Here is a 57,671-nt window from a genome sequence, read left to right on the forward strand (position 1 = left end):
TCCACCTGGTAGCGCTCCACCCGGTACGGCACAAAACCCCGCGCACGATAGTTCGGCAACGCAGCCGGCGCGTCGAGGGTGCACGTGTGCAACCACACACGCGACGCGCCCCAGGCAAACGCCGCCCGGCACGCCTCGACCAGCATCCATCGCCCAAGCCCTCGACCCTGCGCATGCCCCATGAGCCCGAAGTACGCGATCTCCACCGAGCCATCGGCGTGGCGCACGAGCTCGAAGAAGCCGTCATCACGCCCGGCTGACCGCGCCACGAACACGCGAACATCCTCGCGGGTGAGATACGCGTGCAGGTCGTCGTCAGAGATCGCGAGTCGATCGCGCCAATGATACCGCGCGCCGACGTCGTGGTAGAGCGTTCGCGCGACCGACACGGGGCACGGGCGCAGCTCCACGAGCACCTCGTCGGACTGGCTCGCGCCCTGTCGGTCGAGATCCGCGAGGGAGAGCAGCTGGAGATAGGTGCGCTCGACGTCGATCAGGGCCATGCAGGCAAGCTACACGCGGACACCGCGTGCCTCACCGGGCGACCTCGCGTCGCGTGACACGCGGCGCCTGCTCAGGCGCTCGCGATCGGTGGTTCGTGATGGTGACGCTCGCGAAAGCGCGCCGCCTTGGCGCGGTTGCCGCAGGTCGCCATTTCGCACCAGCGGCGGCGCCCGTTGCGGGTGGGGTCGAGAAACACGCGCGCGCAACGCGAGTCGCAGCAGCGGCGCACGCGACGCAGTTCGCCGTTGATCAGGGAGTCCGCCGCGGACTCGACGACGGGGATGATGAGTCCGGCGAACGCATCGCCCACCGGCACAAAGCTGCGCGCGAACGACCCGTCGGCGCGCGGCTCCAGGCGACGTGTGCCGGCCGAGCGTCCGAGCACGCGGTTGATCTCGGCCAGGGCGTCCCATCGCGCCTTGTCGGACGTACCGCCGCGCTCGGCGAGCACGCGCAAGGCCGCACGGGTTCGACGGGCATCCACGAGCGCGGCGGCGGCTCCGGCCGGTTGCTGCACCGCGCGCCGCCGCATGCCACTCGCGCGCTCGACGTCGAGGGTGCCGGACTCCTCGAGGAACAGCACGAGGGTCTCGAAGTCGCGCAGCAGGTCGGCGCGCGCACCTCGCCGGATCTCGTCGGTGTTCACGAAATCCAGCCACAGCCGCTCGCCAACGTGGCTGAAGCGGAGGGGAGCACGGGTCGCCGGTCGTCGCACGGGGAGGTCCACCATGGCGCCCTAGCATATCCGCGATCGGGGGACGCAGCAAGGCGACACGTTCGTGGTGCTAGATTGCCGGGACGTCGGCCGTCCCGCTCCCTTCGTCACCTCGCCCGCCATGTCCACTGTCCCGACCGTTGCGGTCGGTTCCGCGAATCCGGTAAAGGTGCGCGCCGTCGAGAGAATCGTTAGGCACTGGCACGCCGACGCTGTGGTGCACGGCGTCACGGTGCCGTCGGGCGTGCCGGACCAGCCCTGGGGCGACGACGAGACGATCCGCGGCGCGCGCGCGCGCGCGATCGCCGCGCGCGAACGGCTCGACGCCGACGTGGGCGTGGGGATCGAAGGCGGCGTGGTCGATGTCGGCGAAGAACTGCGGACCTGTGCCTGGGCGGTGGTTGCCCTGCGCGACGGGCGCACGTTCCTCGGAGGGTCGCTGTCGCTTTCGTTGCCGGCCGCCGTCGCGGCCCTGGTGCGCGGCGGCACCGAGTTGGGACACGCGATGGACACGGTCACCGGGGCGAGCGGCACGAAACACGGCGCGGGGGCCGTCGGTATCCTCACCGATGGACTCGTCGACCGCCAGCAAGCCTACGAAACGATCGTCGCCTACGCGTTTGCGCCCCTGCTGGTGCCCGATCACTACGGCGTCGCGATCGACGCCGAGCTCTCGCCGGCACCGGCGACGGAGCGCGCGACATGACGCCCGCTCCTTTCGTGATCCACGAGCGTGTGCGCTGGGGTGACGTCGACTACGCCGGCATCATTAGATACGACGCGTACACCCGCTTCATGGAACTGGCCGAGTCGGAGCTGTTTCGCAGCATCGGCATCGCGTATCGCGAGTTCGTGGAGCAGTTCGACTTCACGATCCCGCGGCGCGCGATGCACGTGGACTTTGAATCGCCGCCGCGGCTGGACGAGCGCATCGCCACGGTGGCCTACATCTCCCACGTCGGCACCACATCGCTCACGCTGAACTTCGACTTCTACGGCGACGGTGGTGTGGTGCGGGCCACCGGACACCTGGTGCTGGTCTGCCTGCCCAAGGGTGCCACGCGCGCCGCGCCGTGGCCCGCCGACTTCATCGCCAGGCTCGCACCCTATCGGCTGTCCTCCGAACAGGCGCGCGCCACCGTCCCGTTCGACGCATGACGAGCGGCCCGCCAGACACCTGGTTCCGCAAGGGCTTTGGCCTCGGCGCGGCGGTGCAGCAGGATCTGGACGCCGCGTACGCGGGCAGCCTGGTCGATCGCCTGCGCGCGAACGACGATCGCCTGACGGTTGGCGAGGTCACCGTGCGACTGGCGAAGGAACTCGGTTTTTGCTACGGCGTCGAGCGCGCGGTGGAGTACGCCTACCAGACGCGACGCAAGTTTCCCGATCGGCGGCTCCACCTCCTGGGCGAGATCATCCACAACCCGCACGTCAACGCCACGCTCCGCGGGATGGGGATCGAAATCATGGAGCCACGCGCGGACACACGGGACGGCGAGCCGCGCTTCGACTACGAGACGGTGCGGCCGGATGACGTGGTGATTCTTCCCGCCTTCGGCGTCACGATAGCCGACTTCCAGGCGCTGCGCGCGCACGGATGCATCGTGGTGGACACGACGTGCGGCTCCGTACTCAACGTGTGGAAGCGCGTTGAAGCCTACGCGCGCGACGGCCTCACCTCGCTGCTCCATGGCAAGTACTACCACGAAGAGACGCGGGCGACGGCGTCGCAGGTGCTCAAGTACCCCGGCGGGAGTTACCTGGTGGTGCGCGACATGCGCGAAGCCGAGCTGGTGATCGAATACATCGCCGGGCTGGGCGCCGGGCGTATCGACGACGCGGCGCGCACACGGTTCCTGACCACGTTTGCGCGCGCGGTGTCACCTGGTTTCGACCCCGACGTCCACCTGCGTCGCATCGGTGTGGCCAACCAGACGACGATGCTTGCGCGCGAGTCGCTGGCGATCGGTGAGCGGGTCGGCGAGGCGATGGCAGCCGCGTGGGGCGCGGACCACCGGGCGTCCAACTTCCGCACCTTCGACACGATCTGCTCAGCCACCCAGGACCGGCAGGACGCGGTGCAGGCGCTCCTCGACGAGCAGCCGGATGTCATGATCGTCGTTGGCGGCTTCAACTCGAGCAACACGATCTCCCTGGCCGCGCTCTGCGCCGAACGCGTCCCGACGTATCACGTCGAGGACGCCGAGGGCATCGATCCGGCGACGCACACGCTGCACTACCGTCTGGCACAGGTGAAACACGCCGAGGCGGATGCGGTGGACTGGCTGCCCCCGGGTCCGGTGACCGTGGGCATCACCGCCGGGGCAAGCACGCCGAACAACAAGATCGGCGAAGCCATGGCTCGCGTGTTCGCCACGCGCGGCCTGCGGCCCTGAGCCCGCGGCGCGATGCGCATTCCCTTTCTCTCGCGGCCCCGGCGGGTGTTTCCGGCGGCGCGGTCCTTCCCGTTCATCGAGCTGGTTGGCGGGGAGTCGCGGGTGCTCGTACTTCCCACGTTAGGCGGGAAGATCGCCGAGTTGTGGATGGCCGGGCGGCAGTGGCTCTGGGAGAACCCCGTGATCCCGCTGTCGGCCGGCATCGACGGGGAGTCGTACGTGGAGACCGCGGATACCGGCGGCATGGACGACTGCGTGCCGAGCATCGGCGCGTGTCGCGTGCCGGGGTGGGTGCGGACCTTCGGGGGAACGGAGATCCCGGAACACGGTGAGCTGTGGTCCAGGGAGCCGGTCGTCGACGTGCGGACGAGCGCGGCGGGGCAGTTGGTCCGCTGTTCTTGGGAGAGCCAGCGTCTCCCCTACCGATTCGAGCGGGAGATCCGCGTCGATGCGGCGGGGCTCGTGCATTTCGCGTACGCCATGCATAACGACAGCGAGGAGCGCATGCCGTTCGTGTGGGCGGCGTACCCGTTGTTTCCGCTCACGGACGACACTCGGCTGGTGTTGCCCGACGGTGCGCGGCTTCGCGTCTATGCGCGGCACGGCATCGACCTGGGCGAAGTCCGGTCCGAACATCGTTGGCCCCTCGTCCGCGGCGGAGGCAAGGCGCACGACTTCACGCACCCCGCCGGTGTGGCGCGAAAGTACGCGTGCAAGCTGTTCCTCGACGTCGTCGAAGGCGGCGTGTCGATCAGGGAAGCGGGCCACGAGCTGCGCTTCACGTGGGATCCGGGCGAGATCCCGCACCTTGGGCTGTGGATCAACAAGAAGGGCTGGACGCCCTTTCGCGACGAAGAACCGTACCTGAACCTCGGCGTGCATCCCGGGATCGGCGCGCCGGACACCATCGTGGAGGCACTCGGCGACTGGAAGAGCGCCGCGTGGCTGGACCCCGGTCGCACGCGGCGCTGGTCGTTCCGGTTGGCAGCCAGCCGCGTGGTCACCCAGGAATCGGACGGCATCGACTCATGAACCACAGGTGGATGTGCATCCTCGGCGCCGTGTGCGTGGCGCTGACTGGAGCCCGGGTGGGCGCCCAGGCATGGGACCTCGTGATACGGGGAGGGACGGTCATCGACGGCTCCGGACGGGCGAGGTTCCGCGCCGACGTCGCCGTGCGGAGCGGGCGCATCGTGCGCGTGTCGCGGATCCCGCTCCGGTCGAGCGATGCCAGGAAGGTGATCGACGCGACCGGGCAGATCGTGGCACCCGGATTCATCGACCTGCACGCGCATCTCGAGCCGCTGCTGCAGTTGCCTGGCGCGGAGAGCCACGTGCGGCAGGGCGTGACGCTTGCGTTGGGCGGGCCGGACGGAAGCGGGCCCTTTCCGCTGGCCGCGTATTTCGACAGCGTGACGCGAAGCGGAATCGGGATGAACGTGGCGTACCTCGTGGGGCACAATGAGGTGCGTCGGCGAGTGATGGGCACGGCGGACCGCGCCCCGACGGCCGCCGAGCTGAAAGACATGCAGCGCCTCGTGGCCCAGGGCATGCGCGACGGAGCGTTTGGCCTCAGCACCGGGCTGCGATACGTGCCCGGGTTCTATTCAAAGACCGACGAAGTCGTGGCCCTTGCGCGCACCGCGGCGGAGGCCGGCGGCATCTATACGTCGCATCTCCGTGAGGAGGGACGCGGTCTGCTCGACGGCGTCGGCGAGGCCATTGCGATCGCCCGTCGTGCGCGGATTCCGGTGGTGCTGACGCACCACAAGGCCGTCGGGCAGGCGGCGTGGGGCCAGAGTCGAACCACACTCGCGATGGTCGACTCGGCGCGACGTCGAGGGCTCGACGTCATGATCGACCAGTATCCCTACACCGCCAGTTCGACGTCGCTGTCCGTGCTCATCCCGCCGTGGGCGCTCGCGGACGGCGACTCCGCGTTCGCGCGTCGGGTGCGGGATCCCGTGCTGCGCGACAGCATCGAGCGCGGAATCGTGGACCTGATTCTGAATGATCGCGGCGGTGGCGACCTGCGCCGCGTGCAGTTTGCGAGGGTGTCGTGGATGCCCGAGCTCGAGGGCAAGACGCTGTACGACTGGGCGGTGATGCGCGGGGTGGATACTGCGGCGGCCAAGGGGGCGCCGCTCGTGATCGACGGGCAGCTGCGCGGCGGCGCGTCCATGATCTTTCACGTGATCGACGAGAACGACGTGCGGCGGATCATGCAGCACCCACAGACGATGATTGCGTCGGACGGCCGGCTCTCGAGGCCTGGTGACGGCAGGCCGCACCCGCGGTCCTACGGCACGTTCCCGCGCGTGCTTGGGCGCTACGTACGCGAGCTCGAGCTGCTGACGCTCGAACAGGCGGTGAACAAGATGACTGGCATGCCGGCAAGACGGCTTCGCCTCATCGATCGCGGGGTCATTCGCGAGGGCGCTTGGGCGGACGTGGTCGTATTCGACCCGCGAACCGTCACCGATCGCTCGACGTTCGAGGACCCGCATCAGTATCCGGGCGGCATCAGTCACGTGCTGGTGAACGGCGTGCCGATGGTGGAGCAGGGGGCCTGGACGGACCGGCGCCCGGGCCAGGTCGTGCGCCGCCCGCGCACGCGCTAAGGCGCCCGGCCGGACCGGGACGTCGCCCAGGCGTGCCGGCGCTCTGGTGGCGCGCGCGTTCGGCATGTTGGAACCGTCCCCGCAGCTCGTGCCACGTCGGTTGCCGGTTGCCCGCCAGCGTGCGGCATGTCTGCGCGATGCACGCGCCTTGCTTGACCCCTTCGTGCACCCGGTGCACACTAGCTCCCCCAGCACATGTCGGCGCGAAGCGCCATATCGGGAGCGGGCCATGACACAGATCCAGGTAACGGTGAACGGTCGCGTGGTCGCGCGCGACGTGGAGCCGCGAACGTTGCTCGTGCACTTTCTGCGCGAGGCGGCGGGCCTCACCGGGACGCACGTCGGGTGCGACACCAGTCAGTGCGGCGCGTGCACGGTGCACCTCGACGGTCGTGGCGTGAAGTCATGCACCGTACTTGCCGTGCAGGCGGACGGATCGCACGTGACCACGATCGAAGGCCTGGGAAACGGCGCGATGCACGCGTTGCAGGTGGCGTTTCGCGAGGAACACGGCCTGCAGTGCGGTTTTTGTACGCCCGGGATGATCATGAGCGCGGCCGACCTGCTCTCGCGCAACCCGAACCCGTCGGAAGACGAGATCCGGCGCGCCCTCGAGGGCAACCTGTGCCGCTGCACCGGCTACCACAACATCGTCAGAGCGGTGCAGCATGCCGCCCGGTCGATGGCCACTGCCTGACGAGGAGCCTCCCATGATTGGCGAGAGCGTCAAGCGCAAGGAAGACGGTCGGTTCATCACCGGCAAGGGGCGGTACACGGACGACATCACGCTCACCGGGCAGACGTACGCGGCGTTTGTGCGCAGCCCGTACGCCCATGCGAGGATCACGCGCATCGACGCGGCCGCCGCGCGGGCGATGCCCGGCGTTCACGCCGTGTTCACCGGCGCCGACCTCAAGGCCGGCGGTGTGAACCCGCTGCCCGTGGGCTGGCTGCACGAGGGCATCCAGATCGCGGAGCATCACGCCATGGCGGTGGGCGTGGCCAGGTTTGCCGGCGAGGCGGTGGCGGTGGTGATCGCCGATTCGGCGGTCCTCGCCCGCGATGCTGCCGACGCCGTGCAGGTCGACTACGAGGAGCTGCCCGCGGTGGCAGCAGCCGTCGCAGCGCTGGCGAGCGGTGCGCCGCAGCTGCATGCCAACGCTGGCGGCAACGTCGCCTTCACCTGGCAACTCGGCGACGCCCCGGGCACCGACGCCGCGATCGCCGGCGCGAAGACGGTGGTGAAGCAGCATCTCGTGAATCAGCGCCTGATCCCCAACGCCATCGAGCCCCGGGCGTGCAACGCGAGCTATGACGCCGCCAACGACGAGATGACGCTTTACGTCACCTCGCAGAATCCGCACGTGCATCGGCTGATCATGGGCGCGTTCGTGCTCGGCATTCCGGAGCAGCGATTCCGCGTGGTGGCACCGGACGTCGGCGGCGGCTTTGGCTCGAAGATCTTCATCTACCCCGAGGAGGTCGTGGCCTGCTTCGCGTCGAAGCAGATCGGGCGGCCGGTCAAGTGGACGGCCACGCGGACCGAGGCGTTCCTGTCCGACGCACACGGTCGCGACCACGACACCGACGTGGAGATGGCCTTCGACGCCGCAGGGAAGATCGTCGCGTTGCGGGTGAAGACGGTCGCGAACATGGGGGCGTACTTCTCGCTCTTTGCGCCCGCGGTGCCCACGTACCTCTACGGCACGCTGCTCTCGGGTCAGTACGACATTCCCGTGATCCACGTACATGTGACGGCGGCCTACACCAACACCGCGCCGGTTGACGCCTACCGCGGGGCAGGGCGCCCCGAGGCGACGTATGCCCTCGAACGGACGCTCGACGTCGCGGCGCGCACGCTGGGGGTCGATCCGGCGGAGCTGCGACGTCGCAACTTCATTGCGCCGTCCAAGTTTCCGTACCAGACGGCCGTGGCGCTGCAGTACGACTCCGGCAACTACGAGCCCGCGCTCGATCGCGCGCTCGCGATGGTGGATTACAAGGGCCTGCGGGCGAAGCAGGCCGCGGCGCGCGCCCAGGGCCGGTACATCGGCATCGGCCTGTCGTCCTACATCGAGGCCTGCGGGCTGGCGCCATCGCACGTGGTCGGCTCGTTAGGTGCGCAGGCCGGACTCTTCGAGTCGGGCGCCATCCGGGTCCACCCCACGGGGAAGGTCACCGTGCTCACGGGATCGCACTCACACGGTCAGGGGCACGAGACGACGTTCGCCCAGCTGGTGGCCCACGAGCTGGGGTGCTCGATCGACGATGTCGATGTGGTGCATGGCGATACGGCCCGCGTTCCCTTTGGGATGGGCACGTACGGCTCGCGCTCGGGCGCGGTAGGCGGCACGGCGCTCTGGATGTCGCTGCAGAAGGTGAAGGACAAGGGGCGACTGATCGCCGCGCACCAGCTCGAGGCGGCGCCGGAGGATCTGGAGTTCGCGAACGGCGCCTGGTCCGTGAAGGGCTCGCCCGGTCGCTCGAAGGCGTTTGGTGAGATCGCGCTCGCCGCCTATCTCGCGCACAACATCCCGGCCGACATGGAGCCCGGGTTGGACGCCACGTCGTTCTTCAATCCGTCCAACTTCGTCTTTCCCTTCGGCACGCACATCGCCGTGGTCGAAGTGCACGCGGACACGGGTGTCGTTGATGTCGTGAAGTACGTGGCGGTCGACGACTTCGGCAACGTCATCAATCCGATGATCGTCGACGGCCAGCTGCACGGCGGCATCGCTCAGGGCGTTGCACAGGCCCTGTGGGAACACGGGGCGTACGACGACACCGGCCAGCTCAACGCCGGCTCGTTCATGACCTATGCGATGCCCAGGGCCGAGTTCCTGCCGATGTTCGAGACCGATCGCACGGTGACACCGTCGCCGGTGAATCCGCTGGGCGTCAAAGGCGCCGGAGAAGCGGGGACGATCGCGTCCACGGCGGCCACGGCCAACGCGGTGATCGATGCGCTGTCGCCGTTTGGCATCACGCACCTCGACATGCCACTCACCGCCGCGAAAGTCTGGGCGGCGATGCAGTCACGGGGAGGCCACTGAGATGTATCCCGCATCCTTCGAGTACCATCGTGCAGCTTCGGTCGACGAAGCGCTCACGCTGCTCGCGACATACGGCGACGACGCCAAGGTGCTTGCCGGAGGGCATTCCCTCCTTCCGGTACTCAGGCTCCGATTCGCCTCGCCCGGTCATCTGATCGACATCGGGCGCATCGGCGCGCTCGCCGGTATCAAGGATGGCCCGACCGCAATCACCATCGGGGCCACGACGCGACACGCTGACGTGGCGGCGTCCACGACCATCGCGGCGAAGGCGCCGCTCGTGGCCGAAGCGGCGGCGCTGATCGGCGATCCCAAGGTGCGCAACATGGGAACCATTGGTGGCTCCCTCTCGCACGCCGATCCCGGCGCCGACCTGCCCGCGGCGATGGTCGCCGTTGGCGCAACCTTTACACTCACCGGCAAGGGAGGGCAGCGCACCGTGGGCGCCGACGAGTTCTTCGTCGACGTGTTCCAGACGGCGATGCGACCCGGCGAGATCCTGACCGCGGTCTCGATCCCGGTGCTGGCGAAGGGGACGGGGAGCGCGTACGAGAAGCACCCCGATCCAGCCTCAGGCTACGCGCTGGTCGGCGTGGCTGCCGTGCTCACCACGAGTGGAGGCAAGGTCACTGCGGCGCGCGTGGCGATGACGGGCCTCGTGCCACGGGCCACCAGGCTTGTCGGCGTCGAGGCAGCCCTCAGCGGTGGAGCAAGTGTCGAGGTCGCCGCCGCGAAGGCGATCGACGGTATGACCTACACAGATGATGCCGCCGGTAGCGCGGCCTACAAGGCGAACCTGGCCTCGGTGTTCACGCGCCGCGCTCTCGCACGCGCCCTCACGCGTGCGGGATGAGCCGACCTCGAGGTAGTCCAGCCTCGCTTGCAGGTCACGCGCCCTCGCGCGCGGAATCAGCGGTGGTATCCTCGCCATCGGTCGTGACACGCGCCACGCGCCCTCGCGCGCGCGATCAGCGCTGGCGAGGCTGCCGCGCGAGATAGACGAGGGTTCTTGCTGGCTGTACCAGGCGTATCGAGGGGTTGGGGCGCTCCCCGGCACGCCGGAGTCCGGGATCGCAGGCGCGGCCCAACGGAACAACAACTGCCGTGACCGGGCGAGGATCACTCACGCCCTGTCCCTCTCAGAGTCAGTAGTTGATCTGCGCCTGCAGCCGGAGAAAGCCGCCCTGCTGTCGGCTCGGCGTTGCGAGCCCGCCATCGTCGTACACGCGGCTCGCGCGCGCGTACTCCGCCGTGAGCTCGAATGCAGGTGTCGGAAGCCACTCCACTCCGCCCTCGAACTCGTGCACCTCATGGTGCCTGGCGTCCAGTTCGAGCTTCTTGCCGCCCGTGTAGTACTGGGCACGAGCGAACGGCTGGATCACCTGGCCGCGCGTTCGCCACCGATACATCGCTTGCACGAACCCGCCATGCAGGCGGCGCACCTCGATGCTCCCCATGGACCGCTCGTACTCCGGCCCCTCGCCCCAGGTCCACTCGGCGGCCACCCCGAGTGGTTGCCCGTACCAGTGTGCGGCAAGCGCAAGCCGCTGATCGGAGTATTCAGGTGCTGCGCTCACACCCGGTGTTCGCGATGGCAGGACGAAGCGTCCATGGTACCCCGAGATGCCCAGCTCGACGAAGTGCCCGCTCGTCAGGCGGAACGGATAGGAGACGCGCGCGACGACGTGCGGCGAGTTGTTGGCTTCGGGGCGATTCGCCGTCTGGCCGTTCATGAGTCCGACGCCAACGATGCCATAGTCACCCGACCCCTTGAGCCCACTGTCGATCAGCACGCGAAACGTGCGACGCGCCGCACTCGTGGCCCAGTAATAGAAGACGCCGATGTCGCGCTCGTTGGGGACCGCGCTGTTTAGCGCGTCGCTCCGGTCGAGGGGCAAGCGGTTCTGGCTCGACTGAAGGTTCTCGAACCCGAACGGCACCTTGCTCTGCCCGAGCCGCACGCGATGCTCCCGCCTGGCGTCGAGGAACACGTCGAAGTACGCGTCGCGCAGCTGAAGGTAGTGGCTGGCTCCGGCGGCATCCGAGGCGTAGTCCGGCTGGACATGGACCGAGAGCCGGCTGGTGACATCGCCCGAGAGCACGAGGCGTCCGCGTCGGAGGAAGAAGCCGCCATTGCGCCCGATGGACCGGTCGCACTGCGAACACGTGAGATCCGCGTTGGTCTCGAGCAGGCGGTTGTATCGGAACTGGGCGTACCCGCGGAGGGACAGCCGCTCGTACCACGGCCGCGGCGCCGGTGACGGGCTGGCCGACTGGGCGTGGGACGACGCCGGGAACAGGGTCAGGCCGAGGAGCCCCGGCAGCAAGAGGGCGAAGAGACGGTTCATGTATGGACTCCGGAGGAGTGCCACCACGGACGGCCATGGCGGCACTGCGGTGCGTCGCCGTTACAATCGCCAGGGAAATGTGTTAGAGATGCAATCAGACCCAAGGGCCGTACCGCGTGCGTGACGGACTCGTTACACCTCCAGTGCCGTCGCTGCGCGCTGCAACCGCGCCTCATCCAGGAGACATCGGAGTGAACGAGCGCATCCACGAGATTCAGCGCGTGATGGAAGCGGAGTCGTATGTCACGGACCGTGACGTGGCGACGGCGGTGTACCTCGCCACGGCGCTGCAGAAGCCGCTGCTCGTGGAGGGCCACCCTGGCGTCGGCAAGACCGACATCGCCAAGGTGCTCGCCCGCGTACTCGCCACCGACCTGATTCGCCTGCAATGCTACGAAGGCCTCGACGCGACGAGCGCCCTGTACGAGTGGAACTATCCCCGACAGCTGCTGCACCTCCGGCTCGACGAACACTCGACGGCGCCCCTGGCCGAGCGCGAGCGCACGCTGTTCAGCGAAGCGTTTCTCCTCAAGCGCCCGCTGCTCGCGGCAATCACGCACCCGGGAACGGCGCCAGTGTTGCTCATCGACGAGGTCGATCGCGCCGACGAAGAGTTCGAGGCCTTCCTCCTCGAGATCCTCTCGGACTTTCAGGTCACCATTCCGGAGCTTGGCACGATCACCGCGACCGCGCGGCCGGTCGTCGTGCTGACGTCGAATCGCACGCGCGACCTTTCCGAGGCACTCCGGCGGCGGTGTCTGTATCTGTGGATCGGCTATCCGTCGTTCGAGAAGGAGATGCAGATCGTGCGCACGCGCGTCCCCGGCATCTCCGAGCGGCTCGCCCGCGAACTCACGGCGTTCCTCCAGTCGCTGCGTCGCATGCGCCTGGAGAAAGTGCCAGGCATCGCCGAGTCTCTCGACTGGGCGATGGCCCTCGTCACGCTGCACGCGTCGCAGCTCGACGACGCGCTCATTCGCGCCACCATGGGGTGCGTGCTCAAGGATGAACGCGACTTCCGCGCGCTGGAGGGTGAACTCGATGCCGGTCACCTCCCCGCGATGCTGAGCATCGCCGGATGACTTCTTCGCACGCAGAACCGCCTGACCTCGCCGCGGCCGTGGTGCGACTCGTCAGGCAGCTGCGCGCGCGTGGCGCTCGCACCACCACCGGCAGCTCCGTCGAGGCCCTGCGCACGCTTGGCGTCGTGGACCTGCTCGATCGTGATGAGGTGCGACGCGCCTTGCGCATCGTGCTGGTGACGCGGCCGGAGGATCTTGATCTCTTCGACGAGGTCTTCGACCGGGCCTGGGAGCCGTGGACGTCCGCACGAACGGCGGTGAGCGATGCTGAGCCTCGTGCGCAGCCACCCACACCGGCCTCGACGCGCCGGGCACCAGTGACACTGCGCAACTGGATGCGCGTGGGCGACGGCGGCGAAGGTGGCGATGACGTGCCCGTGCGGGCGCCGTCTGACGACGAGCAGCTCGCTTCGCGAGATTTCTCGGCGTGGACGGAATCCGATGTGCAGGCCCTTCGGCGGCTGGCACGACGCATCGCCAGGCGCCTCGCTCGGCGGCGCAGCCGACGGTGGCGCGTGTCGCAGCGCGGACGTGTCGTCGACCTGCGAGGCACGTTGCGTCACGCTGTGCGCACCGCCGGCGAACTGATCCGCGTATACCGCCGGGACCGTCGTATCCGGCGCACGCGCCTCGTGGCCATCTGTGACGTGTCGGGGTCCATGGAGCTCTACTCGCGGTTCCTCCTGCAGTTCCTGCACGCGATGCACCACAGCGTCGCCACGATCGAGTCCTTTGTGTTCTCCACGCGCCTCTCCCGCATCACCGAGCACTTGCGGGGCGCGGCGTACGGCGTCGCGGTGCGGCAACTCGGTCGTGATGTGCACGACTGGTCCGGCGGCACTCGCATCGGCACGGCGATCGAACAGGTCGTGCGCGATCACCATCGGCACCTCACGCGTCGTACCGTCGTGCTGATCCTCAGCGATGGCTGGGATGTTGGCGATCCCGCGGTGCTCGATCGGGCCATGGCCGGGTTGCGGCGCCGCGTCGGGAAGGTCATCTGGCTCAACCCACTGATGGGAGCGCTCGACTACACCCCGGCAACGCGCGGCATGCAGGCCGCGCTCCGCCACGTCGACTTGCTCGCCCCGGCGCACAGCCTGGACGCGCTCGAGCGCCTGGCGCCACGCCTGGCGCCGTGAACGGCGTGGTGTCGCCCTGACGCCGTGCTCTGCGCTGTCATCCGCGCCATCTCCCGCGTGGCGCTCCGCTGGTACGACCGTGACACCACCGTCCGCCGTGTGGCGCGTATGCGGGGACGTGATCCTTGCCGCGCCTCTCACCTTCAACGCTCGGACCAGATCACTCGCGATCCCGCGAGGCTGCCATGTCCCTGTCCCGCTCCCTGACAGGCGGCTGGTTGACATCGGTGCGGTGCGCGTCGTCGCCGAGGCCGCGCACCGCCTGACCGCTGGTCGGATCCTCCAGTAGAATTCGACCTCATGGACGTGCTTCCCCTGCCCACCCGTCGCGCCGCCGTGGCGACCCTCGTCGCGACAGAAGGATCCACGCCGCGCGAGACCGGAGCGCGCATGTGGGTCGATGAGACAGGCGCCATCATCGGGTCGGTCACCATCGGCGGATGCGTCGATGCGCGTGTGATCGAGGCGTCGCAGGAGGTGATCGATGCGGGGGTCTCCCGTGTGGTCGCGATGGCCCTGGGTGACGAGGACGCCTGGGCGCTCGGCATGACGTGCGCGGGCACGGTCGAGGTGCTCATCGAACCCTATCGCCCAGCGCCCGACGTCGATCCGGTCGCCCGATCGCTCACGCGAGCTGGCGAAGCGGTGCGCGCCGGCCGACGACATGCCACCGTGATTCCGCTCGACGGGCATGCCGGGCGGCTCGATGTGTCCGACGCCGGCGACGTGGACGGCACCCTCGGCGATGCGGCGCTCGATCGCGCCGCGATAGACCTCGCGCGCACGCGGCTCGACGAAGGTCGAGCCGGGACGGCGACGCTGGAGACGCCGTCTGGCGGCTGTCGCGTGTTTGTCGACGTACACGCGCCACCGCTCACGCTCGTGGTGTTTGGCGCGACCCACGTGGCCATGCCGCTCGTCGAGATGGCGCGTCCGCTCGGCTGGCGCACCGTGGTCGTCGACGGCCGCGAGCGCTTTGCGACGCGCGAACGGTTTCCCGACGTCGACGCGCTGATCGTCGGGATGCCCTCGGAGATTGCCACGCGGCTTCCCCTGGGCCCCTCATCACTCGTCGTGCTGCTCTCGCACGACTACAAATACGACCTGCCGGTGCTGCAGGCCGTGCTGGCCAGCGATGCGGCGTATGTCGGGTGCCTGGGCAGCGCGCGGCGCGGCAAGGCGATGCTGGAGTTCCTCGCGGCGCAGGGTGTACCGGCCGCGCAGTTGGCGCGGGTGCGCATCCCCGTGGGTCTCGACGTCGGTGCGCGATCCGCGGCGGAAATCGCGTTGAGCGTCCTTGCCGAGGGCCTGGCCGCCGAACGTGGGCGTGCGGGAGGGCCAATGCGTGAGCGGCGACGCGGCGCGTGATCGGCCGCAGAGTCACGCGCGAGACGCTCGACACGGCGCCCCTGGATGGGATGGTGCTCGCGGCGGATGTGCGCGACGGCCATGGACGCGTCGTGCGGGGCAAGGGCGACGTGTTGAGCCATGCCGATCGTGATGTGCTCGCGTCGGCGACGTGGCAGGAACTGCACCTCGTCGTGCTCGAGACCAACGACGTGCACGAGCGAGCGGCCGGAGAGCGCCTGGCTCGGGCGGTGGCGGGATCGGGCGTTGTCGTCGGCGCGTTCTCGGGTGGGCAATGGCCCATACGCGCGACCTCGCGCGGCGTGCTGCAGGTCAACGTCGACTCGCTGTGTTCCGTGAACGAGTCGGCGGAGCTCTCGGTGTATACGCTGTTCGACGGTCAGGTCGTGGAGGCGGGCGAGACCGTCGCGCGAGCCAAGATCATTCCGTTCGCGATTCCCGAGGCGGTCATCGCGTCGGGCGAGTCACGGGCAGCCGCGTCGGGGCCGGTGGTGGCGGTGCGGGCGTTTCAGCCGCGTCGCGTTGCGGCGCTCGTGCAGGAGTCGTTGGGTGCGCGTGCCACCGAGCGGTTCAGGGCTGTGTTTGGCGAGAAGGTACGGTGGTTCGGTGGTGTGATGTCGGATCCCGTGTTCGTCGCACCCGAGGTCGATGTCGTCCGGGGCGCGATGGACGCGCTGCTCGCCGCGCGTCCCGACCTGCTGGTGGTCGCCGGATCCCGGACGATGGACCCGCTGGACCCCGTGTTCGACGCGTTGGTTGCCAGTGGAGCGCGGTTGCTGAGGCGCGGCCTCCCGGCCCACCCCGGCAGCCTGTGCTGGGTGGCGCAGCGCGGAGACACGACCATCATCGGCATGCCCAGTTGCGGCGTCTTCTCGCAAGCGACGATCTTCGACCTGTTATTGACCTGGGTGTTCGCCGGCGTTCCGCTGGACGCGGGCCTGCTCGCCCGCATCGGCCACGGAGGGTTCTTGACGAAGGACATGGCGTTCCGCTTTCCTCCCTATCGTCTGGCCGGCGACCGAGGCGAGGTGGAGTGACCGTGTCCCATCCGTACAGCGCGAGGATCCTCGAGCACTTCCGGCGCCCCCGCAACCAGGGCACGCTGGAGCATGCCTCCGTCTCACAGGAGGGGAGCAATCCGCTCTGTGGCGATCGCGTGCGCGTGGAACTCGCGGTGGAGGGTGACGTCGTGCGTGCCGCGAAGTTTGTCGCCAACGCGTGTGCCGTGTGCGTCGCGTCGGCATCCGTGCTCACCGGTCTCGTGCACGACGCACCGCTCGAGGACGTCGAGTCCCTGACCACGGACGAACTCGTGCGTGCGCTCGATGCGCGGCTCCCTGCCGCGCGTCTCGCCTGCGTGAGCCTTCCCCTGACGGTGTTGCACGCCGGCGTCATGCTCTACCGGCAGCGCACGCGCGAGGCTGCCCCGTGATCGTCGGCATCGTACTGGCGGCGGGGCAGGCCACGCGATTCGGCGCGCCCAAGGTGCTGGAGCGCGTGCGCGGCATCGAACTCGTCAGGCACGTGGTCGATCGCCTGACGGCGGCGGGGATCGTCGATGTACTCGTGATGAGTGGACTGGCAAACGACGGCCTGCATGCGGCGCTCGGCGGATCCGGGGCGAGGGTGGTGCCGGTGCCTGACGCGGCCTCGGGGCTGAGCCACTCGTTGCGCGCGGCGGTGGATGCGCTGCCGGAGACCTGCACCGGCTTTGTCGTGGCGCTGGGCGATCAGCCGTTCATCGATCCTGCGGTCGTCCGCCGATTGCAGGAGACCTGGGAGACCAGCAACGCGGCTGCGGTGGTCCCGGTGTATCGCGACGGCGATCGCGGCAACCCCGTGTTCTTCGACATCACGATGCGACGACACCTGGCAGCGCTCTCGGGGGACCGCGGCGCGCGCGATCTGTTGCGGTCGATGGGCGATCGCGTGGTGCAGGTGTCGATCGACGCCGATGCGCCGCTGGATGTGGACTTGCCCGGGGACCTCGCGCGGCTGGACCGGTAGGCGCCCTCGCGGCCCGAGGTGCCCCGCGGTACGTTCCGCGCCCCTGCCATCTCTGCCTCCCCGCTCATGTCGCTCCGGCGCACGTTAGGCGTCACCGACCTCACGCTACTGGTCATCGGCAATGTCATCGGCTCCGGGATCTTCATCGTCCCGAGCAGCGTCCTGCGCGAGTCCGGATCCGTCACGGCGGCGGCACTCGTGTGGCTCCTCGGTGGCCTGCTCTCGCTCCTCGGCGCGCTCTCCTACGGCGAGCTCGCGTCGATGGAGGGCGGATCGGGAGGACTATATGGATTCATCCGCGATGCCTTCGGTCGATTCCCGGCGTTCCTGTACGGCTGGACGCTGTTCTTCGTGATCGGGGCAGGGACGATCGCCACCCTCGCCGTGGCTGCGGCGGGCTACATGGGGCAGTTCACGACACTGAGTCCGGTCGCGCAGAAGGCGATCGCGGTCGGGCTCATCGGCCTGATGTGCGCGATCAACGTGCGCGGGATGCGCGAGAGCGCGTCGGTGCAGAACGCCGCCACCGGCATCAAGGTCGGCGCGATCCTCGTGATGAGCGTGATCCTCTTCGCGCTGGGCGACGGTGGTGGCGAGGCGGCGGCGGTGAGTGGCGCGTCCGCCGTGAGCTCGGGTGTGTCGCTGAGCGGCGTTGGCCTGGCGACGATCTCTGTGCTCTGGGCATACGAGGGGTGGCAGTACGTGACCTTCACCGATGCGGAGGCGGTTGATCCGCAGCGCTCGCTCCCGCGAGCGATCGCGCTGGGCACCGCGGCGCTCGTCGCGATTTACCTCGTGGCGAACTTTGCGTATCTGGCGGCGCTCGGTCCCGCGCGCGTGGCCGCTTCGGAGCGGGTGGCCGGAGACGCGGTCGCGGCGGTCCTTGGCCCCGCTGCGGGTCGGCTCATCGCGGTCGCGATCATCGTGTCGATGTACAGCGCGGCGCACGCCACCGTCATCACGGCCCCGCGCGTGTACTACGCGATGGCGCGTGATGGTGTGTTCTTTTCTGCGCTTGCCCGGGAGCATCCGACGTTCGGGACGCCGGCACTGGCCATCATCACGTCGTGTGTGTGGGCGATGGTTCTCGCGGTGACCGGCACGTTCGAGCAGCTGCTGACGTATGTCGTGTTCGTCGGCTGGGTGTTCTATGCCGTGGGTGCCGCCGCCGTGATCGCGCTGCGCCGGTCGCGACCGCACGCCGCACGGCCGTTCCGTGTGCCGGGCTATCCGGTCACGCCGGTGCTCTTTGTGCTGGCCGCGGCGGCGATCGTGGGGAACACCATCGTGTCGCAGCCCGGGCGCGCGGCGGTTGGCGTTGGCATGGTGCTGCTGGGCGCGCCCGCCTACGCGATGTGGCGCCGACGCGCCTCGCCGCGGTAACCGGCCCCTAGCGCATTTGCGCGCATGCACGTAGAACTGTATACAAATCGGTGTACCTCTTCGCGTGGAGGTCCAATGAAACACGGTCGTCTGATGGTTCTCGCCCGCCGCGGCGCTCTTGCCCTGGTCGGCTCGTTCGCACTCCCGTTGGCCCTGATCGCCCAGGGCGGCACGATCGCCGGCACGGTGGTCGACGCGCGCACCCTGCGTGGCCTCGATGCCGCACAGGTGCAGGTCGAAGGCGGCACACTCGGCGCGCTCACTGATGCCGCCGGCACGTTCCGCATCGCCGGCGTCCCGGGGGCGCAGGTCACTCTCCAGGTTCGGCGCCTCGGATTCCGGCCGGCCACCATCACGGCGCGCGTCGGCCAAACCGACGTGCGCATCGTGCTCACGGAACAGGTCGCCTCGCTCTCCGAGGTCGTCATCACCGGAACCGCGGAACCAGTGGAGCGGCGCGCCATCGGCAACGCGGTCACCAAGGTCGATGCGGCGTCGATCCAGAACATCGCGCCGTCGCCGGACGTCACGAACATCCTCAACGGCAAGGCGGCCGGCGTGGTCGTGACCCAGGGCTCCGGCGCGGTCGGCTCCGGACCGCGCATCCGAATCCGTGGCGCTGCCTCGCTCTCCCTCAGCGACCAGCCGCTCATCTATGTCGACGGCATCCGCATCGCCAACGACGTCTCCACCGGACCCCGGTCGCAGTTCTTCAGCTCCGGCGTCATCTCGCGCCTCAACGACATCGATCCCGAGAACATCGAAAGCATCGAGGTCATCAAGGGCCCCGCGGCCGCGACGCTCTACGGCACCGAAGCCAACAACGGCGTCATCCAGATCATCACCAAGCGCGGCAAAGCGGGTCGGCCCGTGGTCTCGCTCAACGTCCGGCAGGGCGGCAACTGGTTCAAGGGCGCCGAGGCGCGCATCGGCCAGACGTTCAGGCGCATGCCAGACGGTTCGATCAAGTCCTGGAATCCCGTGGCCATCGATCGTGAGGCGGGCCTCGATCTCTTCCAGACCGGCCTGTCGCAGTCGTACAACCTCGGCCTCAACGGCGGCACCGATGCGGTGCGCTACAACTTCAACGGCTCGTACGACAACGACAAAGGCATCGAGCCGACGAACCACCTGTGGCGCTGGACGGGCGGCGGCAACGTTTCGCTCTCGCCCTACAAGTCGCTCGACATCCAGGCCACGTTCAACACCAACCAGCAGGTGGTGAACGTTCCGCTGGAAGCAGGCGGTGGCATGTGGTTCAGTGCCTATTTCGGTCAGGCGCCGGTCACTGACGCCGAGAAGCTGCGACGCGGGTACTTCTCGGCGCCGCCAGAAGCCTTCTGGGGCGCGTTCAAGCAGTACCAGGCGCTCAAGCGCACGACCGGCAGTCTCCAGTTCAACCACCGCGCCGGAACCTGGCTCACGCAGCGTCTCGTCGTTGGCAACGACCTCACGGGCGAAGACAACGTCAACCAGACGGAGCGGATGGCGCCGTTCTTCCGCCAGTTCTTCGGCAGTCCGGTGGACCAGAACGGCAACAAGTTCACGCGACGTCGCGAACTGGGCGTGACCAGCATCGACTACGCCGGAACGGTGAAGCCCAAACTCTTCGGCGTGCAGACGTCGACGTCGTTCGGCGCCCAGTACTTCCGTCGCCAGACGTACGCGCTCTCGGCGCGCGGCGAAGGCTTTCCGGCGGGCGGTCTGCTGCTGGTGGATGCCGCCGCGGCCACCTTTGGCGGCGAAGACTTCGTCGAGAACTCCACGGTCGGGTTCTACGGACAGGAGCAAGTGAATCTGAACGACCGCATGTACCTCACCGCCGCGCTGCGCGTCGACAACAACTCGGCCTTCGGCGAGGACTTCTCGTGGGTGACGTACCCCAAGGTGTCGGGCACCTGGGTCATCAACGAGGAGCCGTGGTTCAGGCTCGGGCCCGTCAACACACTCAAGCTGCGTGCCGCGTACGGACAGACGGGCCAGCAGCCTGACGTCAACTCGGCGCTGCGCACCTACTCGGCGACCACCGGTGGCGATGGCAATCCGGCCGTGACGCCTCAGTCCCTCGGCAATCCACAGCTCAAGCCCGAGCGCGCCGGCGAGATCGAACTCGGCTTCGATGCCACGATGTTCAGCGAGCGCGTGAGCGCCGAGCTCACGTGGTACCGGCGAGATACAAAGGACGGCATCCTGTTCCGGGACGTGGCGCCGTCGAGCGGTTTCGCCGGACAGCGCGTGGTCAACATCGGCGGGATCCGCAGCGCGGGCATCGAGCTGCAGACGCGCTGGAACGCACTCAGCCGCGATAACCTCAACCTCGATTTCGGGTTCAACATCTCCAACAACACGAACGAGATCACGAGCCTGGGCGACCCCGCGTCGCTGGCGAAGGATCCGAGCGGCGTGCCGTTCATCGCCGTGGGCGCAAACCGCAACATCATCGGCAAGCCGGTGATGTCGTGGTACGATCTCAAGGTGCGCCAGGCGACGTTCAATCAGACCACGAAGCGCGCCGAGGGCCAGCAGTGCGACGACGGCAAGGGCGGGCTGATCAACTGCCTGACCGCGACCGGCCAGCCCAACGCTCCACGGGTGTTCGTCGGACGGTCCGATCCGGCGCTCGAAGGGTCGTTCAACACGACGCTCACGGCGTTCCGGCAGTGGCGCTTCTACGGCCTGGTCGACTTCAAGGGCGGCCATCGCATCCTGAACAACAACGATCGGGCGCGCTGTCAGGTGTTCAATCAGTGCATGGCCAACCTCGAGCCCGAGAAGTACGACCCGACGTTCGTGGCGCAAATCCAGTCGCCGAACATCCTGCGCCACTGGATCTACCAGAAGGGCAAGTTCGCCCGCCTGCGGGAACTGTCATTGAGTTACACGATGGCGCCGTCGCTGGCGCAGCGGGTCGGAGCGCGGGGTGGTTCGCTCACGCTCTCAGGCCGCAACCTCGCCCTGTGGACGCCGTACGGCGGCACAGATCCGGAGAACTTCTTCACGCTGCAGCAGTTCGTGCGGCTCGAGCAGGCGCAGGTGCCGCCGCTGTCGTCGGTGCTGTTCTCCTTCTCTCTCACCTACTGACCGGCGAATCGCCAGGAGCGACCTGATGAACACGCATCGCCCCCGCGCCCGTGCGACCCGGTTCGTCGTGGCCACGATGGCCATGACGATCGCCGGCGGCGCGCTGACCGCATGTGACACGCTGCTCGAGGCCGACGCCCCGAGCCGCATTCTCGAATCGACGCTGTTGCAACCGTCCAATGCCTCGGTGCTCGTGGCCGGCGCCATTGCGGACGTGGAGTGTGCCCTGGGCAACTACGTGGCGGCTGCGGGCACGATCTCCGACGAGTTCATGGACGCGCAGGCCAACGCGGCCATCTGGGACCTCGACCGTCGGACCAGCAATCCGGCGACCACGCTGTACGCGACCGGCGGCTGTGGCGGCCTTGGTGGCATCTACACGCCGGTCTCGGTCGCGCGGTTCCAGACCGACCAGGCGCTCAAGCTCCTGAACGGATGGACGGACGCACAGGTGCCGGGCCGCAACGCGCTCATCGCGCGCGCCGCCGCCTACGCGGGGTACGCCTACGTGCTGCTCGGCGAGGGCTTCTGCTCTGCCGCTGTAGACCTGGGGCCGGAGATGACGCCCGCGCAGGTGTTCGCGGCCGCCGAGGCCCGGTTCACGACGGCCATCTCGACGGCCGGTGTGCCGGACTCCATCCGGAACATGGCATACGTCGGGAGGGCCCGCGCGCGACTCAACCAGAACAAGCGGACCGAAGCAGCGGCCGACGCGGCCCTGGTTCCCGACAACTTCACGTTCAGCGCACGCACGACCGCCGCGAGCGGCCGCGCCGAGAATCGCGTGTTCCGTGTCAACAACACGACGGGCCAGATCACGGTGGACACGTCGTTCCGCGGACTGACGGTGAACGGAACGCCCGATCCTCGCGTGCCAGTGGTGGACGCTGGGCGCGGCGGATCGCTGCCAACGGTTCGACTGTGGGCGCAGAACAAGTACGGCTCGCTCGCCGCGTCGATTCCGATGGCGACATGGCGGGAGGCGCTGCTCATTCGCGCCGAAGTGGCTGGCGGGCAGCAGGCCGTCACGCTGATCAACCAGCTGCGCGCGCGGCACAGCCTGCCCCAGTTCCAGAGCAACGACAACGCCGCGATCCTCGCCCAGGTGCAGGAGGAGCGTCGCCGCGAACTGTTCCTGGAAGGGCACCGTTTGTTCGACACCATTCGGTTCAACGTGCCGCTCCGGCCGCCGGCAGGCGCGGCGTTCCCCAACGGCGGCGGTACGTACGGTAGCAACAAGTGCCTGCCGCTGCCGGACATCGAACGGCTGAACAACCCGACGATCTCAGGGGGGTAGTTCAGTGCGGGGTGGTGGACGAGCTTGATGCAACAGCAGTGCAGCGCGCGCGGCCGTGGATCCCGGTCGCGCGCGTGTCCGTTGGGGTCCGTCTGCACGATCCACCTCCACCGCATGACCATGCCGCGTTTCCTTCTCATCGCGATCCTCGGAGCGTCACTCGCGTGTTCGCAACGTGAGGCGGTTTCCACCGACGTCATCGGACCGGACGCTCGTTATGCATCGGTCTCGGCGCAGTTGTCGCAGTTCATCGAACGGGAGATGAGGGACAAGGGGATCCGTGCCCTGTCGATTGCGTTGGTCGACGACCAGACGACCGTATGGGCGCGCGGGTTCGGGCTGGCGGACTCCGCGTCGGGGCGTCGCGCGACGGCGGGCACGGTATATCGCGTTGGCTCGGTGTCCAAGCTTTTCACGGACATCGGAGTCATGCAGTTGCTCGAGCGGGGCGAGGTGGATCTCGATGCGCCGGTACAGCAGTACCTGCCCACGTTCGCGCCGAAGAACACCTCGGGCCGAGCGATCACGCTGCGCCAGCTCATGTCGCACTTCTCCGGCCTGGTGCGTGAGCCGCCGCGGGGCAACTACTTCGACGACAGCGGGACATCGCTGGCCGACATGGTGGCGAGCCTCGACTCTACCGCACTCGTCTACGAGCCCGAGACCCATCGCAAGTACTCCAACGCGGCGATCGGAGCCGTCAGTTACCTGCTGCAGGTGAAGGGCGGCGAGCCGTTCCCGGCCTGGCTGCAGCGCCATGTGCTCGACTCGCTGGGTCTGGAGGAGTCCTCGTTCGAGCCGAGGGAGGATCTGGTGGCCCGGATGGCCCGCGGCGAGATGTGGACCTATCACCATCGGTCGTTCGACGCGCCCAACTTTCAGCTGGGCATGGCGCCGGCCGGCAGCATGTACAGCACGATGCCCGACCTCGCGAAGTTCATGAGTGCGCTGTTTCGCGGTGGGCAGGGTGTTCGGGGTCGCGTCCTCCGTCCGGAGACGATCGAGAGCATGTGGAAGCCGCAGTACGCCGCGGCCGATGCGCGCACGGGTGCGGGGATCGGGTTCCAGATCGGCAATCTCGACGGAGCCCGCACGGTAAACCACGGCGGCGCGATCTATGGATTCGCCACGCAGCTGTCCGCGCTGCCTGACGAGAAGCTTGGCGTTGCGGTGAGTGCGTCGAAGGATGGCATGAACGCGCTCACCAGCCGCATCGCGACGGAAGCGCTGCGTCTGATGCGCGCCGCGAAGGCCGGACAGACTCTCCCATCGATCGACACGACGTCGCGCGTGTCATTGGCGCTTGCCCGACCCCTGGCGGGCGCGTGGGGAACGCGAGCAGCGCCCATCACCGTCGTCGTGCGCGATTCGACGCCGTTGCTCTCCGGAGCCAGTGACCACCAGATGCAGCTGCGTCAATGGAAAGGCGACACGCTCATCGCCGACGACGGCATGTCCTTCGGCACCAGGGTCTGGCTCGATGCCGGGCAACTCGTGGTGGGAGACGCACGGTACCCGCGGTTGCCTGACGAGCGCGCGATCCCGGCGGCGCCGCCCGCGCATTGGCGCGGACTGATCGGCGAATACGGCTGGGACCACAACGTGCTGTACATCCTCGAGCGGGGCGGACGACTGCACGCACTGATCGAGTGGTTCTTCGAGTATCCCCTCTCAGAGATCTCGCCCGACGTGTACGCGTTCCCTCGCGGCGGGCTGTACGACGGCGAGCAGCTCGTGTTCACGCGTGATGCCAGCGGTCGGGCGCAGCGCGTGGTGGCCGCGAGCGTGCCGTTCGTGCGGCGCACGTGGGTGGGCGAGGACGGTGGCATCTTCCGCATCACCCCCGTGAGGCCGGTGGACCAGCTGCGCGCTGCCGCCCTGGCCGCGCAGCCGCCACAGGAGACGGGAGAGTTCCGGGCGAGCGACCTGGTGGAGCTCACGGCACTGGACTCGACGATTCGCCTCGACATCCGCTATGCGACGGATCGCAACTTCCTGAGCGTGCCGGTCTACACGCAGGCGCGTGCATTCCTGCAGCGGCCGGCCGCCGAGGCGTTGGTGCGCGCGCATCGCGCCTTGCGGGCCAGAGGCTATGGCCTCCTCGTCCACGACGGCTATCGGCCGTGGTACGTGACCAGGATGTTCTGGGATGGCACGCCGGAGGACAAGCACACCTTTGTTGCAGATCCGTCGCGGGGGTCGCGCCACAACCGTGGCAGTGCGGTAGATCTCACGATGTACGATCTGCGGACCGGCGAGCCCGTGGTGACGACCGGCGGGTACGACGAGATGTCGGACCGGTCGTATCCCGACTATCCCGGCGGCACCTCACGCCAGCGGGCCCTGCGCGAGATCCTGCGCTCGGCGATGGAGGCCGAGGGGTTCACGGTGTTCGAGGCCGAGTGGTGGCACTTCGACTATCGCGACTGGCGGAGCTACCGGATCGGCAACGCGCGGTTCGAGGAGCTCGGGCGTTAGGCGGGTGGAGGGCTGATCCACCCGCCGGCGTTCACGCCCTAGAACGAGAACATCTGCGTGAACTTGAGGATGAGGCCGCGCCCGGGGACCGGGGCATCGGGCGTCAGGATGCGCTGGTCGTTGTAGACGATGAACAGGTCGCTCAACGGGTGGTGGATCAGGTTGAAGCGCACGTTGGCGTTGAACTGCTTGCTGACGGCGTCGTATTGCGAGAGCGCGTCGATGAACATGTTGGTGTTGAACGACCAGGCGGCGCGCACCGTGGTGAGGCTGTTGGTGAACTTTTCGTTGGGCAGTTCGAGGTCCGCTTCCGTACGCTGCAGGCCGACCGTCGCCCGGAAGCGGTAGTTGGGGCGGAACGTCACCGAGCCGTTGATCGTGCGCTGAGTGCCGCTGTACAGCCCGCCCCAGATGAGCCGCGTGTTCGTCGAGAACATGCGGCTCTGGTCTGACGTGACGTACACCATGTGTTCGTTCCACGAATAGCCGCCGGCGGGGATCGGCTGCTGCATCTTGACGTTGGGGCGCAATGGCGAGGTGAGCCGGTTGAACGTGGGGTTCACCGACCACTCGATCACGCTGCCGTTGTTGAAGAACGTCGACCAGCCGGTGTGCATGCGCTTGCCGAGGATGTGTCCGTCGATGTCCTCCTGATAGTCCCAGACCACGTGCGGATGGAACTCCCGGATCCCGTGCGCGCGCAGTGACGCCGAGCGCGGGCGGATGCCGGTGTCGAGCAGATACTTCCGCACGCCGGTGCGACGGTAGTAGCCCAGGTCGTTCTGGAAGCCCGGGCCGAGCTGCATCAGGCCGCCCTTGCCGTGGAAGAAGTTGCCTTCCCAGTTGAGCGTGCTCCGCCACGCATAGTCGCCGGAGTCGATGCCCGGCGTCGACGTCTTCACGACGTACGAGTTCCAGTCGAGATTGCCGAACAGGCGGAGATTCTTGTCCACGCCATAGACCCGGTTGGTGTACGACGGGCCCGTGGTGTGCGTGTTCTGCATGACGAACGCGCCGAAGTCGTTGCCGATGCGTCCGATGTTCTGCCGGAATCGGATCACGCTGGCGTTCGAGCCCGGGTCCGTGCCGATGGCGCGGTCCTGCACGCTCAGCACGCCAAGGCGCGTCTGCTCGGTGAGCTTTCCGGTGAGGCGAATGCCGCCAAGGATCGGAATGGCGCGCCCGCCCGACGTGAGGCCGATGCGACGCGAGAAGAACAGCAGGTTGTCCTCGTCAGGCGTGGGCGTCGGGTTCACGCGGTTGTTGCGCGCGGCGTCTCCCACGTAGAAGACGCCGGAGTTCTCGAGGAAGAAATCGCGCTTCTCCGGGAAGAACTGCGAGAACTGCGTGAGGTTCACCTGCTGTTCGTCGGCTTCGACCTGGCCGAAGTCCGGGTTCACCGTCAGGTCCATGGTGAGCCCCGGCGTGAGCGCGGCCTTCACGTCCACGCCGACGTCCATGGTGTTCACCACGCGCGGTCGCGGCGCGCTGGCGGTGCCCAGCGCCCGCACCGTGTTGTCGGCGATGTAGGGCTTCACGCGCAGGTCGCGCCCGGCGCTGCCGGTCTGGAGCCCGGTCAACGTGCCGGCCAGCGACACGCGGTTCATGTTGTACGCGCGGGGGACGGGCGACCAGAACACCACTTCGTTGCCGCGGCGGATGCGACGCGAGAAGTTGATGCCCCACGACGATCCGCCGTCCTTGTCGAAGCGCAGTGCCCGGAACGGGATGCGCATCTCGACGGTCCAGCCGTTCGCCGTGCGCTTCGTGCGCACGTCCCACACCGCATCCCAGCTCTGATTGATCTCCCGCCCTTCGAGGGCCACCTGTCGGTCGTGGCGCGCTCCCTCGATGTTGGTCGAGAAGACGTAGCCGTTGCGCCGATCGCCGAACGTGTCGAGCAGCACCTCGAAGTCGTCCTGGTCTTCCTCGCGGAAGTCCTTGCGAATGTCGTTCACGACCGCGTGCGATGGGTCGGTGTCGTGAAGTACCGCGCCCACATAGAGGTTGTCGGCATCAAACAGGATGCGAACTTCGGTGGCCTGTGACGCGGGCTGCCCGGTAAGGGGCTCGGACTGGACGAAGTCGGTCGCCGGTTCAGCGGTGCGCCAGCCGGGCTCATCGAGCACGCCATCGATGCGGATGGATCCCGCGGCCGCCGCGGCCTGGACCTCGCGGCGCCCGTCGGCGGAGTAGCGGCCGGCCCGGCGCGCGGTGGTGGAGTCGGAGCTGGCGGGCGACTGGGCGTGCAGCGGCGCGGCCAAGGCAAGGCCAGCCCCGAGGGCAAGGCCGAGTGCGGTTGTGCGATGCATGGAAGGGGCAGGGGGGCGCGACGTCGCGCTCCCCAAACCTACGCGGGGGTCATCCCTGATGTTGTCGGGTGCCCCAAGGGAAGTCCCGGTTCCTGGCCGATCTCGGGTGCAGCGAGATTCGGCAGGACGACACGGCTGCCGGCGAGGGCGCGAGCGTGCGATTCAGGGCGTTCCACGAGGGGCGCGCACCAGCACGCTGGCGTCGTCGACGCTCCGGGGCCGCGTGTCAGGGCGACGCGGACATGACCCGCGCGCTCCCCCCGCCGAAGGCGCCAACGGCGTACGTGGCAAACGCTGCGCCCAGCGAGAGCAGGTAGGGCGCCGTGACGCCGGCATACGTGGCGACCGCGTACACGACGAGCCCGATGAGCAGCGTGGCGAGCGCCGTCCGTTCGCCGCCGCGACGCGAGAACAGGGCGAAGACGATGACGACGAACGCTCCCGAACTTCCCAGGGCCGACGCTTCTTCCACGAGGGCAAAGACGCCCTCCGCACGCACGGCAAGGATCCACGCGATGGCGCCAAAGCCCGCGACGGCCCATCGCGCGATGCGGACCTTGGCGCCTTCGTCGGTCACGCGAAAGAGCGGGATCGCGAGATTGTGCGAAAGCAGTCCCGCGGCCGCGAGCAGGGTGCTGTCGACGGTGGACAGGATGGCGGAAAGGAGGGCACCGGCAAACACGACGAACAGCGCCGTCGGGAGCAGTGTCTGCGCGATGGCGGGCACCACCTGCTCGGCGTCCTCGAGGCCCGGGACGACGTGGCGACCGACCAAGCCAAGCACCAGCGGGATCATGCCGATGACGAGGTACATGCCGCCGGCAAGAAACGCGGAGCGGCGCGCGATGCGTGCGGTGGGCGTGGCAATCACGCGGCTCACGAGTTCAGCGGCCAGGATCGAGCCGAACACCGGGATCGACCACTCTTCGGCGACTTCGATCCATGACAGGTCGGTAGTCGGTGTCACCTGCACCGCACCAGGTGCGGCGAGGATGGCGCCAAGCGTGAGGCCGTCGGGCAGGGCGAAGATGACGGCGACCAGGACGGCGATGAGTCCGAGGGCGACCATGACGCCCTGCACGACGTCGGTCACCGCGTCGGCGAGCAGGCCTCCAAAGGCCGTGTAGAGCACGGTGAACCCGGTGGCGATCCCGATCGCGAGATCGAGCGGCAGCGAGCCCGCCAGCGAGAGCACGTGGCCGAACGCGCGAACCTGTGCTGCGGCCCAGAGGATGGAGCTGGGGATGAGGATGACCGCGGCGACGCGTTCGACGCGGACGGAATAGCGCTCGCGAAACAGATCGGCCAGCGTGGTGAGCTTGCGGCGCCAGAGGGGCACGGCGAAGACGAGGCCCATGCCGAAGATGCAGAGACCGTAGCCAAACGGCTCGGCGTTCGCGAGCGATGCACCATCGGTGTAGGCCGTCCCCGCCGATCCCATCACCGTTTCAGCGCCAAACCAGGTGGCGAAGATGGAAAACGTCGCGAGTCCGTACCCGAGCTTGCGGCCGGCCAGCAGGTAGTCGCTTTCGTTGCGGATGCGTCGTGAGGCCCAGAAGCCGATGGCCAGCTGGAGGCCAAGGTAGGCGAGGACGGCGGCGAGGACGGGAGACAAGACCGGTGTGCGGTGGCGGAGGGTTCATTTTCCCTCGTGTTGGCCCTCAATGGAAGTCGTGGCTCCTTGCCCAGGCCTCTCCGGCATCGGCCTTGAGGGCGGTGAACGTTTCGCCGCGGAGGTTCACCACCTTGCCTTCCACCTGCAGCGTTCCGCGCACCAGGAGCAGGGGAGACGTGGAGATGAGGAGGGCCTGCTTCTCGAATCGTTTTGGTGTAACGACGACATTGAGGATGCCGGTTTCGTCCTCGAGGGAAAGGAAGACGAACCCCTTGGCCGTGCCCGGGCGCTGGCGGCAGATCACGAGGCCCGCATGCGCGACCTTCGAACCGTCCTTTCCTGAAGCAAACAGCTCCGTCGTCGTCTGCACACCGTTCGGGGCGAGGAGAGGGCGGAGGTGGTGCATGGGGTGACCGTTGAGCGAGAGGCCGGTGACGCGATAGTCGGCGTCGGTCGTTTCGAGGCGCGACATCGGCGGTAGCGGAGCTCGTCCGTGCTTCACGCGCACGGGTGCGAGTGGCCCGGCGCTGCCGCGGGTGGCTTCGAGCACGCGCCAGAGTGCCGTGCGCCGCCGCTCGTCAGGCGGCACATCGCCGACCATGGTGTCGAACGCGCCGGCTTCGGCGAGCGAACGCAGCGCCCGCTGGTCGAGTCCCGCGCGCTGCACGACATCGTCGATGTCGACGAACGGCCCCTCACGCAGCGCGAGTTCGAGCTTCTCCCGTGCGGCCGCGCCGAGCCCGCGCACGAGGCGCAGCCCCAGCCTGACGATGGGTGGGTGAGCGGACGGGCGAATGGAGGGGCGAGATGCAGTCCCCGGTTGCTGTTCATGTGCATCACCCGCCAATCCGCCCCTCTGCCCATCCGTCCGTCGTTCCACCCGCTCTTCCGCTTGCTCGGCCACTTCCGCCCGTCGTTCCACCCGCCCGCCAGTCTGCTCGGCCACTTCCGTCCGTCGTTCCGCCCGCCCGCCTGCCTGCACGGCCACCTCCGCTCCATACGGCACCACGCGGCGACCATCGCCCAGCTCCAGCGACGTGTCCCACGCCGAGCACGTGAGGTCCATCGGTCGAACATCCACGCCGTGACGGCGTGCGTCCTCGATCAGCGTACCCACCGAATAGAACCCCATCGGTTGCGCGTTGAGGATCGCGGCGGTGAACTCCGGGGCGTAGTAGTGCCGCAGGTATGCCGACGCGTAGACGATGAGGGCAAAACTCGCGGCGTGCGATTCGGGAAATCCGTAGTCGGCAAACGCGTTGATCTGGTTGTAGATCCGGCGGGCCACGTCGCCATCGATGCCGTTGCGGGCCATGCCCTCGATGAGCTGTTCGCAGATCGCGGCCATGCGCTCACGGGAGCGCTTGTGGCCCATCGCGCGCCGCAGGTTATCGGCTTCACCCGGCGTGAAGCCGGCGGCGGTGATCGCCACCTGCATCCCCTGCTCCTGAAAGAGTGGAACACCCAGCGTGCGTTTCAGGATGGGTTCGAGGGACGGATGCGGATACGTGACCGGTTCCTCACCGGCCCGCCGTCGCAGATACGGATGCACCATCTCGCCCTGGATCGGCCCGGGGCGGATCAGGGCAACCTCCACCACGAGGTCGTAGAAGCTCCGCGGCTTGAGCCGCGGCAACGTGTTCATCTGCGCGCGACTCTCCACCTGAAAGACGCCGATCGTGTCGGCGTTGCAGATGTCGTCGTACACGGCCTGGTCCTTCATGTCGAGCTGTCCGAGGTCGACGACGACCCCGCGTGCGCGGCGGATGTACCGGAGGCAGTCCTGCAGCACCGTGAGCATGCCGAGGCCCAGCAGGTCGATCTTCACGAGTCCGACGGGATCGAGGTCGTCGCGCTCCCACTGGATCACGGTGCGACCGGGCATCGATGCCGGTTCGATCGGTACGACGGTGCGGAGCGGTTCGGCGGTGAGCACGAACCCACCGACGTGGATCGATCGATGCCGTGGTGCCTGGTGCAGTCCGTCCACGATATCGGGAAGGATCTGGACGCGCCGGTCCTTCGGGTCGAGTCCGGCCTGCGCGAGGATCGAGTCCACGGTGGCGGCCGGTCGTGCCGCAGCCGGGGGGCGGCGTTCTTTCGGCGTGTTGTGACCCTGCGGCGTGATTCCCTGACCTGATGTCTCCATGTCCGCTTTGACTCCCGCGACGCTGCCGGCGGCTGGTGGCGCCGCGCCGATGCCTAACGGCTTGAGCGTCTGTTCGATGCGAACGTTCTGCTGTGCGGTATCGCGGCCGTTGGCGTTGCCATACGGTTCGTAGCCCTTTGACGGGCGCCGGCCCAACTCCGGGCGTCCGCTGCGTGCGGCGGCGCGCCGGGCCTCGTCAGGCACTTCGTCGGAGGGCGCGGGCGGCGTCGAGGGATCCGGTGCGTGCAGTGCGTCGTGTCGATCGCGCTCGCGCATCTCGCGCATCCGGGCGCTCACCAGCGTTCCGTGCATCAGCCCCTGGCCGTGTCGCTCGGCGAGGAGCTTCTCGGCGGTCCACTCGTCCGGTTGCTTTCGGGGATCGCCGGGAATCCCCGGCGCATCGCTGCGCGGGTCCCGGTCGTGGTCGCGGCCGAGCATCTCCTCGCCGGATGTGCCGGCGCGCAGGGCGTCGGCGGTGGCTTTCGCGGAGAAGCGGTCGCTCAGCGCGCTCAGCACATCCGCCTGCTGCACCGAAAAGCCGAGGACGCGGGCCGCATCGCGCACGGCGGACCGGCCGCGGTAGGTGATCTGCTCGCAGACCATCGCCGCGTGCTCGCGGCCGTAGCGTTCGTAGACGTATTGCAGCACCTGCTCGCGATCGCGGTGGGCGAAATCGATGTCGATGTCGGGGGCCTCCTTGCGTTCGGCACTCAGGAAGCGTTCGAAGAGGAGGTTGAGCGTGATCGGGTCGACGGCGGTGATGCCGAGGCAGTAGCAGACGGCGGAATTGGCCGCCGAGCCGCGCCCCTGGCAGAGGATGCCCTGCCGGTGGGCGAAGCGCACGATATCCCAGACGATGAGGAAGTAGCCGGCGAACCCGAGCTGTCGGATCAGGTTCAGCTCGTGGCTGATCTGCTTTCGGTATTTGGGGTCGAGTTCGTCGACCGGGCGTCCCCAGCGTTCGATCGCCCCCTGATCGACGAGGCGGGCGAGGTATTCGTTGGCGTCGACGCCTGGCGGGAGCGGAAAGGCAGGCAGGGAGGGCCGGAGATCCTCCAGCCGGAACCGGCATCGCTCCGCGATGTCGAGCGTGGCGCGTACGCCGGCGTCGTTGCCGCTCCAGCGGCGTCGTACCTGCGCCGGGTCCTTGAGGTACCACTCGCCATTCGGACGCAGGCGCGTGCCCATGGCGTCGAGGGTGCGCTGGTGGCGGAGCGCGGAGAGCACGTCGTGCACGAGGCGCCCGGTGGGCTGGGCGTAGTGCACGTTGTTGGTGACGACCCACGGAATGCCTAACGACCTGGCCAGCGGGATCAGCTGGCGGACGAGCGCGCGTTCCTCGGGCAGGCGGTGGTCCCACACCTCGATGGCCACGCGGCCGCCGAACAGGTCGACCAGGGTGGCCGCCGCTTCACACGCGGCGTCGCGCTGTTCCCCGGCGAGGAGCGAGGGTACCCATCCCTTCGGGCAGCCGGTGAGCGCAAAGAGTCCGTCGGTGTGGCGGGCGAGGGTGTCGAGCGTGACGTGCGGCTCACCGCGCGGCTGGTCGAGCCGACCGCGCGTGATGAGCGAGGCGATGTTCCCGTATCCCTCCCGGGACTCGGCGAGCACCACGAGGTGAGTGGGGCGCTCGTCGACGTGGAGGCTCAGCTCGCACCCCAGGATCCCTCCGATGCCGAGTTCGCGGGCGGCCTGGGCAAAGCGCACGGCGCCCCCGAGGTCGTCGTGGTCGGTGAGGGCGAGGGCCGGCATCCCCAGGTGCTTCGCCCGCGCGACCAGCGCCTCGGGTTCGGAGGCGCCGTCGAGGAGCGAGAAGACGGAGTGGCAGTGGAGTTCGACGAACAAGGACGGATAGATGAGGAGGTACGAATGGGCGGGTGGATGACGATGGGAGGCGCAACTCGGCGGTTCTCATCACCAGGGGGCGCCTGACGCCGCACCACTTCAACGACTTCGTGTTGCAGCGCTGCCTGGAGTAGCTGCTCCGTTTCGCACGGCGCCGCCTCGAACACCTGGTGAAAGGGTTGCGCAGTGCAGGCTGGCTCGGCCATCCGTCCACGCGCCCCCTCATCCGTCCATCGTTAGTCATACCATCCCTGGACAAACCACACGCACGCCGCTGGATCGCGCAGGTCGTGAAACACCATGAGGTCCGGTCCATGGTCGGCGTCTTCGAGACGCCAGTAGTCGCGCGCGTAGGCATCGTCCCACCAGTCGCCGGCGAGGCGCTCGGGGCCGATGGCGCGCTGGATGCGCACCCAGCGGTTGCGCCACCGCAGCGCGCGCGGGGCCGCAGGGGCTGCGGATGGCTCGTCCGGGACATCGACCTCGGCCGGTTCCGGCGGATCGAGTTGTCGGAACGCCGGGGTACCCATCCGCGCATCCGCCCCTTCGCCTGTCCGCGCACCCGCCCATCCGTCTCTCCCGCCATCCGTCCGTCCGTTCATCCGTCCGTTCGTCCACTCGTCCACTCGTCCATTCGTCCATCCGTCCATCTGTCCGTCCATCCGCTCCCACACCGCGGCCCGCTCCGGCCGATGCGTGTCACGGGCGACCGGGCGGACGATGGCGTCGGTGCCTAACGTGGCTCGCAGCCGGGCGAACGCGGCATCGGCGGCGGCCGGGTCTCGCCACGCCGGGTCGAGCAGCTCTCCTTGCGCTCCCGAAAGCGGGGCGGTGGCCGTGATGGCCACGCACACCCCGCAGACGGGAGCCGTGAGGTGCCATTCGTCGAGCAGCGCCCGGCATCGCTCGAGCAGTGGGACGCTGCGCGCCAGCGGGCGGGGGAGCTGTACCTCGCGCGTGATCGTGTGTGCGCGTCCGCTCGTGGGCATCGCGCCCCGCGCGTCGTCGAGCGTGAGCGTGATGGCGATCGTCGACGCCGCGCGTCCGTCGGCGATGAGGTCGTGAACGAGGCGATCGAGCGCGGCGCGCACGAGAAAGAGCACCGGCTCGGTCGTCTCGACACTCGGGTGCAGCTCGGCGCTCACGCAACGCGGCGCGTCGAGACGGGTGAGTCCCGGGCGTCGCCGGTCCTCGCCGCGGGCGAGGCGCCAGGCGAGGAGTCCCTCGGGCCCCCAGCGTCGTTCGACGTCGTCCACGGCGAGGCGCGCGAGACTACCGATAGTGTGCAGCCCAAGTGCCTGCAGCGACTCGCGGAGTGCGGCGTCGATCGTGAGGAGGCCGAGGGGGGCGGAGGCGAGATAGTCGGCGCAGCCGCCACGCGGCACGATGACGGCATGGCGCGGGTCGTGGGTCGTGCGGCGTTCCCAGGTCGCGGCGCGCGCGGCGACGCACGAGTCGGCGATGCCCACGCGTGGGCGGGGATGCCAGAGCCGCGCAATCGCAATGAGGTCGCGTCCCAGCGGGGCGTCGCCGCCCAGCGATTCGCGTCCGCTGGCCCCGATCCACCAGAGGCCGGGAGCGCCGGCCGCGGGCGTGACCTGCGGACTGGCGCGTACGAACGCGGCCGTCATCCGCGTGACCTCACGCGCAATGAGATCCTCGTCCCATGGCATGATCTGCAGCATCGCACACCGCGAACGCGCTTCGGCGATCGTCATGCCCGATCGCACCCGCGCGCGGCCCGCCGCAGCGGTCGCCGTGCGCACCCGCTGTCCATCGACCAGCACGATGGGCAGCTCATCCCAATGCTGCGGGGGCGACGCGGGTGACTCATCCCCGTCCGGCTTTCGGTCGCGTCGGCCGCTGGCCCGGTCGTCCGTCTGTTCGTCGGCTCGCCCCCGCCCATTCACCGGCCCGCTGGGGATCCTCGAGGAGGAAGTGCTCGCGGCTCGTGGCCGGCTCTGCACACCGTCGTTTGCGCGGGAGGGCGGTCCCTCCCACGCCATCGGGAGCAGGAGTTGCTCGTCGGATGCCGGGGGCATCGGGGGCCGCCCGTTCGCCGAGCCGGTTGCGTGTCGCCACACCGCGCCGATCGGGAATCGGGGGATCCGGACGCAGGCGACGCGCCACGTCGAATGCACAGTACACCTCCACAGCTTTGGGGCCGTCCTTCCCGCCCTTCGAGACGGTGCAGAGGAAGGTTCGGCGGGATGTCGTTGGATGAACGGCGGTCGCTTCGTGCGTGGGCGTCTGCCCGCTGGCGGCCCGGCCGAGCCTGGTGCCGAGACGCCGCCACGCGCTTCCGCGGGATCCCTCGGCGTCAGCCGGGGGTGCGGTGGTGCGTTGCATGTGCAGTCGCAGCGCGCTGCCCACGAGCTGTTGGCCGGCATCGTGGTGATGGACAACGACCAGCGCGGCATTGGTGTCCTGCGCGAGCCGCGTGAGCCGGATGGCAATGCGGTGTGGAATGCGCGCGGCGTCGTCGAGCACGACGAGCCCAAAGGCATGGCTGCGCAGCAGCAGGTCGGCGCACCAGGCGCCGTGGTCGTCGGTCGGCGGCCGGACGACCCAGAGCCTCCCGGTGGTGGCGAGGGGCGCCCAGTCCGCGGGCGCCAGGGTGCGCGCGGCGTCGATGTATGCAACCCATCGGTTGTCTGCAATGGCCTGCGCGACGAGCGCCCGCGCGAGTGTCGTTGCCCCGCTGCCGCTGCGACCGGCAACCTCCGTGAGCCGTCCACAGGGCAGGCCCCCGCCGGGCAGGACCGCATCGAGCTCCGGAACGCCGGTCGCCACCGTCTCGTGCACCGCGGGCGGCGGCGTGACGACGGAGGCGATCCGGGCGCGGAGGGTGGAGAGGGACATTCGGGCGGGCGGGCAGGATGGACGGAATGCACGGGACGGTGATACGGACGGGCGAACGAGGTGGCAGGCCTTGCGGAGACACGGGAAGGCACCTAACGATGAAATCGGATACCCCCGTCGAACTGTTACCGTCCATCCCGTCTGGAATGACCTACTCCGGCCCCGTCAACGATCCCGGCCAACAGCCACCGCCACCGCAGTCGCGCGGGATCTTCGTCCGCACCGGCGCCGCCCGTGCCGGCATCACCATGGGCAGTACCCTCGCCATGGTCATCTCATGGAACACGAACGAGTCCATCCTCTGGGCCATCGTGCACGGGTTCCTGTCGTGGCTGTACGTCATCTACTTCGCGCTCACGCGGGGCGGTTGACCCGAGCAGCCAGGTGCCGAGCGCGTGCGTGATCGGCTTGCGGTAGCACACGATGCGCGCGACCTCCGCGAACCCGACCCCGAGGTGCGCGGCCTGGGCCAGCGCGTTGTCGGTCGTGACGTCGGAGGCAAACTCGCGGCAGCCGCGAGCCGCCGCCCATGCCTCACCGGCGCGCATCAGGTCGCGGCCGATGTGATCGCGACGCGTGTCGGGTGCGACGTACCAGCCCTCGACGTAGCCGATGCGCGTGTCCCCCTCACCGGCGGTCGCGCACGGGCGCACCGAGAGTTCGATGAAGCCAAGCAGCTCGCCCTGTTCCTCGGCGACGATGCAATGCGAGTCGCGGTCGCCCGACCAGAACCACCGCTCGATGTCGGTCCGAATGCTCGCGGTGGACCGGGAAGGCCAGAGCGCCGCGCGCAGCGCCGCCCAGGCCTCGGAGTCCTCGCGCCGCGCTGAGCGAAGCAGGGGACCGCCGGTGTGGGAGAGGACACGTTGCGCGAAGCCCCGGTGCGTCACGCGCGACCGGGAAAACGGAGGGGCCATGGGGGTTCGGGCGGTCGAGGTCACAGGACGAACTCCAACTGCGGAATGCTGGCCACGGGTGCTTCCGTCGGCGTGGCAAGGCTTCCCTCCTCATGCTCCGGCCCCCGAGCTGGTTCGAGGCGCCGCCCCCGCTCGTCGCGGTCATACGACGAGCCGTACCGGATGCCGACGCTGGCGCAGGCCCGCTTCATGAACTGCGCGAGTCCCTCGCGATACGCGGCCGGCATTTCGTGATCGTTCGCGTACGCCGTCGCGTAGCGCTCAGCGAGCGACGGAAACTCCGTCGCGAGGAACGGCAGATAGCGCTTGCGGGCCGACGCGCGCAGGCGGAGTGCCCCGGGGTTGATGTGCGTCGCCCCCTCGGCCGCGATGCGGTGCACGAGTGCGGTGAGTGCGTCAGGACGATCGGTGATGCCGGGGAGGACCGGCATGATGTTCACGCCCACGTCGATCCCGGCCTGTCGCAGGCGACGCACGGCCCGCAGCCGCGACTCCGGTGTCGGTGAACGCGGCTCGATGCGCCGCGCCAGCTCGCGATCGAGCGTGATCAGCGACATGTGCACGCGGATCGACGAGGACTTCGCGATGTCGACCAGCAGATCCACGTCGCGCGTGATGAGCGGCGACTTGGTGATGATCGTCAGCCGCAATCGCCGCGCGTCGGCAAGCACCTCGAGCACACTGCGCGTGACGCGAAAGTGGCGCTCGGCTGGCTGGTATGGGTCGGTAGCCGTGCCGATGACGATCGGCTCTCCGCGCTGGACCGCACCGTTGCCGGTCGTGCTGCGTTCACGCAGCGTGCGTCGCAGCACCTCGGCGGCGTTGCGCTTGACGAAGATCCGCCGCTCGAAAGCAAGCCATGGCGGAAGCTCGGTCAGCTCGTCAGCGAGCGGCGAGTCCGACTCGGCCGCTGCCGCCGCCCGTTCCATGACGAAGCGGTGGGCAAAGCGGGCATAGCAGTAGGCGCACCCGAAGGCGCAGCCCACGTAGGGGTTGATCGACCAGAAAGGCATCCCGGTGGTTTCGGGGGAGTTGAGCACCCCCTTGGCCGTGCTGCCGTAGTAGCGGATGTCCTTCTGGGTACCGACAACCGGGTGACGCGGGGCCTCGGCCACCGCATCGCTGAGCAAGAGCGCTTCCTGCATTCGTCCCACCCTCGGGGGCTTGGCCCATGCGCGGGCCGGGACGACTAGGAATACCGAAGAAAACCCGAAGGCGCAAGGGGCAGCATCGCCCGTGGCGGCCTATCCCGGACGAAGAGGGTGACGGGCTGGGCGGGGCGCTCCCCGGGAGCGGAGGCCGGTACCGCGATGGTGTCTGCTTGGTGCTCGTTGGGGCGGACTTTCATGCACATGCCTAACGCACGGAAGCATGACAGTCTCGCCGGCGCCTGAGGCGGATCGCTGCCTTCCCCCACCTCGATGACACGTGTGACGCCATCGAGGCGCTCAAGAAGGCCACACCGCTGGAGCGGGCGCTGTCGCGATCAGGCGACGCCAGGCGTCAGCTACGTGCCTACGCGGGTGTCAGCTACGCGGGTGTCAGCGCCGGTCGCGGGGCCAGCAGGCTCTGCTCCACCTCGGCATGCGCCGCGATCAGGCGCTGGACGTCGGCGGACAGTTCGGCGGCCATGCCCAGGTGCGTGGTCAGCCCCTCGACGGTGGCCGAGCCGGCGTGGAGCCGAAGCAGGTTGAGGCGGATGGTCTCCAGCGCCGTCATGGACTCGCCGAGCCTCACCTGCACCTGGTCACACGTAGCGCGCAAGTCGGTGTGCGCAGGGGCGGTGGCATCATGCGCTTCGGCCAGGGCCTGTTGCAGATCGTCGCGCTGCTGTCGCAGGCGCTGGGCGTCACGCTGCAGCCGCTGCACGAGCGCCGGCACGTCGCCAAGGGCATGGCGCGTGTCGGCGGGGAGCGACGCAAACAGTTGCTCGGCGGCCATGCCTAACGCCAGCTCCGTGGCGCGGTGTGTCATGGTCGTCGTGCGCGCGCGATCGCCGAGCAGCGTGCCGGCCACGGCGAACGCCGCGCGACCGATGCGGCCGAGCCAGACCTTCGACCACATGCTGGTCTCGACATCTTCGTGGCGTCCCCTGAGCGCGAAGAGACCGAGCGCGCCGAGCGCCGCGATCACCATCGACAGCACTCCGGCGTCCGCGACGCTCCCGCTCACGAGACCCGTCGAGCCGACCGCGAACGCCGCCGCGCCCGACACGCCCGCGACGCGGATTCCACCCGACAGCCACCGCTCGAGCCGCGTTCGCCGCGCCTGACGCGCGACCGACCGCTCCTCCCTGGCCTGTTCCAGCTCGCGGCGAAACGCGGGCCCGATGTCGGCGTGCGTGAAGCCAAGATCCATCAGCCGCTCCGCCGCGTAGACGAAATAGCCGAACGGCAGTGCGGTGATGCCGAACCCAAACGTCATCCAGCCGACCTGCGCACTGGTCATCGGGGTGACCACGGCCACCAGCGGCAGGATCGCCACGGACGCGAGGAGCGTTCCGCCGCCGTTGAGGCGCGCCCCCCGCTTCACGAAGTCGCGCAACGCGGCCGGAATCTCGCGCCGCTTCTCGAGAGCAGTATTCAGCTCCTCGGCGAGCCACTGCGCGCTCTCCGGGCGATGCAACGGATCCTTGGCCAGGCAGCGATCGACGAGCGACGCCAGCGTGCGCGGGACGCTCGGCGCGAGCGACGTGAGGCGCGGTGGCGCTTCGGTCACGTGCCGGGCAAGCAGTTCGGTCGCCGTGCCGCCCTCGAAGGGAAGGCGCCCCGAACAGGCGAAGAAGGCCGTGGCGCCCAGTGCGTACAGGTCGCTGCGCGCATCGACCGGATCGCCGAGCGCCTGCTCGGGACTCATGAACTCCGGCGTGCCGGCGACACCAGCGGCGCAGGCATCGCCCGTCACTTCGGCAATGCCGAAGTCCGCCACGAGCACGCGCCCGGTGGAGACCTCGAGCAGGATGTTGTCGGGCTTGACGTCACGGTGTATCAGCCCCTGTCCATGCGCGTACGACAGCGCCCACGCGACCTCGCGCAGGAGGCGCACGGCCTCGCTCCCTACGAGCGGGCCACGCGTCCGCACGCGGTGCTCGAGCGTCTCCCCGTCGATGAACGTCATCACGAAGAAGACGAAGTGCTCGAGCTCCTCGACCGCATGGATCGGAATGATGTTCGGATGCGAGAGCCGCGCGGCCAGTCGCGCCTCGCGCAGGAATCGCGCTCGCCGCGCCTGATCGCCGGAGAGTTCGGGAGGCAGGAGCTTGATGGCGACGAGTCGATCGAGATGGACCTCGCGCGCCAGATAGACGATGCCCATGCCGCCGCGACCGATCTCCCGGTCGAGCGAGTAGCGCCCGGCCAGGGCCTGCTGGAAGGCAATGAACAACGGGTCGGCGATCGCCGAGGCGGTGCGCGGAGTCATCACTGCACACGACGGAAGACTCAGCGGGTCACAGTCGATGGACGCTCCTCCCGCCGGGCGTTCCGGCAACGGGAGTCGAGCGATCAAGCATCGTTGGCGCGGCAACGTCCGCTGGAGGCGATCCGCATCCCCGGCACGTGGGCCCGGTTGTGCTGGCATGAGCCCGTCGTCGTGGCGCCGAGTACCTGCACGGCGCCCTGTCATCATGATCAGACTCAGGCCGGAGAAAGGTGGAATCGTCGGGCCGAACAAACGACGAAGACACGAAATCAGCACGGGGTGGGTGAACTCCCGCTCCGGGCGATAGTATTGTCGCGGCCCCAACCCGACCGACCATGCATCATCGTTGCATTCCCGCGGCTGGACTCGCCCTCCTCGCGACAGTTGCCGGCGCACAGGCGCCTGCCGGCACCCTCGGTTTCTATCGCTTTCCATCGGTCAGCGGTCAGACGCTGGTCTTTGCCGCCGAGGGAGACCTCTGGTCCGTGCCACTCAACGGCGGACTCGCGCATCGGCTCACGAGCCACGCCGCGGAGGAGACGGACCCGGTCATCTCACCGGACGGCAGGACGCTGGCGTATACGGCGCGCTACGAGGGACCGGCCGCGCTGTATACGATGCCGATCACCGGCGGCGCGCCCGTTCGCTGGACCTACGACGGCGATGCCGCGGCGCCGACGAGCTGGACTCCGGATGGCAAGCTGGTATACCGCACGCTGCAATACAGCGGGCTCCCCAAGTCCGGCCTGGTGCAGCTCAATCTATCGGACGGCACGCGCACCCTGGTTCCGCTCGCCGGGGCGTCGGAGGGAGTGTACGACGCGTCGGGACGGACGCTCTACTTCGCGCGACCGGGGTTCCACAACAACGTCACCAAGCGCTACACCGGCGGGACGGCGCGCAACATCTGGAAGTACACGACGGGCGCCGACGAAGCGGTGAACCTCACGCCGGACTACAAGGGCGAGAGTCACTCACCGATGTGGCACCGGGGCCGCGTGTACTTCGTGAGCGATCGCGACGGCACGATGAACATCTGGTCCATGGCCGAGGATGGCTCGGACAGAAAGCAGGTGACCCGGCACGCCGGCTGGGACGTGCGCGATCCGTCGATCTCGGCCGATCGCGTCGTCTATCAGCTCGGCGCGGATCTCTGGGCGCTCGATCTTGCGTCCGGCCAGACGAAGCAGATTCCCATCACGCTGGCGTCGGATCTCGACCAGTTGCGGGAGAACTGGGTCAGCGATCCGTGGACATACCTCTCGGCGGCGCACCTGTCGAACGACGGTGATCGCGTCGTGCTCACGGCACGCGGGCGTTTGTTCGTCGCGCCGGTGAAGGGTGGGCGCTTCGTGCGCGCGTCGCGCAAGGACAGCGTGCGGTTCCGTGACGCGGTGTTTGCCCCCGACGGGACGTCGCTCATCGCGCTCTCGGACGAGACGGGGGAACTGGAGTTCGTGCGCGTGCCGGCCAACGGCGTAGGCGCTGAGGAGGCGCTCACCCGGAACGGCAACATCCTGCGTTACCAGGCCCACCTGTCACCGGATGGCAAGTGGATGGCGTGGAGCGACAACAACCGTGACCTCTGGGTGATGAACGTCGCCACCCGGGAGATGCGGAAGGTCAGCGAGAACCGGCAGGGCGTCGGCGAGATGGCGTGGTCGCCGGACGGGCGATGGCTGGCGTTCGAGATGACCGCCGCGAACTCGTTCCAGCAGATCAGGCTCTACAGCGTCGAGACGGGCCGGAGCGTGGCCCTGACGAGCGATCGGACCAACAGCAGCTCGCCGGCGTGGGATCCAAAGGGCGACTTCCTCTATTTCCTGTCGGATCGCAACCTGCGCACGCTGGTCGGCGCGCCGTGGGGCAATCGTCGACCCGAGCCGTACTTCGACAAGGAGATCGAGATCTACCAGGTGGCGCTGCGCCCCGGCCTGCGTTCGCCATTCCAGCCGGACGATGAACTCAGGCCGGCCCTCAGCCGCCAAGACACGACAAAGCGTCCGATGCAGGTGGTGCTCGACGGCCTGCCGCTCCGCATCCGCCGCGTGCCGGTGGCCAGCGGCAACTTCGGCTCCCTCGCCGTGAACGCGGAGGCGCTGTTCTACACCGCTCGGGGATCGGGGGCCGATGCACGAACGGACCTCACCGCGCTCCGGCTCACGAACGACAAGCCGGAACCGGTCGTCGTCGCCGAAGACATCCGCAGCGCCGAGCTGTCCGGCAACGGGCGAAAGATCCTCGTGCGAAAGGGGAACAACCTGCACGTGATCGACGCAAAGGCGGCCCGGGTCGCCAACCTCAACGACAGTCGCGTGGACCTCACGGGCTGGACGTTCCCCATCGACACGCGCGACGACTTCCGGCAGATCTTCGTTGACGCCTGGCGGCTGGAGCGCGACTGGTTCTACGACCCGGCCATGCACGGCGTGGACTACAAGGCCACGCGCGACAAGTACCTCGCGCTCGTCCCCCGCATCACGACGCGTGCGGAGCTGAGCGATCTGATCGGCTGGGCCGTGGGGGAGCTGTCCGCGCTCCACACCTCCGTCGGTGGCGGCGACCTGCGTCGCGGCGAAGACAACATCGCCGTTGCGTCGCTCGGTGCCCGCCTCTTCCGCGACCCGGCCCAGGGCGGCTACCGCATCGACTACGTCTATCGCACCGATCCCGAATATCCCTCGGAGCGGTCCCCGCTCGCCGACCCGGAGCTGGGGGTCAAGGCGGGCGACGTGATCACCGCCGTGAACGGAACGAAGACACTGGCCGTGCGGGATATCGGCGAACTGCTGCGCCACCAGATGGGGAAGCAGGTCCTCCTCACGCTGGGCACCGGCACCACCGCGCGGGACATCGTCGTCGAACCGATCGGCAACGAGTCGAACCTGCGCTACACCGACTGGGAGTACACGCGACGCCTCGCGACGGAGCAGAAGAGCGACGGGGCGATCGGCTACGTTCACCTGCGCGCCATGGGCGGCGGCGACATCAACCAGTTCTACCGCGAGTTCACGCCGATCTTCGACAAGCAGGGCGTGGTGCTCGACATGCGGCAGAACCGCGGCGGCAACATCGACTCCTGGGTGCTCGAAATGTTGTCACGCAAGCCATGGATGTACTGGAAGGACCGCGTGGGCGAGCCATACTGGAACATGCAGGGATCCTTCCGCGGCCACATGGTGATGCTGGTGGACCACGAAACGGCATCCGACGGCGAGGCCGTGGCCGAGGGGTTCCGCCGGCTGGGACTCGGCGTCGTGATCGGCACGCGCACCTGGGGCGGCGAGATCTGGCTCAGCGGCGTCAACACGCTCTCGGACAACGGCGTCGCCCGGGCCCCGATGAGCGGCGTGTACGGCCCGGAGGGCAAGTGGCTGATCGAGCAGGAAGGCGTGATCCCGGACATCGTGGTGGACAACCTTCCGCATGCGACGTTTGGCGGGAAGGATGCCCAGCTCGAGGCGGCCATCGCGTACCTGCAAAAGAAGATCGCGGAGGATCCGAGGCCGGTGCCCAGGCCGCCGCCATACCCGAATCGCGCCCAGAAGATCGTTCCGTAACCCGGAGCGCTGCATCACGTGAACCCAGGGACACGACAGTGCAACGACGGAAAGCAGTCGAGCTGAGAGAGCAGTGGGGTGATCGCACCTGCGATCATCCCACCTTCTCGCGCGAATACGACCAGGGCGAGCGGACGGGCAACTACTGCTGCACCCAGTGCGGCACCGCGATCACGTTTCGCGAACGGGCGGAACTCATGGCCCGGCGGAAGGCCACCGCCGAGGGCGAGCCGCCGGCAGCCGGCTCGCACTGAGTCGAGCGCACGCGGGGCTGACGCGTCACCGCAGGCGCTGACGTACGTCACGGCAGGGCTCGTCAGTCATGGCCTCACCATTGCAGCGTGTCGGGTGCGCGCGCAGTCGGTCGTTTGTGTCGGATGTGGTCCTCCAGTCACGGATCCCGGTGGCGTCGCGTGCTCGGAATCAACGCGCACGGTTGAGGTCGATTCGCCCGCGTGCGCTCACGACTCGGCTCGGGAGAAGATCGATGCCTACGCTCAGGAACAGCGTGACGGGAACGCACGAGATCGCCATCATCGGCAAGAGCAAGAAGCACCACGGCATCTCGGGGGAAAGCAGGGCCGACGGCGCCGGTGTCGTGGGGATCAGCGTCGACGGTGAAGGCGTGTCGGGCTTCAGCCGCAGCGGGCCTGGTGTCGTTGGCCAGAGCGATGAGTCGACCGGTGTACGCGGACTGTCGAAGGCGGCGCACGCGGTGGAGGGTCTCTCCGGCACCGGAGGTGGGGTCCTGGGCACCAGCGACAGCGGGATCGGGGTCGCTGGCCGGAGTCATACGTCATTCGGTGTGGCCGGCGAGAGCGATGCGCAGTCCGGTGTCCGCGGTACGTCTCGCTCGGGGCGCGGGGTCGAAGGCTGGTCGGAGTCTGCCTACGGCGTATCCGGCGACAGTACATCCTCGGCTGGTGTGCGCGGTACGTCGGTCGAAGGACGAGGGGTTGAAGGCTGGAGCTCGCGAAGCGAGGGAGTGTTTGGCACGTGCGAGCGAGGCGTTGGCGTTCGCGGGGTCGCGGGTCGGAGCCGCTTCGTCGGCACGGTTGGTGTAGAGGTCAACACGGCCGTGATTCACGCCGGCGCTCTCGCGCGCCAGGTGGCGATGGCGCGTGCGGACGCGGGTGACGAATCGAAGCTCGTCGACGAGGCGACGCACGCACCGACAGGCGCGCTCGGCACGACACGCGAGGTCGGGCCCGTGGCGGCCTTGGCGGCACCCGCGGCGGCGCAGCCGTTGCTGGCACATGCAGTGAGCCCGCCCGCTGGCGCTGCGGTGGTGATTGACCGCCCGCCCATCGACCTGATCGTGGACAACAACGCCGGAATCGGCGTTGCCGGCGAGCACCTCGGGGGCGGGATCGGCGTCCGGGCGACGAGCCGCGACGGCATGGGTGTCGCCGCATACAGCGTGGGGCACGAGGCGGTGCACGCCGAGACCCGCTCACCTGGCACCGCGGCGGTTGCAGCGTACAACCTGAATCCACACGGAACCGGGGCAGCGCTCTACGCACGAAAAGAAGGGTCGCGCGGGCACGCCGGGTTCTTCGACGGCAAAGTGTGGATTGGCGGCGAGCTCGCGGTCGGCGGAGACATCCTGCTCGCCAACGCCGATGGTGCGGAGGACTTTGACGTCGTCGACACGGCCGCGGCGACCCCCGGAACGGTGATGGTGATCGGTGATCGGGGCGTGTTGCGACCCAGCGGCGAGGCCTACGACAAGGCCGTCGTGGGCATCGTCTCGGGTGCGGGCTCGTTCCGGCCGGCCCTGATTCTGGATCGCCAGGGTCCGGCGGACGATCGCGCGCCCATTGCGCTCTTCGGGAAGGCGTGCTGCAAGGTGACCGCGGACAACGGGCCGATCGCGGTGGGTGACCTCCTGACCACGTCACCGACGCCCGGTCACGCGATGCGGGCGAGTGATCCCATGCGCGCGTTCGGATCGGTGATCGGCAAGGCGCTGGCCCCGCTCTCGCACGGCAACGGCCTCATTCCCATCCTGATCGCCCTGCAGTAGTCAGTTGGAGGTGGCGATGGTCAACTATCGGCAGGAGATCGTTCGCTCGTGGGTCAAGGCAGAGCCGTCGGCACGTTCGCTCGCCGGACTGCTCGGCATGGCGACGCCCGTCACCCTGCGGGCGATCGTCACGCGGCTTCACCAGGTCGAGACCGTCAGCGTCGGCACGGCCGTGCACACGGACGACAGCGCGCCGATCAACGGACACGTGGCGTTCGAACTCCGGAGCAATGGCACCTACGTGTTCACCGGACACATGCGCGCGACGGGGTTTCCGTCGTACCACTTCGGCATGCAGGCCTGGGTGGTGAGCGGCGATGGCACCGTCGTCGCGGCGCAGGAGCGCGGGCGCGTGTTCGGGACCGACACGCCGGGACCACGGCAGAAGGACTGGTCGCAGGCCGGCGTCAACGCCGGTCTCACGGAGCACTGGCGTTCGCTGCGCAGCGGCGCCGGCATCGGCCGACGTCTCGATGCCAACATCACGGGGGTGCTCGGCGGGGCCGTCGACGTCCTCACCTTTGCCGTGAAGGGCATCGTCGCGAACGTGTTTCTTGGACCGTACGGCTGGGTCGTTCTGATCGGGAACGAACTTGCCGGCATGGACGCGCAGCTCGCCAGTCCGGACATCCTCGCGGGCATTCTCGTCGGCGGGGCCACGCTGCTCGTGGTCGGGCCGTTTGGTCTCGTGCCGGCGATCGTCGCAGGCGCCGCCACGGTTGCCGTGGCGAACGTGAAGCATCGAGCGATGCACCCGTCGGAGCGAGCCTTTGCCGACCGGGTCTTCAAGGGCCGGATCGACTACGACCGCGTCGTGATCACCAACCTGACGCACTCCAACGGTCGAAAGTTCACGATCCCATCGATCGGGAACTCGATCCTGGTCAACATGGGCGACGAGGCCTTTGACAACCCGACGACGTACCAGGGCGCGGCGAACTCGAGCTATCCCGAGCCCGGGTCGGTGTTCATTCACGAGCTCACGCACGCCTGGCAGATCTCGCACGGGTCCATCGTCGACATGATCTGCGGATTGAGCTCCAACTACACCTATTTCAGCGGTTCGAACCGGTTGATGGACACGGCCTGGCCAAGGCGAAGCTGGGGCGGCTTCAACAACGAGCAGCAAGCTGCGATCGTCGATGACTGGTACGGCGCACACGTCGCCAACCTCGATGGCTTCGATGCCCTCAACGATCCGGCGTTCCACTTCATTCGCGACAACATCCGCGCCGGCATCCTGTAGTCCGTCCACCGTGGTCGGCGCGAAAGTTCGCGCGGCCCGCCGGCGCATGCCCTTGCCTCGCCGCGCGGCGCCACTCAGTGTGAGGCACTCCATCCCGCCCAGATGCGCCTCCGCTCGATTCTCCCCTGTCTGCTCCTGCCCGTCGCAGTGGCCGCCCAGCGGCCTGCCATCACGCCGGGTCAGCGGCCGTTCGTGACCGTGGATTCGCCGCTCGTTGCACTCACGCACGTGCGTCTGATCGATGGGACGGGTGGCCCGGTCCGCGAGGACCAGACGATCGTGGTCCGCGACGGCCGGATCGTCGCGGTCGGTGCGTCAGCCGGCCTGACGGCGCCGCGGAGCGCCGTGGTGTTCGACCTCACGGGGCACACCGTCACGCCAGGCTTCGTAGGCCTGCACGAGCACACGTATTTCTCGGCGACCACGCGCACCACGCAGATGAGCCAGAGCGGACCGATGGCGTACCTCGCGCTGGGCGTGACGACGATTCGCACGGCGGGGAGCATGTTCCCCTATCAGGAACTCAACATGAAGCGCGCGGTGGAGCGGGGTGATCTGCCGGGGCCGCGCATGCACATCACCGGGCCATACCTCAACGGCTCGGCGGGGGCGGCCTCGGGGAACCGGGGGCTCACCTCGCCGGACGAGGGGCGCCGCGTGGTGGCGTATTGGGCCGAGGAGGGCGCGACCTGGCTCAAGTTGCAGGGAAGCATCACGCGCGCGGTCGCCGGCGCGGTGATCGACGAGGCGCATAAGCACGGCATGGGCGTCACCGGCCACCTGTGTTCGCTCAGCTTTGCCGATGCGGCCGCGTTAGGCATCGATGCGCTCGAACACGGCTTCATCACGAACAGCGCCTATGTTCCCGGCAAGCGTCCCGACGTGTGTCCGCCGGAGAACATGCGCATCCAGGCCGACGTCGACGTGAAGAGCCCGGAGGTGCAGGCCTCGATCCGCGACCTCGTCGCGAAACGCGTGGCCCTCACGTCGACGCTCGCCGTGTACGAAACGTTCATGCCCGGCATGCAGCTCAATGCCCGCGCCATGGACCTGCTCGCCCCCGACACGCGGCGCGAGGTCGAGGAGGCTCACGCAGCCATCGGCAAGGACGGACTCGTGGTCCCCAGCCGACTCCTGAAGAAGATGATGCAGTGGGAGCGTGACTTCGTGCGTGCGGGTGGCCTGCTGGGGGCGGGCGTCGACCCGTGGGGCACCGGCATGCTGCCGGGCTTCGGCGACCTTCGGAACTATGAGCTTCTGGTGGAGGCCGGCTTCGCACCCGCCGAAGCGATTCGGATCATGAGTCTCAACGGTGCGACGATCCTCAAGGAGGCCGCCGACCGAGGTAGCGTGGAGGTCGGAAAGGCCGCCGACCTCGTGGTGATTCGCGGCAACCCGGTGTCGAACGCGCGCGACATCTACGAGGTCGTGACCGTGATACGGGACGGCGTGGGATACGATACCGCCCGCATGTTGGCCGCCATCAAGGGGTTGGTGGGCGTGCGATAGCCGGTGACATGGTGTCATCTATCTCGAAAGAGATAGGTCATTGGCGACCGCGTGGGCAATTTCGGAAAGGCATGAATCTTCCAATATTGGCCCGTACCAACCCGCGCCTGACACGCCGATGGATAACCCCATTGCCAAATGGTCCGACGAGGACGCGTTGCGATTTGTCGGGAGCTTTGACGGTCCTGTCGATCCGCTGCCTTTGCACGTGGCTCCCGCGGGCGCAAGCCGCCGGGTGGGTCTCGAGCGATTGGAGCGACAGGGTGTGAGCGAAGCGACACCGCAGATCCGGGAAGGCGCAAACCGGGCCCGAAGACGGTCCAGGGAGTCCCCCCGAGAGCGGGCGGGTTGAGAGTCGCGGCCGGGCTGACCCCTGAGCCGTCGATTCCCGAGGCGCGATCCGGTACATCGGGTCGCGCCTCGGTCGTTTCACGCGATCGCGCACACGGACGGCGCGGCGGCAGGCAAGGTCGCGGCTGATCGCTCACGCTCCGACTCCGCCAATTCGCACCCGGCGCAGGGTGATCGAGGAGCAGGCCCGCCGTGCATGCGCTTCGTGCAGGGGGTGCTCAGCGTGCCCGTCTGGCGACCCTCGGGGCCCGCCACTCTGCCCACGAGAGGCCGGCCGGCTGGCGATCGGCGTGTACGTTTCACCGCTCAGGCTCCGACCCAACGACCGCCCCTTGCCGCCACCGTTCCCCTCGCTGCGCGAACTCGTGCAGGCCGTCGTTCGCCGCCGGGTGTCACCTACCGAAGTCGTGCAGGAGTCGCTCGCGGCGATTGCCCGGGAGCAGGAGCGGCTCAACGCCTTCATCACCGTGAGGGCCGAGTCGGCGCTGGCGGGCGCGCGCGCGATCGAGCGTCGCCTGGCGCGTCGCCTCGACCCGGGCGCGCTCGCGGGCGTCCCGCTCGCGGTGAAGGACCTCCTGCTGACGAACGACGCGCCAACGACGGCTGGCTCGCGACGCTATGGGGAGGGAATCCCGCCCTCGCCCGATGCGACGGTGGTCGCGCGCATGCGGCGGGCCGGCGCGATCATCGTGGGGAAGGCCAACCTGCACGAACTCGCGCTGGGCGTGACCACGGTCAACGAGCACTTTGGTCCGGCGCGAAATCCCTGGGACTCCACGCGCGTGTCCGGTGGGTCGAGCGGCGGCTCGGCGGTGGCGGTGGCCGCCGACCTGTGTCCGGCGGCGATCGGCACCGACACGCGTGGCTCGATTCGCATTCCGGCTTCCTGCTGCGGCATCACCGGCTTCAAGCCGACGTACGGCCTGGTGCCGGTCGACGGAGTGATCCCGCTCGCCGCCAGTCTCGATCACGTGGGGCCCATGGCGCGCAGCGCCGACGATTGCGCACTCCTGCTGTCGGCGATGCTCACCGGATCGCGCCGCGTGAAGATCGCCGGGGCGGCGCGCGGATCGGCGAGGCGATTCGTCGTTGGGATCAGCGAATACCATCTGCGCGACCTGGACGGCGCCGTCGCGCGCGCGATCGACGCCGCACTCCTGGACCTTCGCCCGCTCGTGAAGGACCTGCGCTCAGTGCGAATCCCCGGGCTCGAGGTCGCCCAGGCGGCGTCTGTGGTGATTGGTTCCTCCGAAGCCGTCGCGTATCACGACGAGGCGTTGCGCGCGCAGCCGGAGTCGATTGGTCCGCTCGTGCGGCAGCGGCTGGCCGGCGGGTACCAGCGCACCGCGTTGGAATACGTGCAGGCAATGCAGGCCCGGGTCGCGGTGAAGACGGCATTCGCCGCGGTGTTCGCGGACGTGGATTTGCTGGTGGGTGCGACGCTCCCGGCAGTCCCGGCGCGCATCGAGGATCAGCACGTGCTCGTGAACGGGGCCGCCGAGAACGTGATCGAGGCGTCGACTCGCCTCAATGCGGCACAGAACGTGGCCGGCATTCCGGCGATCTCGGCGCCGGCGGGCGAGGCCGGCGGAATGCCGGTGGGGATGCAGATCATCGGGCCCGCTGGAGCGGACGCGCGTGTCCTGGCTCTCGCGGGGACGTGGCAACGCGCGACGGACTGGCATGAGCGCAGGCCCGGTCGCACCCCGTAACGACCTCGCCGCGCTGTACGTACTACATTGTCACAGCCCTCGCTGCCCGCGCCCGCCATGACCGCACCATCAACTCCCCTGTCGGACATCGAGATCCAGCGCGAGCTGGGCGCCCTCACCGGATGGGCGCGCAAGGGGAACATGCTGACGCGCACGTTTGCGTTCGCGACGTTCCCGGCCGCGATCGAGTGGGTTCGCCGCGTCGCTGAACTCGCCGAACTGCGCGACCATCATCCCGACATCGACATTCGGTACACCCGCATCACGCTGTGTCTCTCGACGCACTCGGCGGGCGGGATCACGACGAAGGACTTCGAACTCGCGCGGGGCATCGAGAGCCTGTAGTCGCGCAACGACCGGATGACCGCAACGGCAAAGGGGAGCGCGAGTCTTCGCGCTCCCCTTTGTCGCTCGCAGTGGAGCGGGCCCGTCAGGGTCGGGCTTCTGCGCGCGCCCGGTCAGTCCCGGCTGCGGCCTCCCAGGAGGTTCAGGATGGCGAGGAACATGTTGAGGAGGTCCAGGTAGATCGCGACCGCTGCCTGCACGTAGTCGTTGGGGCCAAAAACATTGCGGAGGCGCCAGGTGTCAAAGACGAGCAGGCCGCCGAAGATGAACACGCTGCCGGCGGAGAGCCACAGCGAGGCGGTCTGGTTCCGGAAGAACAGGTTGAGCAGCGAGGTCGCGATCAGGACCCAGAGCCCCATGGTGAAGAAGCCGCCCCACGCGCTGAAGTCGCGGCGGGAAACGAAGGCGTAGAGCGTGAGCACGCCGAACGTCGAGCCGGTGAGCAGTGCGGCCTGCGAGACCACGCCCGGGTTCTGGCTCCCATAGAAGGCGATGATCGGCGAGATCGCCACGCCCTCGATGGCAGCGAACAGGAAGACGAGGCCGAGGTTTGCCGGAAAGGCGTCGCGCAGCTTGAGGGCGAGGATGAGCGGCGCGAACGTGAGCAGCATCGTGATGAACGGGTGCCGCGCCACGTAGCCCATGATGGCCGGCTGTCCGAGCCCGAACCAGACGCCCGCCATCGTTACCAGGATGGAGGCAAAGACGAGCGAGTAGGTACGGCGAACGAGCGTGGCCCGGTCGGTGCCGCTCCGTACGACGACTGGTGCGGTGATGGGGCGGAACGTGGCGCCCATGGGAGGTCTCCGGCGATGGTCTGCCGGGAAAGCTAAGTCCGGGCCCTTGGCCCCGCACCCGTCACGCCCGTCGGTCGTGGGTCAATCTGAATGACCGAGTCGGTCAAAATTGAACCCGTGCACGTCACCGCGATGCGGGCGATTCAGGGCGAGCCCGCCAGTTCTTGTGGTCACCTGGCGGTGCGACCGCCACGTGCGCGCTTGCTAGTTCTTTCTCAGCTCCACGCTGCCGTTCACGGTGGACATGGAGATCCGCGGGCCGCCGTTGCCGATCTTCGCGCGGATGTGGCGCGGATTGATGCGACCGCTGACCGTCAGCGGAAAGTCCGACTGCACGCGGCCGTTGACCGTGCGCATGTCGAGCTCGGCATCGATGCGGTCGGGGACCCAGACCTCGACCGAGCCGTTGACGGTCTCGAAGTCGAGGTCGCGATCACCCAGAGTGCGCATGCGGGCGACGATGCTGCCATTCACCGTGCGTGCACGGACCGGACCGCCGGTACTCGCGGCATCGATCCCGCCGTTGACGGTGCTCGCTTCCACTTCGGAGGTCACTCCGGTGATGTCGAGGCTGCCGTTGACCGTACTCGTCACCAGCTTGACGCCGGGGGGGAGGTGCACGACGAACTCCACGGAGGTGTCGTTGCTGCGGCCGCGCCAGCCCTCGCTCTGCGTGCTGTAGCCGTCTTCATCGCAGCGCGTGCTTTCGCGCCAGATTGCGCAGATGATGACGTCGTCACCGGCCTTTTTGGTTTCGATGCGGACCTGGTCCGGGTCACCACGGCGCCAGCGTTTGGTGGCCGACACCTCCACCCGCGTTCCAGTGGCGCGGTCGACGCGAATGTGGCCGTTCAGGTTGCGGACGTAGAGCCAGCGGCCTTCGGGGATCACTCCGTCCCAGGTGAACGCGCGGTCCGACTGGCGCTCCTGCGCTCCGCCGGTGGTGGCGACGATGGCCGCGAGGGCCAGACCGATCGTGTGACGCATCATGGTTCTCCCGTGCCTAACGCTTACGGATTTCGACGTCGCCGCTGAACGACTCGGCGATGATGCGGGGGCCGCCGGCCCCCAGGTTGAACTCGAAACGGCGCGGACGGCTCGAGGTCCGGTCGCCGGGTTGCAGCGTGATCGGGAAGTCGGAGTCGATCTCGCCGCTGAATGTTTCGACACTGAACCTGGCGTTCGTGCCCGCCGGGATCGCGAGGTTGATCGTGCCGGAGTGGGAATTGAACTCGTAGCGCCCGTTGGCGTCCACGGTGCCGGCGTAGGAGACCTCGCCGCTCGTGGTCGACAGCTCCACGTCACGCCCGCGCGCGTCGCTCACGAACAGGTCGCCCGACGTGCTGCCGAGATGAATGTCGCCCTCGAGGCCGGTCGCTTCGATCGAACCGCTGACGGTGTTCCCGTCGACGTTGCCCTTGATGTCGCGCAGTGTGAGGTCGCCGGACACCGTGTTCGCGTCCACGCGCCCCGACGACCCGGCCACCGTCACGTCGCCGCTGGTGCTGCTCACCTCCACCTCGCCGCCGGCGTTGCGCACCTCGATGTCGCCCGACGTGGAGTGGAGGATCAGCCGTGCCCCGCGCGGAATGCTGATCTCGTAGCGCGAGTCGATGTCTCGGTCCGTGCGGCCACCGCTGCGCTGCTCGATGATGATCCGCGACGAGCTGAGTTCGTACTCCAGACGACCGCGTCCGGTGGATGCCTTGATGCGGGCCTCGCGGCGCTCCCATCCGGTGACGACGATGTCGCCAAAGGCGCTCGACACGTCGATGACGCCGGTGCCGGAGAAGGCAAACGTCGTGTCGATGCGCTGCGCCTGGTGCTCGAGCTGCCGATCCGATCGGTCATCGTCGTCGCGGTCACGAAGCCGGCCCTGACGCTCGAACTCGGCTTCGATGCGGCTCGCGAGCGACGTGGCGTGTCGTTCCACGCGGCTCGCCATGCGTTCGGCGGCCGCCGCGATGGACTCGGCCAATCGTTCGAAGTTGCGTTCAACCGACTGTGCGGTCGCCGGTCGCGCCACGGCCACGGTGGCGATGACGACAGAGAGGAGTGTGCGGCGGGTCATAGGTGATCAGCGTCAGGTCGTCGGCGAAAGGAGCGCGGCGCGGCGCAGCAGGCTCAGTTTGCGTTCGAGCGACCTGTCCACTTGCTGCGAGAGAAAACGGCTCGCCGGATCGCGCTCCAGCGCGCGGCGGGCTTCGGCGATGGCGCGGTCGATCGTGGCGATGCTGCTCTCGAGGATGGCGACCGTGGCCGGGTCGAGCGCGTCTTCACGCTCGCTCACGACGCGGCGCAGACGCTCGATTTCGCTGGTGTACGTGGTGCTCGCGTCGGGACGAGGGGTGCGCGGCGCGTTCGACACCGGCGTCACGGCAGACTCGATCGGCGAGCCCCCCGGCACCGTGACGGGCGGCACCTCGGCCACCAACGCGGAGTCGGAGGCGGCGCCCGGCGTGAGTCGAGGGGCGCGGTCCGCGTCGGCCACGACGGCGGGCGCATCCGTTGTGCGACGCGTCGCGACGGCCCACGTGGAAATCGCCGTGATGCCGACCAGCGCCGCCGCGATGGCGCCGAGCCTCCAACGATTGAATGCCGGCGCGGCTGATCGGTGTGATGGGAGGGAAACCACCACGGTGCCCGTGCGCGCCTCGATCTCCGGCCACAGATCGCGGGACGGCGTGAGACCCGGCAGCGCTGCCGCCTGGGCCACGATGACGCGCAGGTCGCGCACGAGCGAACGGCACGCGGCACATGACGCCAGGTGAAGCTCGGCGTCGGCGAGCGACGAGTCGTCGAGCACCCCCTCGAGGTAATCGGGGAGCCGCGCCTCGAAAGCGTCGCACGTCAGATTGGTGTGCGTCATCGTTGCAATGCCTCGCGAAGGAGCATGCGTGCCCGATGGAGCTGAGCCTTGCTGCCTCCGGCCGTAATGGAGAGCATACCTGCGATCTCCTCGTGCTTGAAGCCCTCGACGTCGTGAAGAACAAAGATCCGGCGAGCCCCGCGCGGCAGTAGCGCGATGGCCGCTTCAAGGTCGATCGACGCCCCGGGCGCCGACGTCGATGTCCGACCGGGAAGCGCGTCCAGCCCGTCCTGGTCATCGTCGAATCTCGACCGCACCCGCCCCTCCGACTTCCGAGCGTTCAGGACAAGGTTGACCGCCAACCGGTGCAGCCAGGTCGAGAACGCCGACTCACCGCGAAACTGGGCCAACTTCTCCCATACCCGCACGAACACGTCCTGCGTGAGCTCCTCGGCGTGCGATCGGTCGTTGGCCATTCGCGCGCAGAGGGCAAAGACGCGGCCGACGTGCTGGCGGTACAGTCGCTCGAACGCCTGGCGATCACCCGTCGCGGCCAGCGCTACGTCGGGTGCGTCACTCTCTGAGGTGAGAGATTCGCGTTCCTGTTCCGCCACCGTCGATGCCAAAGGCCGGTCCTTGCCTGCTCACCTCGTTGGATAGCGAGGCGCGGCAAAGGGTTTGAATCCTTCCCTACGTGGCGCGGCGTGTCCGGTTGCGCCGGACGGGGCTCCCTGCATCCTCCCGATCCTTCCGCCGGCAGTGCACTACTCCGCAGGTCTGCGCGGACGTCGAACGCGCTCTTGGCTTCGGCGTCGCGCCCGGGGTTACAGCGTCCGGCCGCGGGGGAGCCAGGGGGCCAGCCGTTCGCGCAGCGTGCGGAGTGCGCGCGCCATGTGTGCCTCCACGGCTTTCACCGAAATGCCCAGCGCGCCGGCCACCTCGGCATACTTGAGACCCTGCATCCGGTTCATCTCGAAGACCTGCCGGCAGCGCGGCGGAAGCGATTCGATGGCGCTGCGCAGCGCTGCTTCGATCTCCTGCTCCGAAGCCGATGCGTCGGTGTTGCTCGTGGCAGGCAGCGTGTCCGTGTCGAACTCCTCTCGGTTCTCCACGCGCAGATGACGCAACCGGTTGAGCGCCCGGTTCCGCGTCGATTGGAACAGATATGCCTGCGGCGACCCCTGAATCACGAGTGTCTCACGCCGCTTCCAGAGTTCGAGCATCACGTCCTGCACGGTCTCCTCGGCGGCCTCGCGCTCGCGGAGCATGCGCTCGGCGAACTGCACCAGCGGCGCATACCACGTGCGAAAGATCAGGTCGAACGCGTGCTCGTCGCCGAGTCGGAGTCGTTCGAGAAGAGCCTCGTGCTGGGCCGGGTCGAGGGCTGCCATTGGCGGTGCATCTTATGCAACCTCGGCACAGCGCGCGACCGACGGTTGGCGGGTGTGCCGTCCAGTCAAACGGGAGGGATCGTACCATCAGGGACGATTGCCGTGGTCGCCTAGGGTTGGCGCTGGTTCCCGTGTAACATCTGGCATGACCGCTTCCACCCCTGACCACTCGGCATCGGGTAGCCCGCCCGACTGGGAAGCGCTCGCGAGACACGTTGCCGGAGAGGGGGATGCCGGCGAGCGCCAGCGCATGCAGGACTGGCTCGATGCGCACCCCGAGGATCTTGCCGTGCTCGACGCGCTCGATCGGCTCGCCGAAATGGCCCCGGCCGAGGTGCCGACGGATCTCGACGTGGAGGGCGCGCTCCGACGCACGCGTGCGGTGGCGGGTTTGGACTCGAACGCGCCGCTCCGGCTTGGCCGGCGGAGCCCAAGGTCAGCGGGGGTCGCGCGTGCGCCGCGCACGCGATTCACCGTCGGTTGGCAGATGGCGGCCGTCCTTGCCCTGATTGCGGTAAGCACGGCCGTGTGGAAGAAGGTCTCCGCGACCGGCGCGACCGGGTCCGGGCCGGCCGCTGCCACCTACACCGCGTCGCTCGGTGCGCCGGATTCGGTGACGCTTGGGGACGGTAGCATGGCGGTCCTCGCTCCTGGGAGCCAACTGGTCGTCGCTGGCAGCTATGGAACGGCGTCGCGGGAGGTCAGGCTGACCGGTCAGGGCTGGTTCCGGGCGGTCCACGATGCGCAGCGGCCCTTCGTGGTGCTGGCTGGTGACGCCGCCGTGCGCGACGTGGGCACGGAGTTCACGGTGCACCACTCGTCCGCGTCCGGGGTACGGGTGCAGGTGTTCGAGGGGGCGGTGCTCGTGCGCGGGGCGGCGCAGGCCGACTCCGAGGCCGTGCTCCTGCATCAGGGTGACGAAACGGTGGTGGCGGGTGGCCTGGTCGAAGCGCCGACGCGCGGGACCGTGGCGGCCGATGCGGCCTCGTGGGTGTCGGGGCAGCTGAGGTTCCGCGATGTCCCTCTCTCGGAAGTCGCGGAAACCGTTCAGCGATGGTTCGGGTTGGAGATTCGGGTGGATGAGCCGGCGCTGGCGCGGACGAAGGTATCGATCGACGTGAACCGTGCATCGCTGGGCGGCGTAGCTCAGGAACTGGCGCTCACGGTTGGTGGGCGGGTGGATCGGCGCGGGGATACGGTCGTGGTGAGGAGCGGTCGATAGAAACGCGAGACGGGAGCGGTGTGGGGTCACGCGCGTGACCTCGCGGTGTCAGGCGGTGGAGAGGACCTGCACGTGGCGACATGACGAAGCGGCTGGTGTTCATCAGCG

The 57,671-nt window shown here is 68.5% G+C and carries 44 protein-coding genes (2 of these 44 cut by a window edge); 27 read left to right on the forward strand and 17 right to left on the reverse strand.

Going from position 1 to position 57,671, the window contains the following annotated elements:
* Both IT361_07020 and IT361_07025 read right to left on the reverse strand, forming a co-directional pair.
* Nucleotides 1-503, reverse strand: partial view of a GNAT family N-acetyltransferase gene (locus IT361_07020; protein ID MCC6317432.1) — the 5' portion only. It extends 22 nt beyond the left edge of the window; the window shows 503 of its 525 coding nt (coding positions 1-503); the start codon lies at nt 501-503; its stop codon lies off the left edge, out of view.
* A gap of 71 nt (nt 504-574) precedes the next feature.
* The gene (locus IT361_07025; protein ID MCC6317433.1) at nt 575-1,234 is read right to left on the reverse strand and encodes a CGNR zinc finger domain-containing protein; all 660 of its coding nucleotides are present in this window, start codon (nt 1,232-1,234) and stop codon (nt 575-577) included.
* Nucleotides 1,235-1,340: 106 nt separating this feature from the next.
* Between IT361_07025 and yjjX the strand changes: the two genes are divergently transcribed.
* The 8 genes from yjjX (at nt 1,341) to IT361_07065 (ending at nt 10,142) form a co-directional block, all read left to right on the forward strand.
* Nucleotides 1,341-1,925 (forward strand): inosine/xanthosine triphosphatase, encoded by a 585-nt coding sequence (yjjX, locus tag IT361_07030; GenBank protein MCC6317434.1) that lies wholly within the window; start codon nt 1,341-1,343, stop codon nt 1,923-1,925.
* Nucleotides 1,922-2,377 carry an acyl-CoA thioesterase gene (locus IT361_07035; protein ID MCC6317435.1) on the forward strand — a complete coding sequence of 152 codons (456 nt, stop codon included), beginning with the start codon at nt 1,922-1,924 and terminating at the stop codon, nt 2,375-2,377. The genes yjjX and IT361_07035 overlap by 4 nt, the downstream gene beginning before the upstream one ends.
* On the forward strand, nt 2,374-3,615 hold the full coding sequence (locus tag IT361_07040; protein ID MCC6317436.1) for a 4-hydroxy-3-methylbut-2-enyl diphosphate reductase: 1,242 nt from the start codon (nt 2,374-2,376) through the stop codon (nt 3,613-3,615). Before IT361_07035 ends, IT361_07040 begins: the two co-directional genes overlap by 4 nt.
* A gap of 12 nt (nt 3,616-3,627) precedes the next feature.
* Complete coding sequence (locus IT361_07045; protein MCC6317437.1) at nt 3,628-4,647, forward strand: hypothetical protein; 1,020 nt, start codon at nt 3,628-3,630, stop codon at nt 4,645-4,647.
* Nucleotides 4,644-6,236, forward strand: coding sequence for a D-aminoacylase (locus tag IT361_07050; protein MCC6317438.1), 1,593 nt, complete (start codon nt 4,644-4,646; stop codon nt 6,234-6,236). Before IT361_07045 ends, IT361_07050 begins: the two co-directional genes overlap by 4 nt.
* Before the next feature lie 229 nt (nt 6,237-6,465).
* Nucleotides 6,466-6,933 carry a (2Fe-2S)-binding protein gene (locus IT361_07055; GenBank protein MCC6317439.1) on the forward strand — a complete coding sequence of 156 codons (468 nt, stop codon included), beginning with the start codon at nt 6,466-6,468 and terminating at the stop codon, nt 6,931-6,933.
* A 13-nt stretch (nt 6,934-6,946) separates the two neighbouring features.
* On the forward strand, nt 6,947-9,289 hold the full coding sequence (locus tag IT361_07060; protein ID MCC6317440.1) for a molybdopterin-dependent oxidoreductase: 2,343 nt from the start codon (nt 6,947-6,949) through the stop codon (nt 9,287-9,289).
* 1 nt (nt 9,290) lies between these two features.
* Complete coding sequence (locus IT361_07065) at nt 9,291-10,142, forward strand: xanthine dehydrogenase family protein subunit M (GenBank protein MCC6317441.1); 852 nt, start codon at nt 9,291-9,293, stop codon at nt 10,140-10,142.
* A 292-nt stretch (nt 10,143-10,434) separates the two neighbouring features.
* Here IT361_07065 and IT361_07070 read toward each other — a convergent pair whose 3' ends face one another.
* Nucleotides 10,435-11,637 (reverse strand): porin, encoded by a 1,203-nt coding sequence (locus IT361_07070; protein ID MCC6317442.1) that lies wholly within the window; start codon nt 11,635-11,637, stop codon nt 10,435-10,437.
* A gap of 224 nt (nt 11,638-11,861) precedes the next feature.
* Here IT361_07070 and IT361_07075 point away from each other — a divergent pair, with 224 nt between their 5' ends.
* The 10 genes from IT361_07075 (at nt 11,862) to IT361_07120 (ending at nt 25,475) form a co-directional block, all read left to right on the forward strand.
* Nucleotides 11,862-12,719 carry a MoxR family ATPase gene (locus tag IT361_07075; protein ID MCC6317443.1) on the forward strand — a complete coding sequence of 286 codons (858 nt, stop codon included), beginning with the start codon at nt 11,862-11,864 and terminating at the stop codon, nt 12,717-12,719.
* Entirely contained in the window at nt 12,716-13,861 is a 1,146-nt protein-coding gene (locus IT361_07080; GenBank protein MCC6317444.1) for a VWA domain-containing protein, read from the forward strand. The genes IT361_07075 and IT361_07080 overlap by 4 nt, the downstream gene beginning before the upstream one ends.
* Nucleotides 13,862-14,161: 300 nt before the next feature.
* Complete coding sequence (locus tag IT361_07085; protein ID MCC6317445.1) at nt 14,162-15,229, forward strand: XdhC family protein; 1,068 nt, start codon at nt 14,162-14,164, stop codon at nt 15,227-15,229.
* Nucleotides 15,226-16,266 (forward strand): hypothetical protein, encoded by a 1,041-nt coding sequence (locus tag IT361_07090; GenBank protein MCC6317446.1) that lies wholly within the window; start codon nt 15,226-15,228, stop codon nt 16,264-16,266. The genes IT361_07085 and IT361_07090 overlap by 4 nt, the downstream gene beginning before the upstream one ends.
* Nucleotides 16,267-16,268: 2 nt before the next feature.
* A complete protein-coding gene (locus IT361_07095; GenBank protein MCC6317447.1) occupies nt 16,269-16,661 on the forward strand; it encodes an iron-sulfur cluster assembly scaffold protein in 393 nt (130 codons plus the stop codon).
* On the forward strand, nt 16,658-17,236 hold the full coding sequence (locus tag IT361_07100; GenBank protein ID MCC6317448.1) for a nucleotidyltransferase family protein: 579 nt from the start codon (nt 16,658-16,660) through the stop codon (nt 17,234-17,236). Before IT361_07095 ends, IT361_07100 begins: the two co-directional genes overlap by 4 nt.
* A 66-nt stretch (nt 17,237-17,302) precedes the next feature.
* Nucleotides 17,303-18,619, forward strand: a complete 1,317-nt coding sequence (locus IT361_07105) for an amino acid permease (GenBank protein MCC6317449.1) — start codon at nt 17,303-17,305, stop codon at nt 18,617-18,619.
* A gap of 75 nt (nt 18,620-18,694) precedes the next feature.
* Entirely contained in the window at nt 18,695-21,700 is a 3,006-nt protein-coding gene (locus IT361_07110; GenBank protein MCC6317450.1) for a TonB-dependent receptor, read from the forward strand.
* A gap of 25 nt (nt 21,701-21,725) precedes the next feature.
* Nucleotides 21,726-22,997 (forward strand): RagB/SusD family nutrient uptake outer membrane protein, encoded by a 1,272-nt coding sequence (locus IT361_07115; protein ID MCC6317451.1) that lies wholly within the window; start codon nt 21,726-21,728, stop codon nt 22,995-22,997.
* A gap of 120 nt (nt 22,998-23,117) precedes the next feature.
* Nucleotides 23,118-25,475 (forward strand): serine hydrolase, encoded by a 2,358-nt coding sequence (locus IT361_07120; protein MCC6317452.1) that lies wholly within the window; start codon nt 23,118-23,120, stop codon nt 25,473-25,475.
* A 38-nt stretch (nt 25,476-25,513) separates the two neighbouring features.
* On the opposite strand, the gene IT361_07125 is transcribed toward IT361_07120, so the two are convergent.
* The 8 genes from IT361_07125 to IT361_07160 form a co-directional block, all read right to left on the reverse strand.
* Nucleotides 25,514-27,787 (reverse strand): carbohydrate binding family 9 domain-containing protein, encoded by a 2,274-nt coding sequence (locus tag IT361_07125; protein ID MCC6317453.1) that lies wholly within the window; start codon nt 27,785-27,787, stop codon nt 25,514-25,516.
* 226 nt (nt 27,788-28,013) lie between these two features.
* Complete coding sequence (locus tag IT361_07130) at nt 28,014-29,402, reverse strand: sodium:solute symporter family protein (GenBank protein MCC6317454.1); 1,389 nt, start codon at nt 29,400-29,402, stop codon at nt 28,014-28,016.
* 46 nt (nt 29,403-29,448) lie between these two features.
* A complete protein-coding gene (locus IT361_07135; protein MCC6317455.1) occupies nt 29,449-33,396 on the reverse strand; it encodes a PHP domain-containing protein in 3,948 nt (1,315 codons plus the stop codon).
* Between the two features lie 236 nt (nt 33,397-33,632).
* Nucleotides 33,633-35,183 carry a hypothetical protein gene (locus IT361_07140; GenBank protein ID MCC6317456.1) on the reverse strand — a complete coding sequence of 517 codons (1,551 nt, stop codon included), beginning with the start codon at nt 35,181-35,183 and terminating at the stop codon, nt 33,633-33,635.
* A gap of 43 nt (nt 35,184-35,226) precedes the next feature.
* Nucleotides 35,227-36,258, reverse strand: a complete 1,032-nt coding sequence (locus IT361_07145) for a hypothetical protein (protein ID MCC6317457.1) — start codon at nt 36,256-36,258, stop codon at nt 35,227-35,229.
* Between the two features lie 275 nt (nt 36,259-36,533).
* On the reverse strand, nt 36,534-37,175 hold the full coding sequence (locus IT361_07150; GenBank protein MCC6317458.1) for a GNAT family N-acetyltransferase: 642 nt from the start codon (nt 37,173-37,175) through the stop codon (nt 36,534-36,536).
* A gap of 20 nt (nt 37,176-37,195) precedes the next feature.
* Nucleotides 37,196-38,320, reverse strand: a complete 1,125-nt coding sequence (locus tag IT361_07155; protein MCC6317459.1) for a radical SAM protein — start codon at nt 38,318-38,320, stop codon at nt 37,196-37,198.
* 385 nt (nt 38,321-38,705) lie between these two features.
* Nucleotides 38,706-40,595, reverse strand: coding sequence for a serine/threonine protein kinase (locus IT361_07160; GenBank protein ID MCC6317460.1), 1,890 nt, complete (start codon nt 40,593-40,595; stop codon nt 38,706-38,708).
* Between the two features lie 335 nt (nt 40,596-40,930).
* Between IT361_07160 and IT361_07165 the strand changes: the two genes are divergently transcribed.
* From IT361_07165 to IT361_07195, 7 genes are all read left to right on the forward strand, one after another.
* Entirely contained in the window at nt 40,931-44,155 is a 3,225-nt protein-coding gene (locus IT361_07165) for a PD40 domain-containing protein (protein ID MCC6317461.1), read from the forward strand.
* Nucleotides 44,156-44,193: 38 nt separating this feature from the next.
* A complete protein-coding gene (locus tag IT361_07170; GenBank protein MCC6317462.1) occupies nt 44,194-44,409 on the forward strand; it encodes a hypothetical protein in 216 nt (71 codons plus the stop codon).
* Between the two features lie 233 nt (nt 44,410-44,642).
* Nucleotides 44,643-46,181 (forward strand): hypothetical protein, encoded by a 1,539-nt coding sequence (locus tag IT361_07175; protein MCC6317463.1) that lies wholly within the window; start codon nt 44,643-44,645, stop codon nt 46,179-46,181.
* Nucleotides 46,182-46,197: 16 nt separating this feature from the next.
* Complete coding sequence (locus IT361_07180) at nt 46,198-47,427, forward strand: hypothetical protein (GenBank protein ID MCC6317464.1); 1,230 nt, start codon at nt 46,198-46,200, stop codon at nt 47,425-47,427.
* A gap of 102 nt (nt 47,428-47,529) precedes the next feature.
* Nucleotides 47,530-48,936 carry an amidohydrolase family protein gene (locus tag IT361_07185; protein MCC6317465.1) on the forward strand — a complete coding sequence of 469 codons (1,407 nt, stop codon included), beginning with the start codon at nt 47,530-47,532 and terminating at the stop codon, nt 48,934-48,936.
* A gap of 683 nt (nt 48,937-49,619) precedes the next feature.
* The gene (locus tag IT361_07190; GenBank protein ID MCC6317466.1) at nt 49,620-50,999 is read left to right on the forward strand and encodes an amidase; all 1,380 of its coding nucleotides are present in this window, start codon (nt 49,620-49,622) and stop codon (nt 50,997-50,999) included.
* A gap of 57 nt (nt 51,000-51,056) precedes the next feature.
* Nucleotides 51,057-51,344, forward strand: a complete 288-nt coding sequence (locus tag IT361_07195; GenBank protein MCC6317467.1) for a 4a-hydroxytetrahydrobiopterin dehydratase — start codon at nt 51,057-51,059, stop codon at nt 51,342-51,344.
* A gap of 113 nt (nt 51,345-51,457) precedes the next feature.
* Here the strand turns inward: IT361_07195 and IT361_07200 are convergent, their stop codons facing one another.
* The 6 genes from IT361_07200 to IT361_07225 form a co-directional block, all read right to left on the reverse strand.
* Nucleotides 51,458-52,141 (reverse strand): Bax inhibitor-1/YccA family protein, encoded by a 684-nt coding sequence (locus IT361_07200; GenBank protein ID MCC6317468.1) that lies wholly within the window; start codon nt 52,139-52,141, stop codon nt 51,458-51,460.
* Between the two features lie 204 nt (nt 52,142-52,345).
* Nucleotides 52,346-53,131, reverse strand: coding sequence for a DUF4097 family beta strand repeat protein (locus tag IT361_07205; GenBank protein ID MCC6317469.1), 786 nt, complete (start codon nt 53,129-53,131; stop codon nt 52,346-52,348).
* Between the two features lie 13 nt (nt 53,132-53,144).
* Entirely contained in the window at nt 53,145-54,212 is a 1,068-nt protein-coding gene (locus IT361_07210; GenBank protein ID MCC6317470.1) for a DUF4097 family beta strand repeat protein, read from the reverse strand.
* A gap of 12 nt (nt 54,213-54,224) precedes the next feature.
* The gene (locus tag IT361_07215) at nt 54,225-55,010 is read right to left on the reverse strand and encodes a zf-HC2 domain-containing protein (GenBank protein ID MCC6317471.1); all 786 of its coding nucleotides are present in this window, start codon (nt 55,008-55,010) and stop codon (nt 54,225-54,227) included.
* Entirely contained in the window at nt 55,007-55,564 is a 558-nt protein-coding gene (locus tag IT361_07220; GenBank protein MCC6317472.1) for an RNA polymerase sigma factor, read from the reverse strand. Before IT361_07220 ends, IT361_07215 begins: the two co-directional genes overlap by 4 nt.
* Nucleotides 55,565-55,774: 210 nt before the next feature.
* Complete coding sequence (locus IT361_07225; protein MCC6317473.1) at nt 55,775-56,341, reverse strand: RNA polymerase sigma-70 factor; 567 nt, start codon at nt 56,339-56,341, stop codon at nt 55,775-55,777.
* Nucleotides 56,342-56,486: 145 nt separating this feature from the next.
* Between IT361_07225 and IT361_07230 the strand changes: the two genes are divergently transcribed.
* On the forward strand, nt 56,487-57,563 hold the full coding sequence (locus IT361_07230) for a FecR domain-containing protein (GenBank protein MCC6317474.1): 1,077 nt from the start codon (nt 56,487-56,489) through the stop codon (nt 57,561-57,563).
* 80 nt (nt 57,564-57,643) lie between these two features.
* Nucleotides 57,644-57,671, forward strand: partial view of a TonB-dependent receptor gene (locus IT361_07235; protein MCC6317475.1) — the 5' end (the start) only. 2,450 nt of this gene lie beyond the right edge of the window; 28 of the gene's 2,478 nt are visible here — the first part of the coding sequence; it begins with the start codon at nt 57,644-57,646; its stop codon lies beyond the right edge, outside the window.

It is taken from the genome of Gemmatimonadaceae bacterium (assembly GCA_020846935.1).
Taxonomy (GTDB): domain Bacteria; phylum Gemmatimonadota; class Gemmatimonadetes; order Gemmatimonadales; family Gemmatimonadaceae; genus RBC101.

What these genes read in the sequence shown, in the direction of transcription:
- IT361_07125 (MCC6317453.1), bottom strand. Translation starts at nt 27,787, where the DNA reads ATGCATCGCACAACCGCACTCGGCCTTGCCCTCGGGGCTGGCCTTGCC.
- yjjX (MCC6317434.1), top strand. Translation starts at nt 1,341, where the DNA reads ATGTCCACTGTCCCGACCGTTGCGGTCGGTTCCGCGAATCCGGTAAAG.
- IT361_07070 (MCC6317442.1), bottom strand. Translation starts at nt 11,637, where the DNA reads ATGAACCGTCTCTTCGCCCTCTTGCTGCCGGGGCTCCTCGGCCTGACC.
- IT361_07085 (MCC6317445.1), top strand. Translation starts at nt 14,162, where the DNA reads ATGGACGTGCTTCCCCTGCCCACCCGTCGCGCCGCCGTGGCGACCCTC.
- IT361_07045 (MCC6317437.1), top strand. Translation starts at nt 3,628, where the DNA reads ATGCGCATTCCCTTTCTCTCGCGGCCCCGGCGGGTGTTTCCGGCGGCG.
- IT361_07150 (MCC6317458.1), bottom strand. Translation starts at nt 37,175, where the DNA reads ATGGCCCCTCCGTTTTCCCGGTCGCGCGTGACGCACCGGGGCTTCGCG.
- IT361_07105 (MCC6317449.1), top strand. Translation starts at nt 17,303, where the DNA reads ATGTCGCTCCGGCGCACGTTAGGCGTCACCGACCTCACGCTACTGGTC.
- IT361_07145 (MCC6317457.1), bottom strand. Translation starts at nt 36,258, where the DNA reads ATGTCCCTCTCCACCCTCCGCGCCCGGATCGCCTCCGTCGTCACGCCG.
- IT361_07210 (MCC6317470.1), bottom strand. Translation starts at nt 54,212, where the DNA reads ATGACCCGCCGCACACTCCTCTCTGTCGTCATCGCCACCGTGGCCGTG.
- IT361_07225 (MCC6317473.1), bottom strand. Translation starts at nt 56,341, where the DNA reads ATGGCAGCCCTCGACCCGGCCCAGCACGAGGCTCTTCTCGAACGACTC.
- IT361_07055 (MCC6317439.1), top strand. Translation starts at nt 6,466, where the DNA reads ATGACACAGATCCAGGTAACGGTGAACGGTCGCGTGGTCGCGCGCGAC.
- IT361_07155 (MCC6317459.1), bottom strand. Translation starts at nt 38,320, where the DNA reads ATGCAGGAAGCGCTCTTGCTCAGCGATGCGGTGGCCGAGGCCCCGCGT.
- IT361_07160 (MCC6317460.1), bottom strand. Translation starts at nt 40,595, where the DNA reads ATGACTCCGCGCACCGCCTCGGCGATCGCCGACCCGTTGTTCATTGCC.
- IT361_07050 (MCC6317438.1), top strand. Translation starts at nt 4,644, where the DNA reads ATGAACCACAGGTGGATGTGCATCCTCGGCGCCGTGTGCGTGGCGCTG.
- IT361_07215 (MCC6317471.1), bottom strand. Translation starts at nt 55,010, where the DNA reads ATGACGCACACCAATCTGACGTGCGACGCTTTCGAGGCGCGGCTCCCC.
- IT361_07195 (MCC6317467.1), top strand. Translation starts at nt 51,057, where the DNA reads ATGACCGCACCATCAACTCCCCTGTCGGACATCGAGATCCAGCGCGAG.
- IT361_07060 (MCC6317440.1), top strand. Translation starts at nt 6,947, where the DNA reads ATGATTGGCGAGAGCGTCAAGCGCAAGGAAGACGGTCGGTTCATCACC.
- IT361_07035 (MCC6317435.1), top strand. Translation starts at nt 1,922, where the DNA reads ATGACGCCCGCTCCTTTCGTGATCCACGAGCGTGTGCGCTGGGGTGAC.
- IT361_07180 (MCC6317464.1), top strand. Translation starts at nt 46,198, where the DNA reads ATGGTCAACTATCGGCAGGAGATCGTTCGCTCGTGGGTCAAGGCAGAG.
- IT361_07230 (MCC6317474.1), top strand. Translation starts at nt 56,487, where the DNA reads ATGACCGCTTCCACCCCTGACCACTCGGCATCGGGTAGCCCGCCCGAC.
- IT361_07065 (MCC6317441.1), top strand. Translation starts at nt 9,291, where the DNA reads ATGTATCCCGCATCCTTCGAGTACCATCGTGCAGCTTCGGTCGACGAA.
- IT361_07200 (MCC6317468.1), bottom strand. Translation starts at nt 52,141, where the DNA reads ATGGGCGCCACGTTCCGCCCCATCACCGCACCAGTCGTCGTACGGAGC.
- IT361_07025 (MCC6317433.1), bottom strand. Translation starts at nt 1,234, where the DNA reads ATGGTGGACCTCCCCGTGCGACGACCGGCGACCCGTGCTCCCCTCCGC.
- IT361_07185 (MCC6317465.1), top strand. Translation starts at nt 47,530, where the DNA reads ATGCGCCTCCGCTCGATTCTCCCCTGTCTGCTCCTGCCCGTCGCAGTG.
- IT361_07075 (MCC6317443.1), top strand. Translation starts at nt 11,862, where the DNA reads ATGGAAGCGGAGTCGTATGTCACGGACCGTGACGTGGCGACGGCGGTG.
- IT361_07205 (MCC6317469.1), bottom strand. Translation starts at nt 53,131, where the DNA reads ATGATGCGTCACACGATCGGTCTGGCCCTCGCGGCCATCGTCGCCACC.
- IT361_07165 (MCC6317461.1), top strand. Translation starts at nt 40,931, where the DNA reads ATGCATCATCGTTGCATTCCCGCGGCTGGACTCGCCCTCCTCGCGACA.
- IT361_07040 (MCC6317436.1), top strand. Translation starts at nt 2,374, where the DNA reads ATGACGAGCGGCCCGCCAGACACCTGGTTCCGCAAGGGCTTTGGCCTC.
- IT361_07115 (MCC6317451.1), top strand. Translation starts at nt 21,726, where the DNA reads ATGAACACGCATCGCCCCCGCGCCCGTGCGACCCGGTTCGTCGTGGCC.
- IT361_07120 (MCC6317452.1), top strand. Translation starts at nt 23,118, where the DNA reads ATGCCGCGTTTCCTTCTCATCGCGATCCTCGGAGCGTCACTCGCGTGT.
- IT361_07175 (MCC6317463.1), top strand. Translation starts at nt 44,643, where the DNA reads ATGCCTACGCTCAGGAACAGCGTGACGGGAACGCACGAGATCGCCATC.
- IT361_07110 (MCC6317450.1), top strand. Translation starts at nt 18,695, where the DNA reads ATGAAACACGGTCGTCTGATGGTTCTCGCCCGCCGCGGCGCTCTTGCC.
- IT361_07080 (MCC6317444.1), top strand. Translation starts at nt 12,716, where the DNA reads ATGACTTCTTCGCACGCAGAACCGCCTGACCTCGCCGCGGCCGTGGTG.